This window comes from Streptomyces sp. AC602_WCS936, from assembly GCF_019049125.1.
Taxonomy (GTDB): Bacteria; Actinomycetota; Actinomycetes; order Streptomycetales; family Streptomycetaceae; genus Streptomyces.
Genome location: NZ_JAGMUF010000008.1, coordinates 114,535 through 169,703, shown reverse-complemented (window position 1 = coordinate 169,703; position 55,169 = coordinate 114,535). Strand labels below are relative to the sequence as shown.

At 69.1% G+C, this 55,169-nt stretch carries 63 protein-coding genes and 2 pseudogenes (1 of these 65 running past the window's edge); 55 read left to right on the top strand and 10 right to left on the bottom strand.

Going from position 1 to position 55,169, the window contains the following annotated elements:
* The 7 genes from KUM03_RS03530 to KUM03_RS03500 form a co-directional block, all read left to right on the top strand.
* A protein-coding gene (locus KUM03_RS03530) for a DNA-directed RNA polymerase subunit beta' (protein WP_217245508.1) crosses the window boundary here: on the top strand, window positions 1–2,808 show its 3' portion. It extends 1,092 nt beyond the left edge of the window; 2,808 of the gene's 3,900 nt are visible here — the last part of the coding sequence; its start codon lies off the left edge, out of view; the stop codon is at window positions 2,806–2,808.
* Window positions 2,809–3,603: 795 nt separating this feature from the next.
* Window positions 3,604–3,975 carry a 30S ribosomal protein S12 gene (gene rpsL / locus KUM03_RS03525; protein WP_003948652.1) on the top strand — a complete coding sequence of 124 codons (372 nt, stop codon included), beginning with the start codon at window positions 3,604–3,606 and terminating at the stop codon, window positions 3,973–3,975.
* Between the two features lie 2 nt (window positions 3,976–3,977).
* Entirely contained in the window at window positions 3,978–4,448 is a 471-nt protein-coding gene (rpsG, locus tag KUM03_RS03520) for a 30S ribosomal protein S7 (protein WP_003974303.1), read from the top strand.
* A 39-nt stretch (window positions 4,449–4,487) separates the two neighbouring features.
* On the top strand, window positions 4,488–6,614 hold the full coding sequence (gene fusA / locus KUM03_RS03515) for an elongation factor G (protein WP_217245507.1): 2,127 nt from the start codon (window positions 4,488–4,490) through the stop codon (window positions 6,612–6,614).
* Window positions 6,615–6,787: 173 nt separating this feature from the next.
* The gene (tuf, locus tag KUM03_RS03510) at window positions 6,788–7,981 is read left to right on the top strand and encodes an elongation factor Tu (protein WP_073725144.1); all 1,194 of its coding nucleotides are present in this window, start codon (window positions 6,788–6,790) and stop codon (window positions 7,979–7,981) included.
* A gap of 197 nt (window positions 7,982–8,178) precedes the next feature.
* Window positions 8,179–9,063 (top strand): hypothetical protein, encoded by an 885-nt coding sequence (locus KUM03_RS03505; RefSeq protein WP_217245506.1) that lies wholly within the window; start codon window positions 8,179–8,181, stop codon window positions 9,061–9,063.
* An 11-nt stretch (window positions 9,064–9,074) separates the two neighbouring features.
* A complete protein-coding gene (locus KUM03_RS03500) occupies window positions 9,075–9,332 on the top strand; it encodes a hypothetical protein (RefSeq protein ID WP_254398758.1) in 258 nt (85 codons plus the stop codon).
* A 22-nt stretch (window positions 9,333–9,354) separates the two neighbouring features.
* Here the strand turns inward: KUM03_RS03500 and KUM03_RS03495 are convergent, their stop codons facing one another.
* On the bottom strand, window positions 9,355–11,841 hold the full coding sequence (locus KUM03_RS03495; RefSeq protein WP_217245504.1) for an FtsX-like permease family protein: 2,487 nt from the start codon (window positions 11,839–11,841) through the stop codon (window positions 9,355–9,357).
* Complete coding sequence (locus tag KUM03_RS03490; protein ID WP_217245503.1) at window positions 11,835–12,572, bottom strand: ABC transporter ATP-binding protein; 738 nt, start codon at window positions 12,570–12,572, stop codon at window positions 11,835–11,837. Before KUM03_RS03490 ends, KUM03_RS03495 begins: the two co-directional genes overlap by 7 nt.
* 165 nt (window positions 12,573–12,737) lie before the next feature.
* Here KUM03_RS03490 and KUM03_RS03485 point away from each other — a divergent pair, with 165 nt between their 5' ends.
* The 3 genes from KUM03_RS03485 to KUM03_RS03475 all read left to right on the top strand — a co-directional run bounded on the left by KUM03_RS03485 (window position 12,738) and on the right by KUM03_RS03475 (window position 16,042).
* Entirely contained in the window at window positions 12,738–14,063 is a 1,326-nt protein-coding gene (locus KUM03_RS03485) for a sensor histidine kinase (RefSeq protein WP_217245502.1), read from the top strand.
* Entirely contained in the window at window positions 14,036–14,695 is a 660-nt protein-coding gene (locus KUM03_RS03480) for a response regulator transcription factor (RefSeq protein ID WP_217245501.1), read from the top strand. The genes KUM03_RS03485 and KUM03_RS03480 overlap by 28 nt, the downstream gene beginning before the upstream one ends.
* A gap of 150 nt (window positions 14,696–14,845) precedes the next feature.
* On the top strand, window positions 14,846–16,042 hold the full coding sequence (locus tag KUM03_RS03475) for a hypothetical protein (protein WP_217245500.1): 1,197 nt from the start codon (window positions 14,846–14,848) through the stop codon (window positions 16,040–16,042).
* 139 nt (window positions 16,043–16,181) lie between these two features.
* Here KUM03_RS03475 and KUM03_RS03470 read toward each other — a convergent pair whose 3' ends face one another.
* The 6 genes and pseudogenes from KUM03_RS03470 to KUM03_RS03445 all read right to left on the bottom strand — a co-directional run bounded on the left by KUM03_RS03470 (window position 16,182) and on the right by KUM03_RS03445 (window position 22,501).
* On the bottom strand, window positions 16,182–17,561 hold the full coding sequence (locus KUM03_RS03470) for a carbohydrate-binding protein (protein WP_217245499.1): 1,380 nt from the start codon (window positions 17,559–17,561) through the stop codon (window positions 16,182–16,184).
* A gap of 115 nt (window positions 17,562–17,676) precedes the next feature.
* A complete protein-coding gene (locus KUM03_RS03465) occupies window positions 17,677–18,624 on the bottom strand; it encodes a LysR family transcriptional regulator (RefSeq protein ID WP_217245498.1) in 948 nt (315 codons plus the stop codon).
* 87 nt (window positions 18,625–18,711) lie between these two features.
* Window positions 18,712–20,472 (bottom strand): NlpC/P60 family protein, encoded by a 1,761-nt coding sequence (locus tag KUM03_RS03460; protein WP_217245497.1) that lies wholly within the window; start codon window positions 20,470–20,472, stop codon window positions 18,712–18,714.
* A 68-nt stretch (window positions 20,473–20,540) separates the two neighbouring features.
* Window positions 20,541–20,894: pseudogene (locus KUM03_RS03455) on the bottom strand (hypothetical protein); the annotation flags it as partial.
* Between the two features lie 52 nt (window positions 20,895–20,946).
* A complete protein-coding gene (locus tag KUM03_RS03450; RefSeq protein ID WP_217245496.1) occupies window positions 20,947–21,819 on the bottom strand; it encodes a helix-turn-helix domain-containing protein in 873 nt (290 codons plus the stop codon).
* A gap of 250 nt (window positions 21,820–22,069) precedes the next feature.
* Window positions 22,070–22,501: an ATP-binding protein gene (locus KUM03_RS03445; RefSeq protein ID WP_217245495.1), complete on the bottom strand. Its 432-nt coding sequence runs from the start codon at window positions 22,499–22,501 to the stop codon at window positions 22,070–22,072.
* Window positions 22,502–22,657: 156 nt separating this feature from the next.
* Between KUM03_RS03445 and KUM03_RS03440 the strand changes: the two genes are divergently transcribed.
* On the top strand, window positions 22,658–23,506 hold the full coding sequence (locus KUM03_RS03440) for a helix-turn-helix transcriptional regulator (RefSeq protein ID WP_217245494.1): 849 nt from the start codon (window positions 22,658–22,660) through the stop codon (window positions 23,504–23,506).
* Entirely contained in the window at window positions 23,503–23,700 is a 198-nt protein-coding gene (locus KUM03_RS03435; protein WP_217245493.1) for a DUF397 domain-containing protein, read from the top strand. Before KUM03_RS03440 ends, KUM03_RS03435 begins: the two co-directional genes overlap by 4 nt.
* On the opposite strand, the gene KUM03_RS03430 is transcribed toward KUM03_RS03435, so the two are convergent.
* On the bottom strand, window positions 23,651–24,553 hold the full coding sequence (locus tag KUM03_RS03430) for a helix-turn-helix transcriptional regulator (RefSeq protein ID WP_217245492.1): 903 nt from the start codon (window positions 24,551–24,553) through the stop codon (window positions 23,651–23,653). The two genes, KUM03_RS03435 and KUM03_RS03430, sit on opposite strands and share 50 nt — an antisense overlap.
* Window positions 24,554–24,630: 77 nt before the next feature.
* Here KUM03_RS03430 and KUM03_RS03425 point away from each other — a divergent pair, with 77 nt between their 5' ends.
* Complete coding sequence (locus KUM03_RS03425; RefSeq protein ID WP_217245491.1) at window positions 24,631–25,395, top strand: SDR family oxidoreductase; 765 nt, start codon at window positions 24,631–24,633, stop codon at window positions 25,393–25,395.
* 1 nt (window position 25,396) lies between these two features.
* Window positions 25,397–25,609, top strand: coding sequence for a 4-oxalocrotonate tautomerase family protein (locus tag KUM03_RS03420; protein ID WP_217245490.1), 213 nt, complete (start codon window positions 25,397–25,399; stop codon window positions 25,607–25,609).
* A gap of 61 nt (window positions 25,610–25,670) precedes the next feature.
* Here KUM03_RS03420 and KUM03_RS03415 read toward each other — a convergent pair whose 3' ends face one another.
* Window positions 25,671–26,627 (bottom strand): serine protease, encoded by a 957-nt coding sequence (locus KUM03_RS03415; protein ID WP_217245489.1) that lies wholly within the window; start codon window positions 26,625–26,627, stop codon window positions 25,671–25,673.
* Between the two features lie 686 nt (window positions 26,628–27,313).
* Here KUM03_RS03415 and gdhA point away from each other — a divergent pair.
* The 41 genes and pseudogenes from gdhA (at window position 27,314) to truA (ending at window position 55,013) form a co-directional block, all read left to right on the top strand.
* Window positions 27,314–28,672 (top strand): NADP-specific glutamate dehydrogenase, encoded by a 1,359-nt coding sequence (gene gdhA / locus KUM03_RS03410; protein ID WP_217245488.1) that lies wholly within the window; start codon window positions 27,314–27,316, stop codon window positions 28,670–28,672.
* Window positions 28,673–28,738: 66 nt separating this feature from the next.
* Window positions 28,739–29,071: a cupin domain-containing protein gene (locus KUM03_RS03405; RefSeq protein ID WP_217245487.1), complete on the top strand. Its 333-nt coding sequence runs from the start codon at window positions 28,739–28,741 to the stop codon at window positions 29,069–29,071.
* Window positions 29,072–29,160: 89 nt separating this feature from the next.
* Window positions 29,161–29,808 (top strand): hypothetical protein, encoded by a 648-nt coding sequence (locus tag KUM03_RS03400; protein ID WP_217245486.1) that lies wholly within the window; start codon window positions 29,161–29,163, stop codon window positions 29,806–29,808.
* A 25-nt stretch (window positions 29,809–29,833) separates the two neighbouring features.
* Window positions 29,834–30,127 carry a hypothetical protein gene (locus KUM03_RS03395; RefSeq protein WP_217245485.1) on the top strand — a complete coding sequence of 98 codons (294 nt, stop codon included), beginning with the start codon at window positions 29,834–29,836 and terminating at the stop codon, window positions 30,125–30,127.
* On the top strand, window positions 30,124–30,582 hold the full coding sequence (locus KUM03_RS03390; protein WP_217245484.1) for an SMI1/KNR4 family protein: 459 nt from the start codon (window positions 30,124–30,126) through the stop codon (window positions 30,580–30,582). Before KUM03_RS03395 ends, KUM03_RS03390 begins: the two co-directional genes overlap by 4 nt.
* A gap of 196 nt (window positions 30,583–30,778) precedes the next feature.
* Window positions 30,779–31,105, top strand: coding sequence for a barstar family protein (locus tag KUM03_RS03385; RefSeq protein ID WP_254398757.1), 327 nt, complete (start codon window positions 30,779–30,781; stop codon window positions 31,103–31,105).
* Window positions 31,106–31,364: 259 nt separating this feature from the next.
* On the top strand, window positions 31,365–35,948 hold the full coding sequence (locus KUM03_RS03380; protein WP_217245483.1) for a polymorphic toxin type 28 domain-containing protein: 4,584 nt from the start codon (window positions 31,365–31,367) through the stop codon (window positions 35,946–35,948).
* A gap of 84 nt (window positions 35,949–36,032) precedes the next feature.
* Complete coding sequence (locus tag KUM03_RS03375) at window positions 36,033–36,449, top strand: contact-dependent growth inhibition system immunity protein (RefSeq protein WP_217245482.1); 417 nt, start codon at window positions 36,033–36,035, stop codon at window positions 36,447–36,449.
* A 79-nt stretch (window positions 36,450–36,528) separates the two neighbouring features.
* On the top strand, window positions 36,529–36,954 hold the full coding sequence (locus KUM03_RS03370; RefSeq protein WP_254398756.1) for a hypothetical protein: 426 nt from the start codon (window positions 36,529–36,531) through the stop codon (window positions 36,952–36,954).
* A gap of 349 nt (window positions 36,955–37,303) precedes the next feature.
* On the top strand, window positions 37,304–37,612 hold the full coding sequence (gene rpsJ, locus KUM03_RS03365; protein ID WP_003948644.1) for a 30S ribosomal protein S10: 309 nt from the start codon (window positions 37,304–37,306) through the stop codon (window positions 37,610–37,612).
* Window positions 37,613–37,628: 16 nt separating this feature from the next.
* On the top strand, window positions 37,629–38,273 hold the full coding sequence (gene rplC / locus KUM03_RS03360) for a 50S ribosomal protein L3 (protein WP_217245481.1): 645 nt from the start codon (window positions 37,629–37,631) through the stop codon (window positions 38,271–38,273).
* An 8-nt stretch (window positions 38,274–38,281) separates the two neighbouring features.
* The gene (gene rplD / locus KUM03_RS03355; RefSeq protein WP_073725081.1) at window positions 38,282–38,938 is read left to right on the top strand and encodes a 50S ribosomal protein L4; all 657 of its coding nucleotides are present in this window, start codon (window positions 38,282–38,284) and stop codon (window positions 38,936–38,938) included.
* Entirely contained in the window at window positions 38,938–39,357 is a 420-nt protein-coding gene (rplW, locus tag KUM03_RS03350; protein WP_217245480.1) for a 50S ribosomal protein L23, read from the top strand. The genes rplD and rplW overlap by 1 nt, the downstream gene beginning before the upstream one ends.
* 41 nt (window positions 39,358–39,398) lie before the next feature.
* Window positions 39,399–40,235: a 50S ribosomal protein L2 gene (gene rplB, locus KUM03_RS03345; RefSeq protein ID WP_019329639.1), complete on the top strand. Its 837-nt coding sequence runs from the start codon at window positions 39,399–39,401 to the stop codon at window positions 40,233–40,235.
* A gap of 12 nt (window positions 40,236–40,247) precedes the next feature.
* Window positions 40,248–40,529, top strand: a complete 282-nt coding sequence (gene rpsS / locus KUM03_RS03340) for a 30S ribosomal protein S19 (RefSeq protein ID WP_003974263.1) — start codon at window positions 40,248–40,250, stop codon at window positions 40,527–40,529.
* A 43-nt stretch (window positions 40,530–40,572) separates the two neighbouring features.
* The gene (gene rplV / locus KUM03_RS03335) at window positions 40,573–40,920 is read left to right on the top strand and encodes a 50S ribosomal protein L22 (protein WP_003974262.1); all 348 of its coding nucleotides are present in this window, start codon (window positions 40,573–40,575) and stop codon (window positions 40,918–40,920) included.
* The gene (gene rpsC / locus KUM03_RS03330) at window positions 40,920–41,750 is read left to right on the top strand and encodes a 30S ribosomal protein S3 (RefSeq protein WP_019329636.1); all 831 of its coding nucleotides are present in this window, start codon (window positions 40,920–40,922) and stop codon (window positions 41,748–41,750) included. Before rplV ends, rpsC begins: the two co-directional genes overlap by 1 nt.
* A gap of 5 nt (window positions 41,751–41,755) precedes the next feature.
* Window positions 41,756–42,175 (top strand): 50S ribosomal protein L16, encoded by a 420-nt coding sequence (gene rplP / locus KUM03_RS03325; protein ID WP_019329635.1) that lies wholly within the window; start codon window positions 41,756–41,758, stop codon window positions 42,173–42,175.
* Window positions 42,175–42,399, top strand: a complete 225-nt coding sequence (rpmC, locus tag KUM03_RS03320; protein ID WP_007494763.1) for a 50S ribosomal protein L29 — start codon at window positions 42,175–42,177, stop codon at window positions 42,397–42,399. The genes rplP and rpmC overlap by 1 nt, the downstream gene beginning before the upstream one ends.
* Window positions 42,399–42,686, top strand: a complete 288-nt coding sequence (gene rpsQ / locus KUM03_RS03315; RefSeq protein WP_019329634.1) for a 30S ribosomal protein S17 — start codon at window positions 42,399–42,401, stop codon at window positions 42,684–42,686. The genes rpmC and rpsQ overlap by 1 nt, the downstream gene beginning before the upstream one ends.
* A gap of 101 nt (window positions 42,687–42,787) precedes the next feature.
* Window positions 42,788–43,156, top strand: a complete 369-nt coding sequence (rplN, locus tag KUM03_RS03310) for a 50S ribosomal protein L14 (RefSeq protein WP_003974257.1) — start codon at window positions 42,788–42,790, stop codon at window positions 43,154–43,156.
* A gap of 2 nt (window positions 43,157–43,158) precedes the next feature.
* A complete protein-coding gene (gene rplX / locus KUM03_RS03305; protein WP_003992365.1) occupies window positions 43,159–43,482 on the top strand; it encodes a 50S ribosomal protein L24 in 324 nt (107 codons plus the stop codon).
* Window positions 43,482–44,039: a 50S ribosomal protein L5 gene (gene rplE / locus KUM03_RS03300; RefSeq protein WP_217245479.1), complete on the top strand. Its 558-nt coding sequence runs from the start codon at window positions 43,482–43,484 to the stop codon at window positions 44,037–44,039. Before rplX ends, rplE begins: the two co-directional genes overlap by 1 nt.
* A gap of 5 nt (window positions 44,040–44,044) precedes the next feature.
* Entirely contained in the window at window positions 44,045–44,230 is a 186-nt protein-coding gene (locus KUM03_RS03295) for a type Z 30S ribosomal protein S14 (RefSeq protein WP_003948630.1), read from the top strand.
* 211 nt (window positions 44,231–44,441) lie between these two features.
* The gene (gene rpsH, locus KUM03_RS03290) at window positions 44,442–44,840 is read left to right on the top strand and encodes a 30S ribosomal protein S8 (RefSeq protein WP_026248232.1); all 399 of its coding nucleotides are present in this window, start codon (window positions 44,442–44,444) and stop codon (window positions 44,838–44,840) included.
* Between the two features lie 24 nt (window positions 44,841–44,864).
* Window positions 44,865–45,404: a 50S ribosomal protein L6 gene (rplF, locus tag KUM03_RS03285; protein ID WP_217245478.1), complete on the top strand. Its 540-nt coding sequence runs from the start codon at window positions 44,865–44,867 to the stop codon at window positions 45,402–45,404.
* A 3-nt stretch (window positions 45,405–45,407) separates the two neighbouring features.
* Window positions 45,408–45,791: a 50S ribosomal protein L18 gene (gene rplR / locus KUM03_RS03280; protein WP_043381015.1), complete on the top strand. Its 384-nt coding sequence runs from the start codon at window positions 45,408–45,410 to the stop codon at window positions 45,789–45,791.
* 41 nt (window positions 45,792–45,832) lie between these two features.
* Window positions 45,833–46,438 carry a 30S ribosomal protein S5 gene (rpsE, locus tag KUM03_RS03275; RefSeq protein ID WP_073725073.1) on the top strand — a complete coding sequence of 202 codons (606 nt, stop codon included), beginning with the start codon at window positions 45,833–45,835 and terminating at the stop codon, window positions 46,436–46,438.
* A 2-nt stretch (window positions 46,439–46,440) separates the two neighbouring features.
* On the top strand, window positions 46,441–46,623 hold the full coding sequence (rpmD, locus tag KUM03_RS03270; RefSeq protein ID WP_003974250.1) for a 50S ribosomal protein L30: 183 nt from the start codon (window positions 46,441–46,443) through the stop codon (window positions 46,621–46,623).
* A gap of 2 nt (window positions 46,624–46,625) precedes the next feature.
* Window positions 46,626–47,081 (top strand): 50S ribosomal protein L15, encoded by a 456-nt coding sequence (rplO, locus tag KUM03_RS03265; protein ID WP_023547373.1) that lies wholly within the window; start codon window positions 46,626–46,628, stop codon window positions 47,079–47,081.
* Between the two features lie 241 nt (window positions 47,082–47,322).
* A complete protein-coding gene (secY, locus tag KUM03_RS03260) occupies window positions 47,323–48,636 on the top strand; it encodes a preprotein translocase subunit SecY (protein WP_073725071.1) in 1,314 nt (437 codons plus the stop codon).
* On the top strand, window positions 48,636–49,289 hold the full coding sequence (locus tag KUM03_RS03255; protein ID WP_217245477.1) for an adenylate kinase: 654 nt from the start codon (window positions 48,636–48,638) through the stop codon (window positions 49,287–49,289). The genes secY and KUM03_RS03255 overlap by 1 nt, the downstream gene beginning before the upstream one ends.
* Before the next feature lie 159 nt (window positions 49,290–49,448).
* A complete protein-coding gene (map, locus tag KUM03_RS03250; RefSeq protein WP_217245476.1) occupies window positions 49,449–50,285 on the top strand; it encodes a type I methionyl aminopeptidase in 837 nt (278 codons plus the stop codon).
* 104 nt (window positions 50,286–50,389) lie between these two features.
* Window positions 50,390–50,548 (top strand): annotated as a pseudogene (locus KUM03_RS03245) (type I methionyl aminopeptidase); the annotation flags it as partial.
* 150 nt (window positions 50,549–50,698) lie between these two features.
* Window positions 50,699–50,920 (top strand): translation initiation factor IF-1, encoded by a 222-nt coding sequence (gene infA, locus KUM03_RS03240; RefSeq protein ID WP_003948620.1) that lies wholly within the window; start codon window positions 50,699–50,701, stop codon window positions 50,918–50,920.
* 68 nt (window positions 50,921–50,988) lie between these two features.
* Window positions 50,989–51,102 carry a 50S ribosomal protein L36 gene (gene rpmJ / locus KUM03_RS03235; protein WP_003974245.1) on the top strand — a complete coding sequence of 38 codons (114 nt, stop codon included), beginning with the start codon at window positions 50,989–50,991 and terminating at the stop codon, window positions 51,100–51,102.
* A 204-nt stretch (window positions 51,103–51,306) separates the two neighbouring features.
* Window positions 51,307–51,687, top strand: a complete 381-nt coding sequence (gene rpsM / locus KUM03_RS03230; RefSeq protein ID WP_217245475.1) for a 30S ribosomal protein S13 — start codon at window positions 51,307–51,309, stop codon at window positions 51,685–51,687.
* A 66-nt stretch (window positions 51,688–51,753) separates the two neighbouring features.
* Window positions 51,754–52,158, top strand: coding sequence for a 30S ribosomal protein S11 (rpsK, locus tag KUM03_RS03225; RefSeq protein ID WP_007443997.1), 405 nt, complete (start codon window positions 51,754–51,756; stop codon window positions 52,156–52,158).
* Between the two features lie 131 nt (window positions 52,159–52,289).
* Window positions 52,290–53,312, top strand: coding sequence for a DNA-directed RNA polymerase subunit alpha (locus KUM03_RS03220; RefSeq protein WP_003966937.1), 1,023 nt, complete (start codon window positions 52,290–52,292; stop codon window positions 53,310–53,312).
* A 208-nt stretch (window positions 53,313–53,520) separates the two neighbouring features.
* On the top strand, window positions 53,521–54,018 hold the full coding sequence (gene rplQ, locus KUM03_RS03215) for a 50S ribosomal protein L17 (RefSeq protein ID WP_217245474.1): 498 nt from the start codon (window positions 53,521–53,523) through the stop codon (window positions 54,016–54,018).
* 140 nt (window positions 54,019–54,158) lie between these two features.
* Entirely contained in the window at window positions 54,159–55,013 is an 855-nt protein-coding gene (gene truA, locus KUM03_RS03210; protein WP_217245473.1) for a tRNA pseudouridine(38-40) synthase TruA, read from the top strand.
* Window positions 55,014–55,169 lie beyond the last annotated feature (156 nt).

Sequence of the window (55,169 nt, the reverse complement as noted above, 5' to 3'; positions counted from 1 at the left end):
ATCATCGTGAACAACGAGAAGCGCATGCTCCAGGAGGCCGTGGACGCCCTCTTCGACAACGGTCGTCGTGGTCGCCCGGTGACCGGTCCGGGCAACCGCCCGCTGAAGTCCCTGAGCGACATGCTCAAGGGCAAGCAGGGCCGCTTCCGTCAGAACCTGCTCGGCAAGCGAGTCGACTACTCGGCGCGTTCCGTCATCGTCGTCGGCCCGCAGCTGAAGCTGCACCAGTGCGGTCTGCCCAAGGCCATGGCGCTGGAGCTCTTCAAGCCGTTCGTGATGAAGCGCCTGGTCGACCTGAACCACGCGCAGAACATCAAGAGCGCCAAGCGCATGGTCGAGCGCGGCCGCACGGTCGTGTACGACGTGCTGGAAGAGGTCATCGCGGAGCACCCGGTTCTGCTGAACCGTGCGCCCACGCTGCACCGCCTCGGCATCCAGGCCTTCGAGCCGCAGCTGGTCGAGGGCAAGGCCATCCAGATCCACCCGCTCGTCTGCACCGCGTTCAACGCGGACTTCGACGGTGACCAGATGGCCGTCCACCTGCCGCTCTCCGCGGAGGCGCAGGCCGAGGCCCGCATCCTGATGCTGTCCTCGAACAACATCCTCAAGCCGGCCGACGGCCGTCCGGTGACGATGCCGACCCAGGACATGGTCCTCGGTCTGTTCTTCCTCACCACCGACGGCGAGGGCCGTGACCTCAAGGGCGAGGGCCGTGCCTTCGGTTCCGCCGCCGAGGCGATCATGGCGTTCGACGCGGGCGACCTGTCGCTCCAGTCGAAGGTCGACATCCGCTTCCCGGTGGGCACCATCCCGCCCCGCGGCTGGGAGCCCCCGGCCCGCGAGGAGGGCGAGCCGGAGTGGCAGCAGGGTGACACCTTCACCCTGAAGACCACGCTGGGCCGCGCGCTCTTCAACGAGCTGCTGCCCGAGGACTACCCCTTCGTCGACTACGAGGTCGGCAAGAAGCAGCTCTCCGAGATCGTCAACGACCTCGCCGAGCGCTACCCGAAGGTCATCGTGGCGGCGACGCTCGACAACCTGAAGGCGGCCGGCTTCTTCTGGGCGACCCGTTCCGGCGTCACCGTGGCCATCTCCGACGTCGTCGTTCCCGAGGCGAAGAAGGAGATCGTCCGCGGCTACGAGGCGCAGGACGAGAAGGTCCAGAAGCAGTACGAGCGCGGTCTGATCACCAAGGACGAGCGCACGCAGGAGCTCATCGCGATCTGGACCAAGGCGACCAACGAGGTCGCCGAGGCGATGAACGACAACTTCCCGAAGACCAACCCGATCTTCATGATGGTGAACTCGGGCGCACGAGGCAACATGATGCAGATGCGTCAGATCGCCGGTATGCGTGGTCTGGTGTCGAACGCGAAGAACGAGACGATCCCGCGTCCGATCAAGGCCTCCTTCCGTGAGGGCCTGTCCGTGCTGGAGTACTTCATCTCCACGCACGGTGCCCGTAAGGGTCTGGCGGACACCGCTCTGCGTACCGCCGACTCGGGTTACCTCACGCGTCGTCTGGTCGACGTCTCCCAGGACGTCATCATTCGCGAGGAGGACTGCGGCACCGAGCGCGGCCTCAAGCTGCCGATCGCCTCGCGCGACGCGGACGGCACGCTGCGCAAGACCGAGGACGTCGAGACCAGCGTCTACGCCCGCATGCTCGCCGAGGACGTCGTCATCGACGGCAAGGTGATCGCGCCGGCCAACGTCGACCTCGGTGACGTGCTCATCGACCAGCTGGTGCGCCACGGTGTCGAGGAGGTCAAGACCCGCTCGATCCTGACCTGCGAGTCCCAGGTCGGCACCTGCGCCATGTGCTACGGCCGCTCGCTGGCCACCGGCAAGCTGGTCGACATCGGTGAGGCGGTCGGCATCATCGCCGCCCAGTCCATCGGTGAGCCCGGTACCCAGCTGACGATGCGTACCTTCCACACCGGTGGTGTGGCCGGTGACGACATCACCCAGGGTCTGCCGCGTGTCGTCGAGCTCTTCGAGGCCCGTACCCCGAAGGGTGTCGCCCCGATCTCCGAGGCCTCCGGCCGCGTCCGGATCGAGGAGACCGAGAAGACCAAGAAGATCGTCGTCACCCCGGACGACGGCAGCGACGAGACGGCGTTCCCGATCTCGAAGCGTGCCCGTCTGCTGGTGGGCGAGGGCGACCACGTCGAGGTGGGCCAGAAGCTCACCGTGGGTGCCACCAACCCGCACGACGTGCTGCGCATCCTGGGTCAGCGTGCCGTCCAGGTCCACCTGGTCGGCGAGGTCCAGAAGGTCTACAACTCGCAGGGCGTGTCGATCCACGACAAGCACATCGAGATCATCATCCGGCAGATGCTGCGCCGCGTGACGATCATCGAGTCCGGCGACGCCGAGCTGCTGCCCGGCGAGCTGGTCGAGCGCACGAAGTTCGAGACCGAGAACCGTCGCGTGGTCCAGGAGGGCGGTCACCCGGCCTCCGGTCGTCCGCAGCTGATGGGTATCACCAAGGCCTCGCTGGCGACGGAATCCTGGCTGTCGGCCGCCTCCTTCCAGGAGACGACCCGAGTCCTGACGGACGCGGCGATCAACGCCAAGTCCGACAGCCTCATCGGCCTCAAGGAGAACGTCATCATCGGTAAGCTCATCCCGGCCGGTACGGGTCTGTCCCGCTACCGCAACATCCGGGTCGAGCCGACCGAGGAGGCCAAGGCCGCGATGTACTCGGCCGTCGGCTACGACGACATCGACTACTCGCCGTTCGGCACGGGCTCCGGCCAGGCCGTTCCGCTGGAGGACTACGACTACGGTCCGTACAACCAGTAGGCGAGCAGCCGCTTGATCGCTTGAAGGGCGGTCACCCCACGGGGTGGCCGCCCTTCGGCGTGAGCGGTGTCACCTCGGGGAACGGGAAGACGCCGGTGGTTTTCAGGGGCAGGTCGGGAACGAGGGTGCCCACGAGGAGGAGCCGGGGGGTGCCTGCCGGCGGCGACGAAGCGGCCGTCGGGGGAGGCGACGGCCTTCTCGCCGTCCGGGCGGTCGCAGGCGGCGCTGGTCTCCGGCGTGCCCGTGGTCGCGTCGTGCAGAGCGGTCAGGGGCTGCTTGACACTGCCCTGGGAGCGGTCGGAGACGACCCGGCCCTTGTCGGTACGGTACCGGCCGATGCCCTCGGCGCAGGCGTCCGCACAGCGGTCGAGCGTACCGCTGGTGACGTCCCACCGTGACGGTGTTCTCGTCGGTGTTCTCCGACTCCCAGTGGACCTCAAGGCCTGTGCCGAAGTCGGCCACCTCGCCACGGAGGGCAGCAGCTCCGAGGGACCCTCCGGCTTGGGGGGTGCCCCGCAGGACGGTGAGAGGGACTGGTTCCGGCCCCTCCGCTCGCGCCCCCCGAGCCATTTGTTTTGACCGCAGCAAATGCGATAGGTACGCTCAGACCTTGTGCCTGGGGTGTGCCCTGGCCCTCGTGCGTGCCTACGACCGCACCGGGGCGTGCGTGGCCACCGTAAATCGCGTCTTCTTCCGCCCTGCGGCCGGAGCTCGCGGCTTCGACACACCCGACCGCGTGGGTCGGTGACGTTCCAGGTTAGCTTTACCATTCGGCACACAGAAACCGGAGAAGTAGTGCCTACGATCCAGCAGCTGGTCCGTAAGGGCCGGCAGGACAAGGTCGAGAAGAACAAGACGCCCGCACTCGAGGGTTCCCCTCAGCGTCGCGGCGTCTGCACGCGTGTGTTCACGACCACCCCGAAGAAGCCGAACTCGGCCCTGCGTAAGGTCGCGCGTGTGCGTCTGACCAGCGGGATCGAGGTCACCGCTTACATTCCGGGTGAGGGGCACAACCTGCAGGAGCACTCCATCGTGCTCGTGCGCGGCGGCCGTGTGAAGGACCTGCCGGGTGTTCGCTACAAGATCATCCGCGGTTCGCTTGACACCCAGGGTGTGAAGAACCGCAAGCAGGCCCGCAGCCGCTACGGCGCCAAGAAGGAGAAGTAAGAATGCCTCGTAAGGGCCCCGCCCCGAAGCGCCCGGTCATCATCGACCCGGTCTACGGTTCTCCTCTGGTGACCTCCCTGATCAACAAGGTGCTGCTGAACGGCAAGCGCTCCACCGCCGAGCGCATCGTCTACGGCGCCATGGAGGGCCTGCGCGAGAAGACCGGCAACGACCCGGTCATCACGCTGAAGCGCGCTCTCGAGAACATCAAGCCGACCCTCGAGGTCAAGTCCCGCCGTGTCGGTGGTGCGACGTACCAGGTGCCGATCGAGGTCAAGCCCGGTCGCGCCAACACCCTCGCGCTGCGTTGGCTGGTCGGTTACTCCCGCGCCCGTCGCGAGAAGACCATGACCGAGCGTCTGCTCAACGAGCTCCTCGACGCCTCCAACGGCCTCGGTGCCGCTGTGAAGAAGCGCGAGGACACGCACAAGATGGCCGAGTCCAACAAGGCCTTCGCGCACTACCGCTGGTAGTCGCTACCCACATCGAGACCGAGAGAAGACTGAAGCCTTATGGCTACCACTTCACTTGACCTGGCCAAGGTCCGCAACATCGGGATCATGGCCCACATCGACGCGGGCAAGACGACCACCACCGAGCGGATCCTGTTCTACACGGGTGTGTCGTACAAGATCGGTGAGGTCCACGACGGCGCCGCCACGATGGACTGGATGGAGCAGGAGCAGGAGCGTGGCATCACGATCACGTCTGCTGCGACCACCTGCCACTGGCCGCTCGAGGACAACGACTACACGATCAACATCATCGACACCCCGGGGCACGTCGACTTCACCGTCGAGGTGGAGCGTTCCCTGCGCGTGCTCGACGGTGCCGTGACCGTGTTCGACGGTGTCGCCGGTGTCGAGCCGCAGTCCGAGACGGTGTGGCGTCAGGCCGACCGTTACGGCGTGCCGCGCATCTGCTTCGTCAACAAGCTGGACCGTACCGGCGCCGAGTTCCACCGCTGCGTGGAGATGATCTCGGACCGCCTGGGCGCCCAGCCGCTCGTCATGCAGCTCCCGATCGGTGCCGAGGCCGACTTCAAGGGCGTCGTGGACCTGGTCCGCATGAAGGCGCTCGTGTGGTCCGCCGAGGCGGCCAAGGGCGAGATGTACGAGACCGTCGACATCCCGGCCACGCACACCGAGGCCGCCGAGGAGTGGCGCGGCAAGCTGGTCGAGGCCGTCGCGGAGAACGACGAAGAGATTATGGAGCTGTTCCTGGAGGGCCAGGAGCCCACCGAGGAGCAGCTGTACGCCGCGATCCGTCGTATCACCATCGCGTCCGGCAAGTCCGACGAGACCACCGTCACCCCGGTGTTCTGCGGCACCGCGTTCAAGAACAAGGGCGTCCAGCCCCTGCTCGACGCGGTCGTGCGCTACCTGCCGACCCCGCTCGACGTCGAGGCCATCGAGGGCCAGGACGTCAAGGACCCCGAGGTCGTCGTCAAGCGCAAGCCGTCCGAGGACGAGCCGCTGGCCGCGCTCGCGTTCAAGATCATGAGCGACCCGCACCTCGGCAAGCTCACCTTCGTCCGGGTCTACTCGGGCCGCCTGGTGTCCGGCACCGCCGTGCTGAACTCCGTCAAGGGCAAGAAGGAGCGCATCGGCAAGATCTACCGCATGCACGCCAACAAGCGTGAGGAGATCGAGTCGGTGGGCGCCGGCGACATCGTCGCCGTCATGGGCCTGAAGCAGACCACCACCGGTGAGACGCTGTCCGACGACAAGAACCCGGTCATCCTGGAGTCCATGGACTTCCCGGCGCCGGTCATCGAGGTCGCGATCGAGCCCAAGTCCAAGGGCGACCAGGAGAAGCTGGGTGTCGCCATCCAGCGTCTCGCGGAGGAGGACCCCTCCTTCCAGGTGCACACCAACGAGGAGACCGGCCAGACCGTCATCGGCGGTATGGGCGAGCTTCACCTCGAGGTGCTGGTCGACCGGATGAAGCGCGAGTTCAAGGTCGAGGCCAACGTCGGCAAGCCGCAGGTCGCGTACCGTGAGACGATCCGCAAGACCGTCGAGCGCGTGGACTACACCCACAAGAAGCAGACCGGTGGTACCGGTCAGTTCGCCAAGGTGCAGATCGCGATCGAGCCGATCGAGGGCGGCGACGCCTCGTACGAGTTCGTGAACAAGGTCACCGGTGGCCGCATCCCGAAGGAGTACATCCCTTCGGTGGACGCCGGTGCGCAGGAGGCCATGCAGTTCGGCATCCTGGCCGGCTACGAGATGACGGGCGTCCGCGTCACGCTCATCGACGGTGGCTACCACGAGGTCGACTCCTCCGAGCTCGCCTTCAAGATCGCCGGTTCGCAGGCCTTCAAGGAGGCCGCGCGCAAGGCTTCGCCCGTGCTCCTGGAGCCGATGATGGCCGTCGAGGTCACCACGCCCGAGGACTACATGGGTGAGGTCATCGGCGACATCAACTCCCGCCGTGGCCAGATCCAGGCCATGGAGGAGCGTGCGGGCGCCCGCGTCGTCAAGGGCCTCGTGCCCCTGTCGGAGATGTTCGGCTACGTCGGCGACCTCCGCAGCAAGACGTCGGGTCGCGCAAGCTACTCGATGCAGTTCGACTCCTACGCCGAGGTTCCCCGGAACGTCGCCGAGGAGATCATCGCGAAGGCCAAGGGCGAGTAACGGACTACTCCGTTTAACGGACCCCGTAAACACGCTTTAGGCTTGACCCCGGAGCCTGCATGGGGCATTCCGTCGTGAACCCGGCGGAATGCCCCCGGCACCCGGGCTTTCCAGCAAAGATCACCTGGCGCCGATGAGTAAGGCGTACAGAACCACTCCACAGGAGGACCCCAGTGGCGAAGGCGAAGTTCGAGCGGACTAAGCCGCACGTCAACATCGGCACCATCGGTCACATCGACCACGGTAAGACGACCCTCACGGCCGCCATTACCAAGGTGCTGCACGACGCGTACCCGGACCTGAACGAGGCCTCGGCCTTCGACATGATCGACAAGGCGCCCGAGGAGCGCCAGCGCGGTATCACCATCTCCATCGCGCACGTCGAGTACCAGACGGAGACGCGTCACTACGCCCACGTCGACTGCCCCGGTCACGCGGACTACATCAAGAACATGATCACGGGTGCCGCGCAGATGGACGGCGCCATCCTCGTGGTCGCCGCCACCGACGGCCCGATGCCGCAGACCAAGGAGCACGTGCTCCTGGCCCGCCAGGTCGGCGTTCCGTACATCGTCGTCGCCCTGAACAAGGCCGACATGGTGGACGACGAGGAGATCCTGGAGCTCGTCGAGCTCGAGGTCCGTGAGCTCCTCTCCGAGTACGAGTTCCCGGGCGACGACGTTCCGGTCGTCAAGGTCTCCGCTCTGAAGGCCCTCGAGGGCGACAAGGAGTGGGGCAACTCGGTCCTCGAGCTCATGAAGGCCGTGGACGAGGCCATCCCGGAGCCCGAGCGTGACGTCGACAAGCCGTTCCTGATGCCGATCGAGGACGTCTTCACCATCACCGGTCGCGGTACGGTCGTCACCGGCCGTATCGAGCGTGGTGTCCTCAAGGTCAACGAGACCGTCGACATCATCGGCATCAAGACCGAGAAGACCACCACCACGGTCACCGGCATCGAGATGTTCCGCAAGCTGCTCGACGAGGGCCAGGCCGGTGAGAACGTCGGTCTGCTGCTCCGCGGCATCAAGCGCGAGGACGTCGAGCGCGGCCAGGTCATCATCAAGCCGGGCTCGGTCACCCCGCACACCGAGTTCGAGGCCCAGGCCTACATCCTGTCCAAGGACGAGGGTGGCCGCCACACGCCGTTCTTCAACAACTACCGTCCGCAGTTCTACTTCCGTACGACGGACGTGACCGGCGTCGTGACCCTCCCCGAGGGCACCGAGATGGTCATGCCGGGTGACAACACCGAGATGAAGGTGGAGCTCATCCAGCCCGTCGCCATGGAAGAGGGCCTGAAGTTCGCCATCCGCGAGGGTGGCCGGACGGTCGGCGCCGGCCAGGTCACCAAGATCAACAAGTAAGCTCCGCTTGCTTGTCGGTCAACTGACCTGACATGGGCTGATGCCTGAGGAGGGGCCCGCACGACTTCGGTCGTGCGGGTCCCTTCGGCATTGCCGGCGACCTTGCGCGTCAACGGTGGTGGCCCAGTTGTCACTCGTTCGCGGTAACGGTCGGCATATGTGCCTGGCAATGTCCGGTGCTCTTCTACGTTCGCCGCATGGTCAGTTCATCCCACGAGGCGCTGCACCGGATCTTCCAGGAGGATCCGGCGCTCTTCGCCCGTGCCGTCAAGGCGCTCGGCGTCTCCTTCGCCGAACCGGTCTCCGTGGTACCACTCACCACCGACCTCACCGAGAACCGCCCGGTGGAACGGCGCGTCGACACGCTGCTGCGGATGGAGACCGGCGACAACGGCAGCTTCCTGCTCGCCGTCGAGTCGCAGGGCAAGCAGGACCGCGACAAGCCCGCGAGCTGGGCGTACTACTTGTCGCACCTGCACGCCAAGTACCGGCTGCCCCCGGTCCTGCTGGTCGTCTGCGCCGACCGGCGTACGGCCGCCTGGGCGTCCCGGGAGGCCGACATCGGCCCACCGCAGTGGCCCTCGCTCACCGTGCGGCCACTGGTCCTCGGGCCGGACCAGCTGCCCGTGATCGACAGCCCCGACGAGGCGGCGCGCGACGTCCCGCTGACCGTGCTGTCGGCGGCGCTGCACCGCCGGGACCCGGACGCCGATGCCATACTGAAAGCGCTGGCGTCGGCCCTGAAGGGCCTGTCGGCCGACGACGAGAACACGGCAAGCATCTTCATCGAGCTCACGGAACAAGGCCTCGGCAAGACGCCGGCCGCGGAACTCTGGAGGCAGATCATGGCCGCCGACCTTTCCTTCTTCCAGTCGGAGACTGCGCAGAGCCTCAGGGCCGAGGGGCGTGCCGAAGGGCGTGCCGAAGACATTCTGCTGTTGTTGGAGCGTCGGGGTGTTGTGGTGTCCGAGGCAGAGCGGGCGAGGATCGCCGGGTGTGGGGATCTGGATGTTCTGGGGGTCTGGTTCTCGCGGGCCGTCACGGCCTCTTCGGCGGCTGAGGTGTTCGGGGAGGGAAAGTGAGCCGCAGGGCCGTGGACCTTTCCTTCTTTCAGTCGGAGACTGCGCAGCGTCTCAGGGCTGAGGGACGCGCTGAGGGACGTGCCGAGGGGCTCGCCGAGGGACGCGCCGAGGGCATTCTGCTGTTGTTGGACCGCCACGGCGTCGAGGTGTCCGAGGAAGAGCGGGCGAGGATCGCCGGGTGTACCGACATGAGTGTGCTGGACGTCTGGTTCCCCCGGGCGATCACGGCCACGTCGGCGGCGGAGGTGTTCGGAACCGAAGGGGACTGAGCCGTTGTGCGGGAGTACGGGGTCACTCCCGTGTTCCCGCCAGTCTCACCGCCCCGCGCCGCAGTGCCAGGGCCGCCGGCAGCACCGACGCGATCACCGCCAGTACCGCGCAGGTACCGATCATCCCGGCGAGGGCCGTCCACGGCAGGTCGGGAGTGCTGTGTACGGACAGCAGGCGCAGTGCGCCCCACATCCCGGCGAGGTTGAGGCTGGCCACGATCAGTCCCAGTACCGCGCCGACCGCCACGACCGTCAGCGACTCCGCGCCGGTCAGCCGTAGTACCTGCCACCTGGTGGCACCGGCCAGTCGCAGTACGGCCAGGTCGCGCACCCGGTCGGAGGTGGCCATCGCCATGGTGTTGACCAGGGAGATGCCGGTGTAGAGCAGGGCGATGCCGAGGACCAGGAGGAGGCCCGCCCGGGTGGTGCTGTTGGTCTCGGGGTGCGCGGACGCCAGCCATGCGGCCCGGTCCGACACCTGACCGCCCGCCGGTCCCACCGCCCCGCGCAGCGCCTCGGCCACCGCACCGGCGTCCGCGCCGCCCGCGACGGTGACGTCCACCCGGTCGACCGGCGCGCCCGGCGCGTTGGCGGAGGTGACGTAGACCCCGTTGCCGCCGGTGCCGGTGGTCATCACGGCGGCGATGCGCAGGGTCCTCTCCGTGCCGTCGCCGAGCCACACCCGTACGCGCTCGCCGACGGAGTGCCGCTCCCACTCCTCGTTGACGATGATCGAGCCGTCGTCCAGGTCGGTCACCTTCCCCGCCGCGAGCGGCAACCGGGTGGTGGCCGCCAGCGCGGCGGGGTCGGCGACGGCACGCGCGTCGGACCCGATGAGGGCCACGCCGTCCTCCAGGACGTACACGGCGGTCGAGGAGGCCGGGGAGACGGTGGCCGCTCCCGGCACCGCGCGCAGCCGGTTCACCGTCGTCGCGTCGAAGCCGGTGCCGTCCGGCGCCGTGACCACGAAGTCGGCGGCGGTCCGCTCGCGCGCCTCGGTCGCGCCGGCCTCGTTCAGGGTCGCGGTGGCACCGAGGAGCGAACCCGCGAGGGCGACCGTCACCAGTACCGGTGCCGCCACGGCGGCCGTGCGGCGGGTCCCGGCGGCGGCGTTCTCCCGCACCAGCATGCCCGCCGCGCCGGGGAGCCGGGCCGGCAGCCAGGTCAGCAGCCGGGTCAGGGGCCGCACCACGACGGGGGCGAGCAGCGCCGCCGCGCTGATCAGCAGCATCGGGCGGCTCACGTACGTCTTGCGGTGCAGGAGGCCTCCGGGGTCGCCGGCGAGGGCGACGGCGAGCGTCACCAGCGCGGTCAGCAGCAGGGCCGCACCGCACAGCCACCGTCCCCGGGTCATGGCCCGGGTTTCCACGGACGCCTCGCGCAGTGCTTGCGTGGGGGCGGTCCGGCCGGCCCGCCAGGACGCCGCGACCACGCCGCCCAGGGCGACGAGCAGCCCCGTCCAGAAGGCCAGGTGGTACGGCCACGTGTGGTCGCCGATGGTGAACCAGGCCGGTGCCAGGCCCTCGTCGACCACCCATGCCGCCAGGTGCGGGGCGCCGTACGACCCGAGCGCGCAGCCGGCCGCCGACGCGAGGACGCCCACCGCCAGCCCCTCGGCCAGCACCGTCCGGCGGACCTGCCCGGGTGTGGCCCCGGCGGTGCGCAGCAGTCCGAACTCCCGCCGCCGCTGCGCGACCGCGAAGGCGAAGGTCGACGCCACGACGAACACCGACACGAAGGCGGTGACGCCGCCGGCCGTGCCGAACAGGGCGTTCATCGCGGTCAGCGCCTCGCTGTCCCGCTCGGGACCGGCGTCGGCGTACCGGCGGTCGTCCCCGGTGAGCACCCGCACCCCCGCGCTCCCGCGCACCGCCTCCCGCACCGCCGACGGGTCCGCGTCGACCACGAGCTGGAGGCTGACCGGGGAGAGCCGGGCGGCCTGCGCGTCGGTGTAGAAGACGGCGTTCTCGAAGCCGCGGTCCGGCACGGTGCCCACGACCTCGACGACGCCCCGGTCCGTACGGAGCCGCTCGCCGGGCGCGGCCCAGCCGCCGCTGACGACGACCTCCCCGGCGGCGCGCGGCGCGCGGCCCGCGTCGATCTCGTACGGGGCGAACGCGGCGACGGACCACGGGTGCCCCACCAGGCCACCTGGCCAGTCCTCGGTCTGTTCTCCGGGCCCGCCCGCAACACGCACCGGGAAGGACCGGTCCTCGACGACCCGGCCGAGCCGTCGCAGCTCGGCGACGGTCCCGGCGGGCACGGCACGCGGCCGGGCGAGCTTCTCCGTACGGTCGCCGGCCGGCGTCGGCACCCGCAGCGTGTCCTGCCCTTGGACCACGACGGGCGCGGCGGCGAACCGTTCCGGTGCCCGGTCCGGCGCGGCCGACGAGGAGGCGAGCGCCAGTCCCGTCACCGCGAGCAGCGCGACCCCCAGGCACAGGGCGACGAAGCTGCCGGTGAAGGTGATCCAGCGGGAGCGCAGGGTGTGGAGGGTGACGGTCAGCACGGGGCGGCCTCCAGCCGGGTCATGCGGGTGGCGATGGCGTCGGCGCCCGCACCGGTCAGCTCGCCGTCCGGCCGGCCGTCCACGAGGAAGACCACCCGGTCGGCGTAGGACGCGGCCACCGGGTCGTGCGTGACCATGACGACCGTCTGGCCCTCGCGGTCGACCATGTCGCGCAGCAGGGCCAGCACCTGGCGGCCGGTCCGCGAGTCCAGGGCGCCGGTCGGCTCGTCGGCGAACAGCACCTCGGGGCGGGTGATCAGGGCGCGGGCCAGGGCGACGCGCTGCTGCTGGCCGCCCGACAGCTCCGTGGGCCGGTGCCGGGCGCGGTCGGCCAGGCCGACCCGGTCCAGCGCCTCACGTACCCGGGGCCGGGAGGGGCGGCGGCCGGCCAGGCGCAGGGGGAGCGCCACGTTCTGCGCGGCGGTCAGGGACGGCAGCAGGTTGAACGCCTGGAAGACGAAGCCGATGCGCTCGCGGCGCAGCAGGGTCAGCCGCCGCTCGCTCAGCCCCGTCAGTTCCGTGCCGCCGACGACCACCGACCCCGACGTGGGCCGGTCCAGGCCGGCGGCGCACTGGAGCAGCGTCGACTTGCCCGAGCCGGATGGGCCCATGACGGCGGTGAAGGTGCCGCTCGGGAAGTCGAGGGAGACCTCGTCGAGGGCCGTCACGGCGCTGTCGCCGGACCCGTACCGCCTGCTCACGGAGCGCAACTGGATCGCGTCGTCGGTCACTCGTACCCCACCCGTCGTTCGGATTCTCGGTGCCTCCAGCCAACCGCGCGGGGCGGCACCGGCGCAGTGCGGCAGGGGCGAGAACGGGGGTATGGCCGGCCATACCCCGATCACTCCTCCTGGGCCGATGGCCCCGCCGCGCACCGCGGTCCTACGGTGATCCGCATGCGCCCTCGAAACGTGTGGCAGGCCATGTCCGCCCCCGGCTTCCTGCTGTCGGCCTGGCCCTGGCGCGCCGTCGCCCACCTGTTGACCGGCGCGGTGACCGGTGCCGTGACCCTGGTGGGGCTGGTGGTCGCGGTGACCGTCGGGGGAGTCCTCTCCGTCGTCGTCGTGGGGCTCCCGCTCCTGGTGCTCACCGCCCTCGCGGGCCTTCCCGTGGCCCGCCTGGAAAGGCTCCGGCTGCGCCTGGCCGACGACGCCCCCGCCCCCGGCCGGCCCCGGCGGCAGCCCGCCGCCACCGGCCCCTGGCCCTGGCTCACCACCCGCCTGCGCGAGCCCGCGACCTGGCGGGACCTGGGCCACGCCCTGCTGCTCGCCACCGTCCTCTGGCCGCTGGACGCCCTCCTCGTCACCGCCGCCCTCACCTTCCCGCTGGCCACCGCCGCCACCCCTCTCCTGATGGCCACCGTCGGCGACGGCGAGGAGGCCAAGGTGCTCAAGCTGTGGACGGTCACCACCTGGCCGGCGGCGTTCGGGGTGGCGGTGCTCGGGCTGCTGTCGCTCATCGTGTGCGCGTACGCGCTGGGCCTGGCGGCGGGCGCACGCGCCGCCCTCACCCGCGTACTCCTGGGCGGCCCGCGCGACGCGGACCTGGACGCACGCGTCGTCGAACTCACCCGCTCCCGCGTCCGGTTGGTGGACGCCTTCGAGGCCGAACGCCGCCGGATCGAACGCGACCTGCACGACGGCGCCCAACAGCGCCTGGTCGCCCTCACGATGACGCTGGGCCTGGCCCGCCTCGACGCGCCGCCCGGCCCGCTCGCCGACCAGCTGGCCAAGGCCCACGGGGAGGCGGGCCGGGCCCTGGAGGAACTGCGCGAGCTGATCCACGGCATCCACCCCAAGGTCCTCGCCGACCACGGCCTGGCGGCGGCCGTCGACGACGCCGCCGACCGCTCCGCCGTCCCCGTGGACGTGCGCCTGGAACTGCCCGGCCGGCTGCCCCAGGCCGTCGAGGCCGCCGCCTACTTCGTCGTCTGCGAGGCCCTCGCCAACGTGGCCAGGCACAGCGGCGCCGACCGGGCCCGGGTGGCCGGCGGGCACCGCGACGGCCGGCTGCACCTGGAGATCCACGACGACGGCCGGGGCGGCGCCGAGGCAGGTACGGAGGCCCGTACCGGTACGCAGGCCCGTGGGGGCAGCGGTCTGACCGGGCTCGCCGACCGGGTGTCGGTCCTGGATGGCAGAATCTCGCTGTCCAGTCCGCCGGGCGGACCGACCCTGTTGCGCGTGGAGATTCCTTGCGAGTGGACCGAACGCTTCGCGTAGTACTGGCCGAGGACGGCGTCCTGCTGCGGGACGGTCTGGCCGGTCTGCTCGCCCGTTTCGGCCACGAGGTCGTGGCGTCCGTGGGCGACGCGGAGGCGCTGGTCGCGGCCGTCGGCGAACACGCCCCGGACGTCGTCGTCACGGACGTCCGCATGCCGCCCGGCTTCCAGGACGAGGGCCTGCGCGCGGCGGTGGAGCTGCGTCAGCGGCGTCCCGGCCTGCCCGTGCTCGTCCTCAGCCAGTACGTACAGCGCTCCTACGCCGCCGAGTTGCTGGACTCCGGCGACGGCACGGGCGTCGGCTACCTGCTCAAGGACCGCGTCGGCCAGGTCGAGGAGTTCATCGACGCGCTGGCCGGCGTGGCGGACGGCGGCACGGTCGTCGACCCGGAAGTGGTACGCCAGTTGCTCCGCCGCCGCCGGGACCCCCTGGAGCGGCTCAGCCCGCGCGAGCGGGAGGTCCTGGCGCTGATCGCCGAGGGCAGGTCGAACGGCGCGATCGCCCGCCAACTCGTCGTCTCCGAGGCGGCCGTGGGCAAGCACATCGGCAGCATCCTCACCAAGCTCGACCTGCCCCCGGCGGACGACACGCATCGCAGGGTGCTGGCGGTACTGGCGTTCCTGCGGGCGTGACGCCGTGGGGGGATCGCGCACGTGTACTGGTTCGGTCACGAACCCCACACGACTCTGCACTTTTCCTACGAGTGACGGCACGATTGATCGCCGCACCCCCGTGCCGCGCCCCACTCGCCACTTGTCACTCGTCGCCCGGAAAGTGAGTCCGTGAGTACCGTCCCGCCTCCCGACCGCCCCGACGACGACCCGGCCCCGTCCTCCCTCTCGGACGAGCAACTGGAGTCCTTCCTGCGGGATGCCGCGGAAGGCGGTGGCGCCGCCGCGCCCAAGGAGCCCTCCGCCCGTGCGCGGATGGTGGCCCGGCGCCTGCGGGAGGAGGACGAGGCCGCGCGGCGCGCCCGCGGTGGCCGCAAGAGGGGAGACCAGAGCCCGCCGCCCGCCGCCCTGCCGGGATGGCGTACGGGACCGCCGACGCGGCTCGGCAACGGCGGCTCCCGCCGGCGCCGCGTGGGCGCGGTCGTCGCGGTGCTGGCACTGGCGCTGTTCGCGGTCGTCGCCGTACGCCCCTCACTGGTGACGGACCTGCTCCCCGGCGGTGACGACGGCGCGAACGGACCGCTGGCCGCCGAGACCGCGCAGCCGACCGGCGCTCCCGCGGACCCCGCCCAGTCGGGGCGGGCGACACGCGAACACCCCTTCCGCGGTTCGCCGGCCGAACGGTGGGCCGAGGGCGCCGACGCCATCGAGCTGCCGCAGGCGAAGGCGCTGGCCGGCATGAGCGAGGAAGACGTGGCGTTCGCACTGCGCCGCACCAAGGAACTCCTGGTCGCCGCCAACCTGGACCCGGCCGTACTGCGCGGCGCCCACCCGGAGAAGGCGCTGTCCGTCCTCGACCCCAAGCAGCCGGAGCTGCTGCCGAAGCTGCGCCGGTCACTGCGGCAGCCGGACGAGGAGAACGACCCGCTCCTCCTCTTCACCCGCTTCGACCCGGACGAGGCCCGCCTCGCCGGTGACGTGGTCAAGGTGCGGGGCCGTATGACGGTGTCCGCCGGTGAGCCGGGCGTCGTGAAGGTCGACGCCGACTACACCTTCGTCTACCCGCTGGTCCGGGCGGACGGGGACGACGGGCAGGTGGCGCGCACGATCGTCCGCCGCGCACTCACCCTGACGCTGAACGACCCGGCCAGGTGGGAGGTGACCGAGGGCAAGCTCCTGATGGAGAAGTACTTCTCGGAGTTCGGCAACACCAGCTGCGACAGCCACGACGGCTACCTGCACCCCGGCTTCGGCGGCGACGGACCGTCCGGTGAGCGTCCCACCGGCCCCCTGACGGACCCGTACGACCGCAGCCGGCCCCTCACCGAGTCCGATTCGGGCGGCTGCGGCACGGTCACCCGCACCTGACCCCGGTCGGCCGTACGCCGACACGACCGGGCCCGGGCGCTCTCCCTTCGCGCGCCCGGGCCCGTCCCCGTCGTCCCCGTGGGCCGTACCCCCCCGCGGGCCGTCCCAGGGGACCGTCCCCCGTGGGTCATTCAGCCGTTCACACGCGCTGCCACAGCGCCGGAACGTTCGGCGGCTCCCAGCCCGGGTAGGCCTGGTGCCCCTGGATGCAGCGGTAGGTGGCACCGCCGTACGTCACCGTGTCGCCCGGCTGGTAGACGGTGCCGGCCGCCCAGGTGCCGCCCTCACCGGGCGGCGGGTCGTCGGGGCCGCCGTCGTCACCGGTCGTCTTCAGGGTGAGCCCGTAGTTCTGGAGCAGCGGGTTGATCGGCTGGAAGAACGTCGTGCCGCCGGTGCGGCAGTCGCCGGAGCCACCCGAGGTGACGCCCTGCGCCTGGCTGCCGGAGATGTACGAGCCGCCGGAGTCGCCGGGCTCCGCGCACACCGTGGTCCGGGTGACGCCGCTGATGGTGCCCTCGGGGTAGGTCACGCTGGTGTTGTGCTGCTGGACGGTGCCGCAGTGCCAGCCGGTGGTGGAACCGGAACGGCACACGGACGCCCCGACCGGCGCCTGGGTGGACCCGGTCACCTGGACGTTCTGGCCGCCGGCGCCGCTGACGTACGGGGTCGCCCGCCAGTTGGAGTTGACCGCCACCCACGCCATGTCCCGGCCCGGGAAGACCGAACCCTGGAAGGTGCCCTGCGCCACCCGGTTGGACCCGGTGGTGCTCGCTCCGGTCCGCCCGCAGTGACCGGCCGTGGCGAATCCCTCCTGGCTGCCCTTGGTGACGGGGAAGCCGATCGAGCAGCGCCCGCTGTTGTTGATGTAGTACGCCTCGCCGCCCCGCAGGTCGTACAGCGGACGCGGCTTCTCGGCCGCCTTCTCGACGCGCACGGCTCCGGCGTCGACCCCGGCCGCGTCGACGAGGGCACGGGCGGCGGACGGCCGCGTGGCCTGCACGGTGACCGTGTTCGTCCGTACGTCGACGTACCGGACGGCCGCGTCGGTGGCGTCGCCGCCCCGCTCGGCGGCGGCCCGGTCGATGCGGGCCTTGGCCGCGTCGAGGTCGGCGAGCGAGTGCCGTACGACCTTCGCCACGGCGCCCTTCGCCTCGATCGCGGCGACGTCGGCCGCGTCGGTCGTCGCCACGGTCAGCGTGCCGGACTCGGCGCCCCGCACCCACGCGCCCGCGAAGTCGGCGCCGAGCGCGGCCCGGAGCCGGCCCGCGGTGGCGCCCGCGTCGGCCTCGTTGGCGAGACGGCGCTCGGCCTGCTGCCGGTCGAGACCGAGGTCGCGCTCCATGGCCCGGAGCAGGGCGGGCGGCGCGGCGTCGGTGCGCAGGGTCTCGGCCGCGGTGGGGGCGGAGTCGGCGGGTGCCGTCCCGGCGCTCGCGGAGCCGCTGAGCCCGGCCACGAGCAGGGCGGCCGCTGCCACGGCGGCGGCACCCACGGCTCTGGTGTGTCGGTGACGGTGGGGCATGGGGGATCTCCTCGGTTTCGGTGGGGAGGTGCCGAAACCGTAGGGAGGGCCGACCGTCCGCCGTAAGACGTCGGTCGGCCCTCTCCCCGGCGTTATGGAAGGTCTGGCGGGGGCCTCAGGGCACCCGGTGCGCCGCCATCCACTCGGTGTAGCTGTCGCTGCTCGCCGCCACCCCCGCGTGGGCCATGCGGGCCTGCGCCAGCACGGTCGCGGCGGTGTCCTGCCGCCCGGTCACCGCGTGCCAGCCCAGCAGGTGCCGCCAGGCCAGCGGCGTCCCGGTGAGCGGCCGGGTGACGATGCCGGGCGTCGTCGGGAAGGTCGCCCGGCACAGGCCCACCGCCCGCCCCACCTTCACCAGATGCACCAGCGAGGCGGTGTCCGTCTCGTACATGCGGCGCGGCGTGAACCCGGCACGGGCGCAGGACGCGGTGAAGCAGTCGCCGAAGCAGCCGTCACCGGGCACGCAGGCCCACTCCTCGCCCGCCAGCTCGGTCAGGTCCACCTCGGCGCGCGAGGCGAGCGGATGCCTCTCGGGCACCATCACGAACACCGGATCGACGGCGACCTCCCGCCACACCAGCCCCGACGCGCCGGGCGGCTCGGCCGAACCGCACGTCCCGGCGAGCGCGAAGTCCAGCCGCCCCTCGGCCAGTTGCTCGGCCAGTTCCCGCTCGGACCACGACGTGCAGGTCGTCATCCGGGCGTCCGGCGCCACGTCCGCCAGCCGGTCCACCAGGGCGCCCAGTAAGGGCCCGTGCGTCCCGCCCAGCCGCAGATGCCGTGCCGTCCGCGGCGCCCGCGCGAACCGCGCCGCCTCCTGCTGCAACTCGGTCACCGCGGGCAGCACGATCCGGCTCCGCTCCAGCACCAGTTCCCCCAGCGCGGTCGCCCGCACCCCGTGCCGACCCCGCTCGAACAGTGCCCCGCCCAGGGCCCGTTCGATCCGCTTCAGCTGTGCGCTCAACGCGGGCTGCGCGAGCCCGAGCACCGTCGCCGCCCTGGTGAGGCTGCCGGCGTCGGCGATGGCCCGGACCGTTTTGAGATGCCGCAACTCCAGCTCCATAGGGGGAGCTTGCGACGCCTCGTCAAGGAGGGCAAGAGGCTGGTACAGACCAGTGCGGGTCGGATTTCCCCGGGCGCGTGGGCCGCGTCAGATCCGGTGCACCGTGTGCAGCGTCCTCGCGTACGTCCCGGTGCCGTCGAGGAGCGAGTTGCCGCCCAGGTCGGACATGGTCGGCCCGTTGACCGTCTTGCGGCTGGACAGGAAGCGGCGCCCGCCGACGGTGTCCTCGCCGAGGTAGATGCCGACGTGGTCGGTGGTGGCCACCTCGTTGTCGTCGCCCGAGTCGGCGTTGAACAGGACGAGGTCACCGGGCTGGAGCTGATCGGCCGCGGGCGGCTTCGTGCCGTCGGTGCGGGCGACGCGCACGCCGGGGGAGTGGTCGGCCATGTCCCGGGACCTGCGGGGGAGCCGCGTACCGGAGGAGTCCTGGCCCGCGGCCATCGGCACGCCCATGTGGTAGCCGTAGACCATGCGGGTGTAACCGGAGCAGTCGAGGTTGCCGCCCTGCTTGCTGGACGGGCCGGTGTGGGCGCCGTCCGGGAAGGTCCAGCCGGTGTTCATGTACTCGTGGAAGTCGGCGCCCTCGTAGCGGTACCCCCGCGGGTCCAGGTAGCCGTACCCCGCCTCGCCCATGACCTGCCGCCCCTCGGCCGGACCGGAGCCGGCGACCACCGGGGGCGCTCCGGCGAGGAACATGGCGGCGTGGGCCAGTACGTCCGGGACCGTGGAGCCGGACCAGCCCCGGACCACACCCTCCAGCTCCGGTGTCCAGACGCCGTCGAAGGGCTCGGGCAGGACCCGTACCCAGTCGGAGTGGGTGACGGCCGGCGGCTCCGCCCAGTTCGCCGCGTCCACCTGGAACCGGCTGACGTGCAGGGCGACCGGCAGGTTCGCACAACCGCGGTTGGCGAGCGCGCGCAGGCCGACGCGGCCCTTGCCGAAGGTGGCGTCGGTGACGTCGAAGGACCACGCGGACGGCTCGGTGCCCGCGGAGGGCCACGCCTTGGCCCGGATGCGGGTGCCCTCGCGGCGGACCCGTATCGTCCAGTCGGTGCCCGCCGGGACACCGGAGGCGAGGGCCACCGAGGGGGCGAGCTGGGTGACCGCGTCGTCGACCTCCTTCTCCACGCGGAGCTGCACCGCGCCGGAGGTGGTGAAGGACAGCCGGGCCCGGTAGTTGTTGTGGGTGTTCTGGTAGCCGAACGTGAGGGCGTACGAGCAGGCGTCGCCGGCCGGCACCTTGTCGAACCGCGCGACGGACCGTACGTCCACGTCGGTGATCTCACCGTCCCGGAGGCTGGCGTGGCGGCTGGCGTAGTCGGTGGTGAGGGAGATGATCCCGGTGCCCGGCACCACCGAGTAGTCGGAGTCCACCGGCCCGAGAGTGGACCAGCTCCCCCCGCCCGGCGACGTGCCCCAGTACGCGCGGTCGCCGACGGGCAGCGACGTGTCCGGCAGCGTCCGCGTGAAGTCGTCCACGAAGGGCTTCTTGTTCTCGGTGAACGTCCGCTCCGGTCCCGGCAGAAGTACGGTGCGGGCCCCGTGGGTCAGCAGCGCGACGCGTCTGCCGCCGGAGGTGACCTCGGTACGGGCCGGGGTGCCGGGCAGCACGTTGGCGGTGAGCGAGGACGCCAGCGTGAGGCCGCTGAAGTACGCGGGGTTCAGCGGCGGGAGCGTCACCGAGGAGCGGGCCGCGGCCGACGTGGCCTGCGCGGCGAGCGGAGCGACCGGCGAGGCCGTCGGCGCGGTGGTGCGAGAGGGGGAGGCGGCGGCCGTACCGCCGAGCGGCACTGTGGCGGCCGAGGCCGCGAGGACTGCCAGTACGTTGCGCCGTGAGGTGTGTGTCATACGGCCATGATCGGGCCGGGCGGTGACGTGCCCGTTGCCGGGGCGGGGGAGTTCGCGGCCTCCCCGGCTCACTCCTCTTCGAAGATCTCCTCGGCCTTCGGCACGGTGACGGCGCGGGTGAGCCAGTGGCGCAGGACCTCGGGGTCGTCGCAGGCCGTGACGCGCCTGCGGACTTCGTCGGAGACGTCGAGGCGGCGCTGCTCCAGGACGAGCAGAATGTCCTCGGCCCGGCCTTGGGCGCGGCCTTCGTCGCGGATCTCTTCGGAGATGTAGGACTTGTAGAAGGAGAGGTCCACGGCCACCAGGTTCCTCCAGAGATATTGGGCCGGGCGGTTTCCCAGGCCTTGGGCGGTGAATTCGATGAGCGGGTCTGCTACGTGTTCCGGGACGTCCCGCAGCGCGGTGGACAGGGCTTTCAGAAGATGCGGTGCATCGCCTCGTGGGACGAGCTGACCATGTGGCTTCTTTCCGGGTTCAGGGAAGGGTGGAGGCTGGTGCGCGGCAGTCGCGGCAGCGGGCTTCGCCCTCGGGTGCGCGGAAGCCGCGGTCGCAGCCGTCGCAGTTGCGGAGCGGGTGCCGGACAGGTGGTGGTGGGACAGCCGCCGTGGCGCGGAACGGCGCCGGTGGCGGTAGCCGGTCGGTAAGGCGGTGGGCCAGGAGGGCGGCCGGGCGGCGCAGGGGCTCGTCCGGGAGGCCGGCGGTCAGGGAGCGGCGTACGGCGCCGGGGAGGACATCTCTTTCCAGCCAGGCGGCGACGCCGGGCGCCAGGTGGGCAGTCTCGGCGGCGGAGAGCACCAGGCGGGAGTCGTGTCGGCGCAGGTCGGCGAGGAGATCGGTGGCCGCCCGGAAGAGCCCGGGGACCTTGCAGTCGGGCTGCGGTACGGCGGGGAGCGCCTTGTGGGGGCGGGGTTCGCGGGGGTGGGAGGGGCGGTCCGGGCACGTCGTGGAGGACTCCGCCCGGCGGGCGGCCTTCGGCTGGTTGCAGGAGACGGTGCGGGTGACGATCCGGCCGGTGGACGTGCGTACGCGCTCGCGGCGCAGGTAGCCGTGGGCCTCCAGCTCGCGCAGGGCGGCGGCGATGCGGGTGGCGCCCTCGGGGAAGCGCGCGGTGAGGGACTTGATGTCGGCGCCCGCACCCGTGGGCAGTGACTGGAGGTGGCAGCTCAGGCCGATCGCCAGGAGCGACAGCTCCTTGTGCTGGGTGAGGTGGTTGCCGATCACCACGAAGCGGGTGGTGTGGCGGGCGTTCTCGTGGACGATGCCGCCGCCGTGGTGACGCGTACGGGTCGGGTTGTCGGCAGGGGCTGACTGGGCGCGCGAGGGCGCGTTAGGGTTCTGGGTACCCATCGGGAAGGTTTCCTTTTCCTTGCTTCCTTGGTGGCAGGCCCTCGTATTGGGATGGCAGTCCCGGCGGGGGCCGACGTATGTCTGCGGTCGTTTGCGCTGAGCGTAGGGGAGTTGGGGGTTCGGAAATCCAGCCCAGGCGGCGATGTTCACCCGCCCGGGTGATTACGCGCCTCGGGTGGAAAGGCGGGGCTTGGCGGGGTGCTTTCTCCCCGGGTTCTTTCCTTGGTAGGGCACCGACGGCACCGAAACCTCAGAACGCGGGTTCCGGTGGTGTGCAGAGCAGTTCCGCCCACACGGTCTTGCGCGGAAAACGACCCTCGGTCACTCCCCAGCGGTGCGCCAGCGCCTCCACCAGCAGCAGGCCGCGACCGGATTCGACCTCGGGGGTGGGCCGCTGGGGGTGAGGAAGTTCTTCACCCCGGGTGTCGGTGACCTCGATGCGGAGGGTGCCGCCGACGACGTAGAGGGTGAGCCGGAAATCGCGACCCGGTACGCGTCCGTGGGCGCTCGCGTTGTTGGCCAGCTCGGCGACGAGGAGGCGCGCCGGGTCCAGGGGCAGGCCCCAGGAACGCAGCTGCTCGGTCGCGAGCAGGCGGGCGAGGCGGGCTCCGCGTGGCGTCGGGGACAGCTGCACGCTGAAGTTGCGGACGGCCGTGGAGAGTTCGGCGGATTTCTGGTTCACGTCACTCAGCGTGGCGGTGTGTGCGTACCGTGAGAAGTGACTCAGCGGATGCGTACGGTGACTGTCCGGTTGTTGTCCGGTGGTGTCGGTGCTGTCGGAAGGGGCCTGCGGGTAGGGCGCTGGGGCAAAGCTGCGAGCACGACGAAGGGGTGCGGGATGACGGTCGAGACGGACGAGTCGGGGTGGGAGGTCGACCCGGACGACGAGTGGGGCGTCGCGGTCATCACCACGGTGGGACGGCAGCTGAAGCTCCGCCGGGAGGCGGCGGGGATGCGGGCCGGCGATTTCGGAGTGGCGGTCGGGTACGGGGAGGACCTGGTCTACAAGGTCGAGGGCGGCAAGCGGATTCCCCGCCAGGAGTATCTGGACAGGGCTGACGAGGTGCTGGGGGCCGGTGGGCTCATCTCGGCGGCCTGGGAGGACGTGAAGAAGGTCCGGTACCCGAAGAAGGTTCGGGAGCTGGGGAAGTTGGAGGGCAAGGCGGTCGAGATCGGGGTCTACGAATGCAACATCGTCGCGGGGTTGTTGCAGACGCCGGAGCACGTGCGAGCCTTGATGGAGGCCCGGCAGCCCCCGTACTCCCCGGACGACCTGGAGCGCATGGTGGCCGCGCGGTTGGCTCGGCAGTCCGTCTTCGAACGAGACCCAGCGCCATCGATGCACTTCGTGCTGGAAGAGGCGCCGCTGCGTCGGCGGGTTGGGCGCACAATGGTGTGGCGGCGACAACTCGAACGCCTGCTGGAGGTGGGGCGGTTGCACCACGTCACGCTTCAGGTCATGCCGACGGACACCGACGCCCATCCCGGGCTGGACGGCAGGATCGAGTTGTTGAAGTTCGAGGACGGTACAGCGGTCGGACGCTCCGAAGGAGCGTTCAACGGGCGGCCGATCACCGACCCGAAACAGCTGCGCATTGTTGAGCTGCGGTATGGCACGATCCGAGCACAGGCGCTCTCGCCTCGGGAGTCGCTGGTCTTCATCGAACAACTGCTGGGAGAGACATGACCCGCGAGGCCGAACTGGTCTGGTTCAAGAGCAGCTACAGCGGCGGCACTGACGGAGAGTCCTGCGTCGAGGTCGCCGCAACCCCCGGCACGATCCATGTCCGAGACTCCAAGTACGTGGAAGACGGCGGCCCCCACCTGGCCCTCACCCCGACCACGTGGACGAACTTCCTCCTGTACGCCTCGGAGAGCTGACGACCTCCTGCGTCCCCACCACCGCCAACAGCTCCAGCAACCCCGCGCTGTCCGTCCCCACGGCCGGCGTGAACCAGAGCAACCGCTGCCGTCCGTCCTCGCTGAACAGATGGAGGCAGTTGACCTCGAGCACGCCGAGCACGGGATGGACGAGCCGCTTCCGGTCCTCCCGCCGGACGGCCACGTCGTGGTCGGCCCACAGCGCGGCGAACTCGGGGGAGACGGCGAGCAGCGTACGGATCATCGAGCCGACCTCCGCGTCCTTCGCGTCCCGCCGGGCGGCGGCGGCCCGCAGGTCCGCGACGAAGGAGCGGGACTTGCCCTCGTGGTCGGCCTCCGGATACAGGCGCCGGGCGTCGGGCTCGGTGAACCACCGATGGACGAAGCTGGCCCTGGGCCCCCGGAAACCCGAGTGGTCCCCCAGCAGCGCCACCGCCAGCGGATTCTGTACGAGTGTGACGTGCAGGTCGGTGATCACCTGCGCCGGGGTCGAGGTCATCCGCCCGAGTAGGTCCAGCATGCCGGGGTGGACGTGCGACGCGGCCCCGCCCTGCACGGGCACCGGCCGGTCCGCGAGCCGGTACAGATAGTCCCGCTCGTCGGCGGAGAGCCGCAGCGCCCGCGCCAGCGCGGCGATCATCTGCTCGGACGGCTGGGACCCGGCCCCGCGCTCCAGCTCGTTGTAGTAGTCGACCGACGCGCCCGCGAGCTGGGCGACCTCCTCACGGCGCAGCCCCGGCACCCGGCGTCGCGGGCCGGCGGGAAGCCCGACGTCGGAGGGCCGGATGCGCTCCCGCCGCGACCGCAGGAACGCTCCCAGCTCGGCGTACTTCACAGCGCTCATGCCCTCCATTCTGCGCCGGGCGGGGCCGGTGACCCATGGGATGACATCCCCTGGCTGCGCGGGCCGACCGGCCGCATCGTGGACCCATGACCACGAACCCGAACACGAACACAGTGGCGTCCGCCCGCGTAGCGATCGTCACCGGCGGATCGCGCGGCATCGGCCGCGCGGTCTCGCAGAAGCTCGCCGCCGAGGACGGCCTGGCCGTCGTCGTGAACTACGCCCGCGACGCCGCGTCCGCCGAGGAGACGGTCGCGGCGATCACCGAGGCCGGCGGACGGGCGATCGCGGTAGCGGCGGACGTGGCGGAGGAGAAGGAGATCGCCGCGCTGTTCGACCGGGCGGAGGTGGAGTACGGCGGCGTGGACGTCGTCGTGAACTCGGCCGGCCGGATGACCCTGTCGCCCATCGCCGACCTGGACCTGGACGCCCTGGACGCCATGCACCGCACCAACATCCGCGGCACCTTCGTGGTCGCCCGGGAGGCGGCCCGGCGCCTGCGTGCCGGAGGAAGCTTCGTCGGTTTCTCGACCTCCGTCGTCGGCACGCAGTTCCCGGCGTACGGCGCGTACGCGGCGAGCAAGGGCGCGGTGGAGGCGATGACCCTGATCCTCGCCCGTGAGCTGCGCGGACGGGACATCACTGTGAACACGGTCGCCCCCGGTCCCACGGCCACGGACCTGTTCCTCACCGGCAAGACCGAGGAGCAGATCGACCAGCTTGCGAAGACTCCGCCCCTGGAGCGGCTGGGCACCCCGGAGGACATCGCCGAGGTGGTCGCCTTCCTCTCCAGTCCCGCCGGGCACTGGGTGAACGGCCAGATCCTGCGCGCCAACGGGGGGATGATCTGAGATGCCCTTCGCCCACTTCAAGGTCCCCGAGGGCACCCTCACCCCGGAGGACAAGCGGAAGATCGTCGAACGCACCACCGACCTCTACGCGGAGATCTACGGGGAGCGCGCCCGCCCCACCACCGTCGTCCTCGTCGACGAGGTCCCCGACGGCGGCTGGGGCGTCGCGGGCAACGTCCTCACCGCCGAGATGCTCAACGCGGCCGGCGACTGACGGCCGACGGCGGGTCCGTCTGCTGTTCTCGCGGCAGGCGGACCGGCACTGAAGAGATCGGTCAGCCCTGCGCGTACTCGTTGTACAGGTCGATGACCCAGGAGCCGAAGTGCGGCGACCTGATCACGGTGGGGTTGTCGCGGTCGTCCGCGTTGCTGTTCACGCCGGAGACGTACGGTACGGAGCCGGTGTTCTCGACCCATGGGCCGCCGCTGGCACCGCCCGTCTGGTTGGTGCAGTCCATCTCGTACTGCCCGCCTTCGGGCTCGGCTTGCGCGTCGCAGACCTGGAGGGTCATTCCGTCGTAGGCCCCTGCGGCCGAGTAGCCCATGGCAAGGAAGTTCTGGGTACCGCTGTAACCGGCCCACACGCCGTTGCCTCCGACGACCTCCACGACCTCGTATCCCTGGAACTGCCCCATGAGGGCGATGCCGAAGTCGTAGTCGAAGTCTCCGTCCTCGGCCCAGCCGACGGTGGTGACCAGGGTCTCGAACTCGTACCCGCCGTACGGTGCGGTGTTGTTCTCGAAGCCGGGGTAGAAGGTGAACTTCTCCGCCCAGGAGCCTCCGTTGCCGTCATGCAGGCAGTGCCCGGCCGTGAAAACCATGTTCTTGCCGGCGCTGCTCACGACCGACGCGGAGCACACGTAGCCCGCCCCGTCGACGGTGAAGAAGACCTTGCCGACCGTGGCGTGCGAGACGGCTGCCGCGCCCAGGGGGGCGGCCAGGGGGGATGCGGTCGGGGAGGTGGGTTCGGCGAGCACGGTCGGCGCGGTCCGGGCGTCTGGGGCGGCCGGCGGGCGGACGGGGTCCGGGACTTCGACCTCGCCCAGGGCCCGGGGGACGGCCGCCGCCCGGCGCTCGGGGGTCCAGTACTCCGTGCCCGACTGGGCGGACCGGGCTTCGGCGGCGTTGTGCACCACCGCCGTGCCCGGTTCCTGAGTGCGTGCGGTGGCTGCTTCCGGCAGGAACAGGGCGACCAGCGCGACAAGGAAGGCCGCCGCCGAGGATCTCTGCAACGAGGTGCGCATTCTTCTCCAAGCACGGTTGCATCTCTACGATTGGGCCGAGCGGAGGCAGGCTGCCCTTGGCTTAGAATGTCCATGCCAAGCATGATCGTGAAGTGAGTCACATCGCTGTCGTCGGTCGTGAAGTGCCGCGATACGTCGCTTCGCGTCCGTTGGAGGAGTGCATCGTGCCCTTGCCTGTGCGTGCCGCCCGCTGGGTGTTGTTGCTCCCGTTGTTCGTTCTGGGGGTGGCGGGGTGCGGGGAGGAGAACGCCGACCCGGGTGAGGTCCGCCCGTCGGCCCCGACGCCCGCACCGAGTTCGGCGTCCACTGTGAGCTCTTCGCCCACGAGAGTTCCGGCGACCGAACCGGAGGTGACGGCCGACCCGGACTGGAGCCGGACTGTCGAGGAGAGTGGGTACCCGGTCATGCCGACGCGCTGAGGCCGCGGCAGCCTCCCGCAGCGGCACGGGGGGCCGGCGCGTCCCACATGGCGGACGACATGGGTTCGCCCTCTGGCCGGGACCTTGACACGCGAGCGACACTGGGGAGTCGGCCGTTTCACGGGGCGCCCAGCGCAGTTCCGGGACGGTCGCTGTTCCGCGCGCGGCAACGGCGCCGAGCGCTCTCCGTCGGACCCGACATGCCCGCACGCCTGTCCGGGAATCCGGCGTCAGCCGTGCCAGAAGGGACCCCCCGTGACGACGCGATCCGACACCACGACCGCGCTCAACCGACTCCTCGCCGAGATCGAGCACCGCAACCCGGCCCAGCCCGAGTTCCACCAGGCCGCCCACGAGGTCCTGGAAACACTCGCGCCGGTGATCGCGGCCCGCCCCGAGTACGCGGAGCCGGGCCTCGTCGAGCGGCTCGTCGAGCCGGAGCGCCAGGTGATCTTCCGGGTGCCGTGGCAGGACGACCAGGGTCGCGTCCACGTCAACCGCGGCTTCCGCGTCGAGTTCAACAGCGCGCTGGGCCCGTACAAGGGCGGCCTGCGCTTCCACTCCTCGGTGAACCTGGGCGTCATCAAGTTCCTGGGCTTCGAGCAGATCTTCAAGAACGCGCTGACCGGCCTCGGTATCGGCGGCGGCAAGGGCGGCAGCGACTTCGACCCGCACGGGCGCAGCGACGCGGAGGTCATGCGGTTCTGCCAGTCGTTCATGACGGAGCTGTACCGGCACATCGGCGAGCACACGGACGTCCCGGCCGGTGACATCGGCGTCGGCGGCCGCGAGATCGGCTACCTCTTCGGCCAGTACCGCCGCATCACCAACCGCTGGGAGGCCGGCGTCCTCACCGGCAAGGGTCAGGGCTGGGGCGGCTCGCTGATCCGGCCGGAGGCGACGGGCTACGGCAACGTGCTCTTCGCGGCGGCGATGATGCGCGAGCGCGGCGAGGACCTGGAGGGCCAGACCGCGGTCGTCTCCGGCTCCGGCAACGTCGCGATCTACACCATCGAGAAGCTGGCCGCCCTCGGCGCCAACGCCGTCACCTGCTCGGACTCCTCCGGCTACGTCGTCGACGAGAAGGGCATCGACCTCGACCTGCTGAAGCAGATCAAGGAGGTCGAGCGCGGCCGGGTCGACGCGTACGCGGAGCGCCGGGGCGCCTCGGCCCGCTTCGTGCCCGGCGGCCGCGTCTGGGACGTCCCGGCGGACATCGCCCTCCCGTCGGCCACGCAGAACGAGCTGAACGAGGCCGATGCCGAGACCCTGATCCGCAACGGCGTCAAGGCGGTCTCCGAGGGTGCCAACATGCCGGCGACCCCCGAGGCCGTCCACCTCCTCCAGAAGGCGGGCGTCGCCTTCGGCCCCGGCAAGGCGGCCAACGCGGGCGGCGTCGCGGTCAGCGCCCTGGAGATGGCGCAGAACCACGCCCGTACGTCCTGGACGGCGGCGCGCGTCGAGGAGGAGCTGACGCACATCATGAACGACATCCACACCACCTGCCACGAAACCGCCGAGCGCTACGAGGCCCCCGGCGACTACGTCACCGGCGCGAACATCGCGGGCTTCGAGCGCGTGGCGGACGCGATGCTGGCGCAGGGTGTCATCTGAGGGACGTCACCGGTATTGCCCCGGACGGCCCTGTTGGCCGTCCGGGCACCCGGCGAAACTTGCGCCATGCGCAAACTCTCCCTCGACGTACTCGCCCGCGAACACCTCGAACAGGCCGCGTTCGCGTCCAACGGCCGCAGCGCCACCACGGTCCACGGCGGCCACGAGCACGTCCTGCGCCAGACCCTGCTGGCCCTGATCGCGGGCACGTCGCTGGCCGAACACGAGAACCCCGGCGAGGCCACCGTCCAGGTCCTGCGCGGCCGCGTCCGCCTCACCAGCGGCGACACGTCCTGGGAGGGCCGGGCCGGCGACCTGATCCTGATCCCGCCGGCCCGCCACAGCCTGGAGGCGCTGGAGGACGCGGCGGTGCTGCTGACGGTGGCGAAGCGCGAGTAGCCCGGCGACCCGGCGACTCGATCGATGGGACGATGTCAGAACATCGGATTGAATCGGATCGACTGACGAACGGGGAGGCCGGGTACGCCATGGCCCGTTACACGGAGGCACTGACCGTCGAACGGGGCGGCTTCCGCATCAAGGTGCCGGAGTCCTGGTGGGAGTTCGACGTACGCCCGGAGTCCCGGGACGACTCGATCCGCCGCATGGTCGACGACCGCGTCCGCCAGTACCCGGAACTGGCCCCCTCCCGCTCCGTGTACGTCACCTTCCTCCAGAAGGCGGCGTCCGACGCGTGGAAGTCGGGTGCGCTGTACTGCGGTTGCATGGCGGAGAGCTTCGGCGGCGACACCCCGATCACCGGCTCGGTCACGGTCTCCCTGGTCGGCGGCCGCACGTCCTCCGGCGACCCCCTCCCCAACGACCCGGCCGCCATCGCCGCCCAACTCGCCGTCAAGGAGGCGAGGAAGCCCGGCGACTCCTGGCGCAAGGTGACGACGGTCGACATCCCCGGTGTGGGACAGGCCGCCCGTACCCAGGGCATCGAGGACATTCCCGTCCCCGGCGACGCCCTGAACCGCACCGTCCGCGCGGTCCTGATGCAGACCTACATCCCGGTCCCCGGCCAGGAGGGCAAGGTCGCCCTGGTCGCGGGCAGCAGCCAGGTCCTCGACCTCGCCGACTCCTTCTTCGACATCTTCGATGCGATCACGTCGACGTTCCGGTTCGCGGGCTGAACTGAGGGGAACAGGGCGCTTTCCGATGACCGAGGAGTTCGTACTCGACCTCGACGAGGGCATGCTGGAGTACTTCCGGGACATGGCGGACGTACTCGTCGAACGCTGCGGCATCTCCCGCCCGGAAGCCGTCGCCAGGATCAACAGGCAGTACGCGAACTCGCGAATCGACCCGTACCCGGACCTCATGTGCCACGAGCACCCGGAGTTCTGGGCCCTGCCCGCCTACTACGGCCCGGACGAGCACCACCGCCACTCCCGCCCGCCGGTCCGCCCGGCCCCGGCGAAGGACTCACCGTTCTGGACGCTGCCGGAATGACACCGACCTGGCGCGACATCATCGATGAGTTCCCGTCGGCGCTCTCCCGAGAGCCTGTGGAGCCCCAGGCCCTGCAACGGCTCGAGCAACTGCTGGGACTCGCTCTCCCGGGCGAACTCACCGCGTTCCTCCTGGAGAGCGACGGGCTGCTGGACACGTACGGCACCGAGATGGTCTGGCCCGCGGAACGGGTCCTCAGCGACAATCTCGCCTTCCGCGGTGACGATCAGTTCCGGCCGTTGTACCTGCCCTTCGATTCGCTCTTGTTCTTCGGCGACAGCGGCGGCGGAGACCAGTTCGCCTTCGCCTGCCGGCCTCCTCGCGCAGGGGTGTTCGTCTGGGACCACGAGACGGACGAGCGGTACTTGGTGTCGCCAACCCTCGAGTCCTTCGTTCGCAGCGCACTGTCGAGCGACGGAGAAGACTGGTACCGGTACGCGGCGTGCAGATTTTGAGCGTCGTATCAACGGTGCGGAACAAGCTGGACGCGTGGCGACTGAGCTCGACCTACGCGGTGATCGACGCCTGGGAGACGGTGCGCAGACGATGAACCTTCGTCCTCTGCGCCCGCACTCCATGGTGTCTCGCCCGGAACCCTTCGTGGTCTTCGGCCCACGAGCCGCACTTGGACTCCGGAGGGAGACCGCACGCTTGGAAGCTGCGGGAGTGCGCGTCCGCCACTTCGACTCCCGCGAGCTGGTGACCGAGCAGGGAATCCATCGTTCCTTCGCGGAAGTTCTCCAGTTTCCCAGCTACTACGGCGCGAACTGGGACGCTCTGGTGGACTGTCTGAGCGACCTGTGCGGAACGGTCACGGGCGGAGTCGGGATCGTAGGCGTCACCCACGACGCGGATCTGATCCTGGACGCGGAACACTTCCCCCAGAGGATCGCGCGCCGCATACGCCACCCCGACCTGACCGTCACCACAAGAGCCGATCACGTCGCGGCGGCCCTGAACCCCGAGGTATGGCACTGACCGGCTCCGAGCCCGCCCGAGAGGACATGAACACCCGTGCACCTGATCAGGGGGGACACATGGACGTCCGCGCCACAGTGACGGCACTCCCCGGTGTGGTGCCGCTCCCGGGTCTGCACGACTGAGCCCGCTGAGACCGGTGCTCCGTGAGTCGAACCAGAAACGGGAGCGCCTTTCATCGAACTGTCGTGCCTTGTAAGTTCACATGTGCGTACGGGTGGTTGCTGATGCGACACGTGAGCTGACGGGGGTAACGGGGATGGTGGGCCACAGGCCGAGTGACTGGCATGTCCTGGACCTGGACAAGGACCCGACCCCCGGTGATCCGCAGCGGGTGCGCACGCTCGCGAAGACGTTGCACGACTTCGCCGACGACGTGTCCGAGGCGTTGCGTCTGGTGAAGGGCATGGCGGGGGAGGGCGCGCTCGAGGAGTGGGCGGGCAAGTCGGCCACCGTCTTCAAGGAGGAGTTCTCCGGCGTACCGAAGAACCTGAAGAAGCTCGAGAAGTCCTACGGCATGTGCGGCGACGCCCTTGCCGACTTCTGGCCGAAGCTGGAGCGGGCGCAGACCCTCGCCGACAAGGCGCTGCGCAAGGCGCGGGAAGCCCGGGACGACCTGTCCTCGGCGCAGTCGAGGCTGTCCTCGGCCGAGTCCTGGGTGACCCGGGCGTCGAAGGAGGCCGACAAGTACAAGGACGACCCGACCGGCAGCAAGTCGGACGCCGACAAGCCCGACGAGGCGAAGGTCCGCGCCGCCACCCGCGACGTCCAGCACGCCAGGACTGCCCAGACCAACGCCCAGTCGGCCGTGGACGACGCGCAGAGCGCGCTGGACGCGGCGAAGAAGATGGCCGAGGACGCGCGCAAGATGCGCGAGGACGCGGCCCGCGAGGCCAAGACGAAGATCGACGAGGCGTCGGACGCCGGCATCCAGAACCGGTCCTGGTGGGAGGAGGTCGGCGACTGGTTCACCGACAACTGGGACTCGATCGTCGCCGTCTGCAAGGTCGTCGTCGCGGTCGTCGGCATCGTCGCGATGATCATCGGCGGCCCGATCCTCGGCGCGATCGTGCTGGTCGCGGGACTCGTGGTGCTCGCCGACTCGCTCTACAAATACAGCAAGGGGCAAGCGTCCCTGTGGGACGTGGGGCTGGCGGCGCTGGACTGCATACCAGGCATGAAGGGTCTGACGACACTCGGTGGGCTCGCCAAGGGTCTCAAGGGCGGCATGGCAGCACTGAAGGGGATCAAGGGCGGCCTCAAGGGAATGGCGTTTTCGCTGCGAGGCCTGGGCAAGAACGCCCGTACCGCTCTGGCCGATGGCGCCAAGGGCGCGTACGACCGGCTTCGGAGCAAGGTCAAGGGCTGCGGTGACCCGGTTGACGCGGCCACAGGACACATGTTCCTCGCCACGTGCGACGTGGCCCTCCCCGCTGCCCTGCCGCTCGGCTTCACCCGACGAGTCTCCTCCGGGTACCGCTCCGGCTGGTGGTTCGGCCCGTCCTGGGCTTCCACTGTTGACCAGCGACTGGAGATCGACGACCAGGGTGTGGTTTTCGTCACCGAGGACGGCATGCTGATCGCCTACCCGCATCCGGAGGGGGTGGGTATGCCCGTGCACGCCGAGACCGGCGTCCACGGGCTCCTGACTCGGCTGACCGATGGCGGCTACCGCTTCAACGACCCAGTAACCGGCCACAGCCGCACGTTCGCCCCGGCTCGTGACGGCGTGTGCCTGCTCACCCGCGTGACCGACCGCAACGGCAACACCATCGACTTCTCGTACGGTGACGACGGAGCTCCCCTCGCGATCAGCCACCGCGGTGGCTACCACCTGAAGATGACCACCGAAGACGGCCGGGTGACTTCGTTGAGTCTGGCCGGCGCAGCCGAGGACGGCTCCGACCTCACGCTCCGCCGATACGGCTACACCCACGGCAATCTGACCTCGATCGCCGGACCGGACGGGGTCTCCCTGCAATGCACCTACGACGAACGGCTGCGCGTCACCTCCTGGCACGACTCGACCGCCAGCCGTTACAGCTACACCTACGACGACCGGGACCGCTGCGTGACGCAGGGCGGCAGCGACGGTCACGTGGCCAATACGTTCGTCTACGACGTCACCGACCCGAAGTGGCCCGGTTGCCGCCTCACCGAGGTCACCGCGTCCGACGGGGCCACCTCTCGATACGTGATCGCCGACGACTGCCTGGTCGTAGCTGAGATCGACCCCCTCGGCGGTATCGTCCGGACCGAATATGACGAGCGGCGTCACCTCGTCTCCGCCACCGATCAGCTGGGCCGGACCACCCACCTCGTCAACAACGCGTGGGGACAGCCCGTCGAGGTGCGGCGGCCTGACGGTGACACCGTCCGCGTCACCTACAACGACCTCAACCTCGCAACCAGCGTCGAACTGCCCGGCGGCGCTTCTTGGCGCTACACCTACGACGGTCGCGGTAACCGCACCGCCGTCATCGACCCGGCCGGAGCCACAGAACGCACCGTCTACACCGTCGAGGGGCACTTTGCCGCCATCAGCGACGCGTTGGGCAACACTGTCGCGATCGACTGTGACCGGGCCGGGTTGCCTGTGCAGATCACGGATCCGCTCGGCGCCACAATGACCTGGGAACGCGATGCCTTCGGCCGCACGACGTCCCTCACCGACGCGCTCGGCTCCAAGACATGCTTCGCATGGACGTCGGAGGGCCGGCTGGTGCGCCGTACCGCGCCGGACGGCACGGTCGAGACCTGGTCGTACGACGGCGAAGGCAATTGCACGAGCCACACCTCTCCGACGGGTGCCGTGACCGGCTATGAATACGGTCCGTTCGACGTTCTCACCGCGCGCATCGATCCGGACGGGAGCCGTTACGAGTACACACACGACGCCGAATTGCGCTTGACCCGGGTGGCAGACCCGCTCGGACGCACCTGGCACTACGCGTACGACACCGCGGGCCGACTCGCCTCCGAGACGGATTTCGACGGCCGCACGCTTCACTACCGCCTCGATGCGGCAGGGCGCCTGGCCGTCAAGGAGAACGCCCTCGGCCAGATGATCCGCTTCGAGTACGACGTCCTCGACCAGGTGGTACGCAAGGATGCTGATGGGTCCGTCACCACGTACGGCTACACCGCCGATGGCAGGCTCGCCCACGCCACGGGTCCGCAGGCGACGCTGAGCCGGACCTTCGACCAGGCAGGCAACCTGACCGCCGAGACTGTGGCGGGCCGCACCCTGCACCAGCGCTACGACGCTCTCGGCCGCCGCACGAGTCGCACCACCCCGGCCGGCACGGTCAGTACGTACGCGTACGACGCCGCCCACAACCCCGTCGAAATGGCCCTCGCAGGCCGGGTGATCGGCAGTGAGTACGACGGCGTGGGACGCGAAGTCAGTCGTCGCGTCGGCGACTCGGTCACTGTGCGCAACAGCTATGACGAGGTCGGTCGTCTTATCCGGCAGGCCACCATGCGTGCGGACGGTGAGACCGTCCAGCAACGCGCGTACACATATCGCGCGGACGGATATCTCTTGCGTCTGGACGATCGGCTGAACGGGACTCGCCACTTCGATCTCGACCTCAAGGGGCGCGTCACGGGCGTGACCGCGCGGAACTGGACCGAGAGCTACGCCTATGACGGTGCCGGAAACCAGACGAGAGCCGAGTGGCCGCCCTCCCACCCGGGGTATGAGGCCACGGGCGACCGCGCTTACGAGCGAAACCGGATCGTGCGCGCCGGACGCATACGCTATGCGTACGACGCGCAGGGCCGCATTACGTTGCGGCAACGCACCAGACTCTCGCGTAAACCCGACACCTGGCGCTACTCCTGGGACGCTGAAGACCGTCTGACGGCCGTCGTCACGCCTGATGGCACCGAATGGCGCTACCTTTACGACCCGCTCGGCCGCCGCATCGCCAAGCAGCGTTTGTCCCCGGACCGGTCGACCGTGGTCGAACAGACGGACTTCACCTGGGACGGCGGCGTCCTATGCGAACAGAGCAGCGGTACCGGTGAGTCGTTCCAGCGCACCGTCCTGACCTGGGAGCACGACGGGTGGCGTCCCATGGCCCAGCACGAACGGCTGACGTCGGCCGGTGCGGCGTCGGACGACACCCCCCAAGAGGACATCGACTCCCGCTTCTTCGCCATCGTCACAGATCTGGTCGGAACTCCCACCGAACTTCTTGACGAGGAAGGAGTTCTGGCGTGGCGCACGCGTTCCACTCTCTGGGGGAAAACGGCCTGGACTGCCGACAGCCCGGCCTATACACCGCTGAGGTTCTCGGGCCAGTACTACGACCCCGAGACCGAGTTGCACTACAACTTCTGCCGCTACTACGACCCGGAGAGCGCCCGCTACCTGTCGCCCGACCCGCTCGGGCTGCTGCCGGCGCCGAATCCGAGCACGTACGTGCACAACCCGCTCACCTGGACCGACCCGTTCGGACTCGCCCCGACGTGTCGCGAACTCGGACTGCGCGAAGACGCCCAGCTGGCGCTGACGAAACTGGAGAACATCAAGAAAGACCCGGTGGGAAGCATCAATTCTCAGCCAAACCACAACCACTACAGCGCCGCCCGGCGTGAGGCCAACGGCGAGGTCGTGGCAAGGAAGCCGGACGGCACGCCCTACGACCACATCAGCGACCTCAAGCAGGCCCGCAATGGTCTGGACAGCATCCGCAAGATCCTCGAGCGGGAGATCCAGAGCCCGTCGGAGGGGCTCACCGAACGGGGACTGGACGTACTGATCAAGAAGCGGAAGGAGACCATCGAAGAACTCGACCGCCTCAACGGATTCCTGGCGTCGATTGGGCACCGTTGAGGCCGGAAAGTAGGCTGACCAGCCAAGGAGAGGGACCGGGAACGTGCTCCCCCTGCCAGTCGGCAACCACGAAAGGACTCGTCGGTGTCCCAGCCCGTCGACCCCACCCAGTCCCTGGAACGGCTCGAGGGACAGCGCTGGCCCGAGCCGCCAGAGGACGCCACTCCGCTGGTCAGAGCGGTCCACGAACTGCGGCGTCGCCCTGTCGGTGACCTTCGGCCCGACGAGCTGGCCCGCCTGATCACCCAGGACGTCGGGCTGCCCTGGCTGCTCCCTCTCGCGGTCCGCACCCTCCGGGACACGGCCCCGGCCCAGATCGCGGGAGGCTGGTACGACGACGACCTTCTGTACGCCGTGGTGACGCGGAAGACGCAGGTGTGGGGACAGTTCCCGGGGCTGGCCCGTGAGCTGAAGGCGACTGTCGAGACACTGGTCGACCTCTCGCGCTATGTACGGGAGGAGGCCGCTGCCTTCTGCGCCGCCGTTCCCGAGGAATCGTGATGGCCGATGCCCACGACATAGCGCGGACAGTGTCGCCACCTCCCGTACGGTTGGGCCGCATGGCGGCTTCATAGACCAAGTGACGTCTCGTGTGGAGTTCGAGTTTTCCGTCGACGAGAACGAAACGCCGCCCTCGTCCGGCTTCGACCTCGGGCACATCGACGTCCTCGGCGGTGAGGGAGCGATCAGCTCACGCGACCGCGGCCCGGACGGGGCGATGATGATCTACCTGTCCGTGACGCTGCTCCTCGACGGCCTGCGTCGACTCCTCTGCGGCAAGGAGCGCTCGTACCGCTCGGCCGCGGTCGAGACGACGTACCAGGGGGCACTCGTGGACCGCTCGCCCGCCGGGGCGCATCTGCCTCTGCTTCCGGTGGACGACGAGGGCCGTGAGGACCTGGAGCATTCCCTGGCACTGAAGGCGCGACGAGGTGTACCCCACGATCACGTGGGGTACAGTCATCCGCTTCGATTGGCCAGCGACACGCCCCGTATGGCAGACTAACGGGGTTGCTCGGTCGAGTGCCGATGCTGCGCGCCTCCCGCCGGGAGGACCGGAAGCGAGTCCCACAGTACTCGTCGTCCCACGCATTACATCGAGAGGTGTAGGGGCGGACGTACGGGAATCTTCCGGGAAGCGTCAGCGGGGTACCGGCCAGGCGCCCGGTGGGCCTCTCGCCCCCGGTCCGCGGTTCCGGTAGGGCCCGCACCTCCCAGGGCAGGGATGTTCGAACAAGGGGCATCTGTGTCAGCGAGAGTGCGACACGCCCGACCGCGTGGGTCGGAGGGGGAGTGGGACTGCAAGGAACCGCCGGGTACCAGAGCGTTACGAGAGACAGGACTACGAAGTAGCCATGGCGGGACAGAAGATCCGCATCCGGCTCAAGGCCTACGACCACGAGGTCATCGACAGCTCGGCGAAGAAGATCGTCGAGACGGTGACGCGTACTGGTGCGTCGGTCGCGGGCCCGGTGCCGCTGCCCACTGAGAAGAACGTGTACTGCGTCATCAAGTCGCCGCACAAGTACAAGGACTCGCGCGAGCACTTCGAGATGCGCACGCACAAGCGCCTGATCGACATCCTCGACCCGACCCCCAAGACCGTTGACTCTCTGATGCGACTCGACCTCCCGGCCGGTGTCGACATCGAGATCAAGCTCTGAGGCCGGTGATCTGAAGATGAACAAGCAGATCAAGGGCATCCTGGGCGAGAAGCTCGGCATGACGCAGGTGTGGGACGAGAACAACCGTGTTGTTCCGGTCACCGTCGTCAAGGCCGGCCCCAACGTCGTCACCCAGGTCCGCACGAACGACGTCGACGGCTACGAGTCCGTCCAGATCGCGTTCGGCGAGATCGACCCGCGCAAGGTGAACAAGCCCCTCAAGGGCCACTTCGCCAAGGCCGACGTCACCCCCCGCCGCCACCTCGTCGAGATCCGCACGGCCGACGCCTCCGAGTACACGCTCGGCCAGGAAGTCACCGCCGAGGTCTTCGAGGCCGGCCTCAAGGTCGACGTGACCGGCAAGAGCAAGGGCAAGGGCTTCGCCGGTGTCATGAAGCGTCACAACTTCAAGGGCCTCGGCGCCGGACACGGCACCCAGCGCAAGCACCGCTCGCCCGGTTCCATCGGTGGCTGCGCCACCCCGGGCCGCGTGTTCAAGGGCCTCCGCATGGCCGGCCGTATGGGCAACGAGCGGGTCACCACCCAGAACCTGACCGTCCACGCCGTTGACGCGGAGAAGGGTCTGCTGCTCATCAAGGGCGCGGTTCCCGGTCCGAACGGCGGCCTCGTCCTGGTCCGCACCGCGGCCAAGGGGGCCTGAGGTAACCGATGAGCACTGTTGACATCCTTTCGCCGGCGGGCGACAAGGCCGGCACCGTCGAGCTCCCCGCGGAGATCTTCGACGTTGAGAAGGTCAGCATCCCGCTGATCCACCAGGTCGTCGTCGCGCAGCTGGCCGCTGCCCGCCAGGGCACGCACAAGACCAAGACCCGTGGCGAGGTCCGCGGCGGTGGCAAGAAGCCGTACCGCCAGAAGGGCACCGGCCGCGCCCGTCAGGGCTCGACCCGCGCGCCGCAGTTCGCCGGTGGTGGCGTCGTGCACGGTCCCGTGCCGCGCGACTACTCGCAGCGCACCCCGAAGAAGATGAAGGCTGCCGCCCTGCGTCACGCCCTCACCGACCGGGCCCGTCACAACCGCATCCACGTCGTCTCCGGCGTCGTCGAGGGCGAGAGCCCGTCGACGAAGGCCGCCCGGACGCTGTTCGGCAAGATCTCGGAGCGCAAGAACCTGCTCCTGGTCGTCGACCGCGCCGACGAGGCCGCGTGGCTGTCCGCCCGCAACCTGCCCCAGATCCACATCCTGGAGCCGGGCCAGCTGAACACGTACGACGTTCTCGTCTCGGACGACGTGGTCTTCACCCAGGCCGCCTTCGAGTCCTTCGTGTCCGGCCCGAAGGCCAATGACACCGAAGGGAGCGAGGCCTGATGGCCATCCGTCACCCCGCCATCGCCTCCAAGGCCGCGAAGAAGGCCAAGGAAGCGCGCGTCAAGAAGGCGCGTCGGCACGCCGCCGAAGGCAAGAACACCGTCGTCACCCCGGTCAGCAAGTCGTTCACGGACCCCCGTGACGTGCTGCTGAAGCCGGTCGTGTCGGAGAAGAGCTACGCGCTCCTCGACGAGAACAAGTACACGTTCGTCGTCGCCCCGGGCTCCAACAAGACCCAGATCAAGGAGGCCGTCCAGGCGGTCTTCTCGGTCAAGGTCACCGGGGTCAACACGATCAACCGCCAGGGCAAGCGCAAGCGGACCCGCACGGGCTTCGGCAAGCGTGCCGACAGCAAGCGCGCGATCGTGACCCTTGCCGAGGGCGACCGTATCGACATCTTCGGCGGTCCGACCTCCTGACGGAGGTCCGGATCGTCCGAATATCGGACGAGGACTGAGAAATGGGAATCCGCAAGTACAAGCCGACGACGCCGGGCCGCCGTGGCTCCTCCGTCGCCGACTTCGTCGAGGTCACGCGGTCCACGCCGGAGAAGTCGCTGGTCCGCCCGCTGCACAGCAAGGGCGGCCGTAACAACGCCGGTCGTGTGACCGTTCGCCACCAGGGTGGCGGACACAAGCGCGCCTACCGCGTGATCGACTTCCGTCGTCACGACAAGGACGGCGTGCCGGCGAAGGTCGCGCACATCGAGTACGACCCCAACCGCACCGCGCGCATCGCGCTGCTGCACTACGCCGACGGCGAGAAGCGCTACATCCTCGCCCCGCGCAACCTGCAGCAGGGTGACCGCGTCGAGAACGGTCCCGGGGCCGACATCAAGCCGGGCAACAACCTGGCCCTCCGCAACATCCCGGTCGGTACCACGATCCACGCGATCGAGCTCCGTCCCGGTGGCGGTGCCAAGTTCGCCCGCTCCGCCGGTGCCTCCGTGCAGCTGCTCGCGAAGGAGGGCCAGATGGCCCACCTGCGCATGCCGTCCGGAGAGATCCGCCTGGTCGACGTGCGCTGCCGCGCCACCGTCGGCGAGGTCGGCAACGCCGAGCAGTCCAACATCAACTGGGGCAAGGCGGGTCGCAAGCGGTGGCTGGGCGTTCGCCCGACCGTCCGTGGTGTGGTCATGAACCCGGTGGACCACCCGCACGGTGGTGGTGAGGGCCGGACCTCCGGTGGTCGCCACCCCGTGTCCCCGTGGGGCAAGAAGGAAGGCCGTACTCGTTCGCCCAAGAAGGCGTCGAACAAGTACATCGTCCGCCGCCGCAAGACGAACAAGAAGCGCTAAGGACGGGTTGAGATGCCTCGTAGCTTGAAGAAGGGACCCTTCGTCGACGACCACCTGATCAAGAAGGTGGACACGCAGAACGAAGCCGGTACCAAGAACGTCATCAAGACCTGGTCCCGTCGCTCGATGATCGTCCCGGCGATGCTCGGCCACACGATCGCGGTGCACAACGGCAAGACCCACATCCCGGTGTTTGTCACCGAGTCCATGGTCGGCCACAAGCTCGGCGAGTTCTCGCCGACGCGCACCTTCCGGGGTCACGTCAAGGACGACCGGAAGTCGAAGCGCCGCTAGTAGCGGGGTGTGACAGATCATGACAAACACTGAAGGGACAACCATGGAAGCCAGGGCCCAGGCGCGGTACATCCGCGTCACGCCCATGAAGGCCCGCCGCGTGGTGGACCTCATCCGTGGCATGGATGCCACGGAGGCTCAGGCGGTCCTGCGTTTCGCCCCGCAGGCCGCGAGCGTGCCGGTCGGCAAGGTGCTGGACAGCGCCATCGCCAACGCCGCGCACAACTACGACCACACCGACGCCGACAGCCTCTTCATCTCTGAGGCCTACGTCGACGAGGGCCCGACCCTGAAGCGGTTCCGGCCGCGTGCCCAGGGCCGCGCCTACCGGATCCGCAAGCGGACCAGCCACATCACCGTGGTCGTCAGCAGCAAGGAAGGAACCCGGTAATGGGCCAGAAGGTAAACCCGCACGGGTTCCGGCTCGGTGTCACGACCGACTTCAAGTCGCGTTGGTACGCCGACAAGCTGTACAAGGACTACGTCAAGGAAGACGTCGCCATCCGTCGGATGATGACGTCCGGCATGGAGCGCGCCGGCATCTCCAAGGTCGAGATCGAGCGCACCCGTGACCGCGTGCGGGTGGACATCCACACCGCTCGTCCGGGCATCGTCATCGGCCGCCGCGGCGCCGAGGCCGACCGCATCCGCGGTGACCTCGAGAAGCTCACCGGCAAGCAGGTCCAGCTGAACATCCTCGAGGTCAAGAACCCCGAGACGGACGCTCAGCTGGTTGCCCAGGCCGTCGCCGAGCAGCTCTCCTCCCGCGTCTCCTTCCGCCGTGCCATGCGCAAGAGCATGCAGTCGGCGATGAAGGCCGGCGCCAAGGGCATCAAGATCCAGTGCGGTGGCCGCCTCGGTGGCGCCGAGATGTCCCGCTCGGAGTTCTACCGCGAGGGCCGTGTGCCCCTGCACACGCTCCGCGCGAACGTGGACTACGGCTTCTTCGAGGCCAAGACGACCTTCGGCCGCATCGGTGTGAAGGTCTGGATCTACAAGGGCGACGTCAAGAACATCGCCGAGGTCCGCGCCGAGAACGCCGCCGCCCGTGCGGGCAACCGCCCGGCCCGTGGTGGCAACGACCGCCCGGCCCGTGGTGGCCGCGGTGGCGAGCGTCGCGGGCGCAAGCCGCAGCAGCAGTCGGCTCCGGCCGCCGAGGCCCCCAAGGCCGAGGCGCCCGCCGCTGCCGCTCCGGCTGAGAGCACCGGAACGGAGGCCTGACCGTCATGCTGATCCCCCGTAGGGTCAAGCACCGCAAGCAGCACCACCCGAAGCGCCGTGGTCTGGCCAAGGGCGGTACGCAGGTTGCGTTCGGCGAGTACGGCATCCAGGCCCTCACGCCGGCGTACGTGACCAACCGCCAGATCGAGGCGGCCCGTATCGCGATGACCCGCCACATCAAGCGTGGCGGCAAGGTCTGGATCAACATCTACCCGGACCGCCCGCTCACGAAGAAGCCGGCCGAGACCCGCATGGGTTCCGGTAAGGGTTCTCCGGAGTGGTGGATCGCGAACGTGCACCCGGGTCGGGTCATGTTCGAGCTGTCCTACCCCAACGAGAAGATCGCCCGTGAGGCGCTGACTCGTGCGGCCCACAAGCTGCCGATGAAGTGCCGGATCGTCAAGCGCGAGGCAGGTGAAGCGTGATGTCGGCCGGTACCAAGGCGTCCGAGCTGCGCGAGCTGGGCAACGAGGAGCTTCTCGCGAAGCTCCGCGAGGCCAAGGAAGAGCTGTTCAACCTCCGCTTCCAGGCGGCCACGGGTCAGCTCGAGAACCACGGCCGTCTCAAGGCGGTCCGCAAGGACATCGCCCGGATCTACACCCTCATGCGTGAGCGTGAGCTCGGCATCGAGACGGTGGAGAACGCCTGATGAGCGAGAGCAACGTGACTGAAGAGACGAAGGCCGCCCGCGGCTTCCGCAAGACCCGCGAGGGTCTGGTCGTCAGCGACAAGATGGACAAGACCGTCGTCGTCGCCGTCGAGGACCGCGTCAAGCACGCGCTGTACGGCAAGGTCATCCGCCGTACGGAGAAGCTCAAGGCGCACGACGAGCAGAACGCCGCCGGTGTCGGCGACCGCGTCCTCCTCATGGAGACCCGGCCGCTGTCCGCGACGAAGCGCTGGCGCGTCGTCGAGATCCTCGAGAAGGCCAAGTAATTCCTGCGGGGCAAACCCACGCAGGTCAGTTCCGCCAGGCTCGGCAGGGGTCCTCGTACTGAGGCCCCTGCCGGGAACCGGCAGACAATCAGGAGATAGACGTGATCCAGCAGGAGTCGCGACTGCGCGTCGCCGACAACACGGGTGCGAAGGAAATTCTCACCATCCGTGTGCTCGGTGGCTCCGGTCGCCGCTACGCGGGCATCGGTGACGTCATCGTCGCCACCGTCAAGGACGCGATCCCCGGTGGCAACGTGAAGAAGGGTGACGTCGTCAAGGCGGTCATCGTTCGCACCGTCAAGGAGCGTCGCCGTCCGGATGGCTCGTACATCCGCTTCGACGAGAACGCCGCCGTCATTCTGAAGAACGACGGCGACCCCCGCGGCACCCGTATCTTCGGCCCCGTCGGCCGTGAGCTGCGCGAGAAGAAGTTCATGAAGATCATCTCCCTCGCGCCGGAGGTGCTGTGAGCATGAAGATCAAGAAGGGCGACCTGGTCCAGGTCATCACCGGTAAGGACAAGGGCAAGCAGGGCAAGGTCATCGCGGCCTTCCCCCGCGAGGACCGCGTCCTGGTCGAGGGTGTCAACCGGGTCAAGAAGCACACCAAGGCCGGGCCGACCGCTCGCGGTTCGCAGGCCGGCGGCATCGTGACCACCGAGGCCCCGATCCACGTCTCCAACGTCCAGCTGGTCGTGGAGAAGGACGGCAACAAGGTCGTCACGCGCGTCGGTTACCGCTTCGACGACGAAGGCAACAAGATCCGCGTTGCCAAGCGGACGGGTGAGGACATCTGATGACGACCACCACCACTCCGCGTCTCAAGACGAAGTACCGCGAGGAGATCGCCGGCAAGCTGCGTGAGGAGTTCTCGTACGAGAACGTCATGCAGGTTCCGGGCCTCGTCAAGATCGTGGTCAACATGGGTGTGGGCGACGCCGCCCGCGACTCCAAGCTGATCGAGGGCGCCATCAAGGACCTCACCACGATCACCGGTCAGAAGCCGGCCGTCACCAAGGCCCGCAAGTCCATCGCGCAGTTCAAGCTGCGTGAGGGCCAGCCGATCGGTGCCCACGTCACGCTCCGTGGCGACCGCATGTGGGAGTTCCTGGACCGCACCCTGTCGCTCGCGCTGCCGCGCATCCGCGACTTCCGTGGTCTGTCCCCCAAGCAGTTCGACGGCCGTGGCAACTACACCTTCGGTCTCACCGAGCAGGTCATGTTCCACGAGATCGACCAGGACAAGATCGACCGCACCCGGGGTATGGACATCACCGTGGTGACCACGGCGACCAACGACGCTGAGGGCCGCGCGCTCCTTCGTCACCTCGGCTTCCCCTTCAAGGAGGCGTGAGCGAGATGGCGAAGAAGGCTCTGATTGCCAAGGCTGCTCGCAAGCCCAAGTTCGGTGTTCGTGGCTACACGCGCTGCCAGCGCTGCGGCCGTCCGCACTCCGTGTACCGCAAGTTCGGCCTCTGCCGCGTGTGCCTTCGTGAGATGGCTCACCGTGGCGAGCTGCCGGGCGTGACCAAGAGCTCCTGGTAATCCGGTAATCCCGGGTTATTCAGACTCTCGGTAAGCATCTGGGTCGGCAGAAGGCCCAGCCCCCATGCCTTAGGCTTGTGGGGTTGGGCGTCTGCCGCGCCCGTACGACTTACTACGCCGTAGGTCCACCGCGCCGCACCCGTCCCGTCTCGGATCGGGGAGAGGGATGGCGCACCAGGAAACCCCGGCGAGAGAGGCCGAAGGCCAATTCATGACCATGACTGATCCGATCGCAGACATGCTTACGCGTCTGCGGAACGCGAACTCGGCGTACCACGACTCTGTGACGATGCCGGCGTCCAAGATCAAGTCTCACATCGCGGAGATCCTCCAGCAGGAGGGCTTCATCACGGGCTGGAAGACCGAGGACGCCGAGGTCGGCAAGAACCTCGTCCTCGAGCTGAAGTTCGGCCCGAACCGTGAGCGCTCCATCGCGGGCATCAAGCGGATCTCCAAGCCCGGTCTCCGGGTGTACGCGAAGTCCACCAACCTGCCCAAGGTGCTGGGCGGCCTCGGCGTGGCGATCATCTCCACGTCGCACGGGCTCCTCACCGACAAGCAGGCCGGCAAGAAGGGCGTGGGTGGGGAAGTCCTCGCCTACGTCTGGTAGCGGAAGGGAACGGAGGAAACAGCTATGTCGCGCATCGGCAAGCTCCCCATCGCGGTTCCCGCCGGCGTGGACGTCACCATCGACGGCCGTACGGTCGCGGTCAAGGGCCCCAAGGGCTCGCTGACCCACACCGTCGTGGCGCCGATCGACATCGCCAAGGGTGAGGACGGCGTGCTGAGCGTCACCCGCCCCAACGACGAGCGTCAGAGCAAGGCCCTGCACGGCCTGTCCCGCACGCTGGTGGCGAACATGATCACCGGCGTGACCCAGGGTTACGTGAAGAAGCTCGAGATCAGCGGTGTCGGTTACCGCGTTGTCGCCAAGGGTTCGAACCTGGAGTTCTCCCTGGGCTACAGCCACCCGATCACCGTCGAGGCCCCCGAGGGCATCACCTTCAAGGTGGAGTCCCCGACCCGTTTCTCGGTCGAGGGCATCGACAAGCAGAAGGTCGGCGAGGTTGCGGCCAACATCCGCAAGCTGCGCAAGCCCGACCCGTACAAGGCCAAGGGCGTCAAGTACGAGGGCGAAGTCATCCGCCGCAAGGTCGGAAAGGCGGGTAAGTAAGCCATGGCATACGGGCAGAAGATCCTCAAGGGCGACGCCTACAAGCGCGCCGCGATCAAGCGCCGTCACATCCGGATTCGCAAGAATCTCTCGGGTACGGCGGAGCGTCCCCGTCTGGTCGTTACTCGCTCGAACCGCCACATCGTGGCCCAGGTGATCGACGACCTCAAGGGTCACACCCTTGCGTCGGCGTCCACCCTGGACAGCTCGATCCGTGGTGGCGAGGCCGACAAGTCCGCGCAGGCCAAGCAGGTCGGCGCCCTGGTCGCCGAGCGCGCCAAGGCCGCGGGTGTCGAGGCCGTCGTGTTCGACCGCGGTGGCAACCAGTACGCCGGGCGCATCGCCGCTCTGGCGGACGCCGCCCGCGAAGCCGGTCTGAAGTTCTGAGCCGGTTCCGTAGCTAGCGGAAACAGAGAGAGGTAATTCCAATGGCTGGACCCCAGCGCCGCGGTGGCGGTGCCGGTGGCGGCGAGCGGCGGGACCGGAAGGGCCGTGACGGCGGCGCAGCTGCCGCCGAGAAGACCGCTTACGTTGAGCGCGTCGTCGCGATCAACCGTGTCGCCAAGGTTGTGAAGGGTGGTCGTCGCTTCAGCTTCACCGCGCTGGTCGTGGTGGGCGACGGTGACGGCACCGTGGGTGTCGGATACGGCAAGGCCAAGGAGGTGCCGGCCGCCATCGCCAAGGGTGTTGAGGAGGCCAAGAAGCACTTCTTCAAGGTCCCCCGCATCCAGGGCACCATCCCGCACCCCATCCAGGGTGAGAAGGCTGCCGGCGTCGTGCTGCTCAAGCCCGCGTCCCCGGGTACCGGTGTTATCGCCGGTGGTCCGGTGCGCGCCGTGCTCGAGTGCGCCGGTATCCACGACATCCTGTCGAAGTCGCTCGGCTCCGACAACCAGATCAACATCGTGCACGCGACCGTGGAGGCCCTCAAGGGCCTGCAGCGTCCCGAGGAGGTCGCGGCCCGCCGTGGTCTGCCGCTCGAGGACGTCGCCCCCGCGGCTCTTCTCCGCGCACGTGCCGGGGCGGGTGCGTAATCATGGCGCAGCTCAAGATTACGCAGGTCAAGTCCTACATCGGCAGCAAGCAGAACCACCGTGACACCCTGCGTTCCCTTGGTCTCAAGGGGATCAACACGCAGGTCGTCAAGGAGGACCGCCCCGAGTTCCGCGGCATGGTGCACACCGTCCGCCACCTCGTGACGGTCGAGGAGGTCGACTGATCATGGCGGAGCAGAACCCGCTCAAGATCCACAACCTCCGTCCGGCCCCCGGCGCCAAGACCGCCAAGACCCGTGTCGGTCGTGGTGAGGCGTCGAAGGGTAAGACGGCCGGTCGTGGTACGAAGGGTACGAAGGCCCGTTACCAGGTTCCGGAGCGCTTCGAGGGTGGCCAGATGCCCCTCCACATGCGTCTTCCGAAGCTGAAGGGCTTCAAGAACCCGTTCAAGACCGAGTTCCAGGTCGTGAACCTCGACAAGCTGGCCGCGCTGTACCCCGAGGGTGGCGAGGTCACCGTCGAGGGCCTGGTGGCCAAGGGTGCCGTTCGCAAGAACAGCCTCGTCAAGGTCCTCGGCCAGGGCGAGATCTCCGTGGCGCTGCAGGTGACGGTCGACGCCGTCTCCGGCTCCGCCAAGGAGAAGATCACCGCCGCCGGCGGTACCGTCACCGAGCTCGTCTGAACTACTCAGGCGTGTCGATGACATGAGCGATCCCAACCGGGGATGCCCCACAAAAGGGGTATCCCCGGTTGGTCGTTCCAAGGGAAGTGCTCCCGCCGGTAAGGTGGCCTGCGCTGCCCTCTTTCACGGGTGCGTCACATGAGGCACCCTGAGCGGCAGTTGACCGTTACTTACTTTGTCGTCAGTCGAACCTCAAGACCGTCACCCTTGACGCAGTAGCGCGGGGGTCGCAGGAGGCACCGTGCTCACCGCGTTCGCCCGGGCGTTCAAGACGCCCGACCTGCGCAAGAAGCTGCTCTTCACGCTCGGCATCATCGTGGTGTACCGGCTCGGTACCCACATCCCCATTCCAGGCGTCGACTACAAGAACGTCCAGGAGTGCGTGGACCAGGCGTCCGGCAACCAGGGCCTCTTCGGCCTGGTCAACATGTTCAGCGGTGGCGCCCTGCTGCAGATCACGGTCTTCGCGCTCGGCATCATGCCGTACATCACGGCGAGCATCATTCTGCAGCTGCTGACCGTGGTGATCCCGCGTCTGGAAGCCCTGAAGAAGGAGGGCCAGGCGGGCACGGCGAAGATCACGCAGTACACGCGCTACCTGACCATCGCCCTCGCCATCCTCCAGGGCACCGGACTCGTCGCCACCGCCCGCAGCGGCGCCCTGTTCTCCGGCTGCACCGTCGCCGGCCAGATCGTTCCCGACCAGGCCATCTTCACCACCGTCGTCATGGTCGTCACCATGACCGCCGGTACGGCCGTCGTCATGTGGCTCGGTGAGCTGATCACCGACCGCGGCATCGGCAACGGCATGTCGATCCTGATGTTCATCTCGATCGCCGCGACCTTCCCCTCCGCCCTGTGGGCCATCAAGCAGGAGGGCGACCTGGCGGGCGGCTGGATCGAGTTCGGCATCGTCATGCTGGTGGGCTTCGTCATGGTCGGCCTGGTGGTCTTCGTCGAGCAGGCCCAGCGCCGCATCCCGGTGCAGTACGCCAAGCGCATGATCGGGCGCCGTTCCTACGGCGGTACGTCGACGTACATCCCGCTCAAGGTGAACCAGGCGGGCATCATCCCCGTCATCTTCGCCTCGTCGCTGCTCTACATCCCGGCGTTGATCGTCCAGTTCTCCGGCTCGACCGCGGGCTGGGCCACCTGGATCCAGAAGAACCTCGCCGACCCCGAGGCCGCGCCGCACATCGTGCTGTACTTCCTTCTGATCGTCTTCTTCGCCTTCTTCTACGTGGCCATCTCGTTCAACCCCGAGGAAGTCGCGGACAACATGAAGAAGTATGGTGGGTTCATCCCGGGCATCCGGGCTGGCCGACCGACCGCTGAGTATCTGAGCTACGTACTCAACCGGATCACCTGGCCGGGTTCGCTGTATCTGGGCCTGATCTCTCTCGTACCGACAATGGCGTTGGCCGGTTTCGGGGCAAACCAGAACTTCCCGTTCGGCGGGACCAGCATCCTGATCATCGTGGGTGTCGGCCTCGAGACGGTGAAGCAGATCGAGAGCCAGCTCCAGCAGCGCAATTACGAAGGGTTCCTCCGCTGATGCGAATCGTCCTCGTCGGGCCGCCGGGTGCTGGGAAGGGTACGCAGGCCACCCGCCTTGCCGAGACGCTGCACATCCCGCACATCTCCACGGGCGACCTGTTCCGCGCGAACATCAGCCAGCAGACCGAGCTGGGCAAGCTCGCGAAGTCCTACATGGACGCCGGCAACCTCGTACCCGACGAGGTCACCATCGCCATGGCGAAGGACCGCATGGAGCAGCCCGACGCCGAGGGCGGCTTCCTGCTGGACGGCTTCCCGCGCAACGTGTCGCAGGCCGAGGCGCTGGACGAGCTGCTCGAGACCGAGGACATGAAGCTCGACGCGGTGCTGGACCTGGAGGCTCCCGAGGACGAGGTCGTCAAGCGGATCGCCGGCCGGCGCGTCTGCCGGAACGACTCGGCGCACGTCTTCCACGTGACGTACACGCCGCCGAAGCAGGAAGGCGTCTGCGACGTCTGCGGCGGCGAGCTGTACCAGCGGGACGACGACTCGGAGGAGACGGTCCGCAAGCGGCTGGAGGTCTACCACACGCAGACCGAGCCGATCATCGACTACTACAAGGCGCAGGGCCTGGTCGTCACCATTGCGGCGACGGGACCGGTGAACGAGGTCACGGGCCGCGCGCTGGAGGCGCTCAAGCGCGACCAGTAGTCTTCTCAGCCTGGCTGCAGCCGCGGTCCCTCACCCAGGGGCCGCGGCTGCGCTGTGTGGGGTGGGTGGCGCCCGCCCCGTATCGTTGGAAGCGTCCCCGGGAACCCCGTGTCCGGGACGTGTACCCGCCCCCACCGGTCCAGAAAGGCCGCAGTCCCCATGGTGCAGATCAAGAGCCCCGAGCAGATCGCCAAGATGCGTGAGGCGGGGCTGGTCGTCGCCGCCATCCACGCGGCCACGCGCGAGGCCGCCGTGCCCGGCGCCACGACCAGGGACCTGGACCAGGTCGCCCGCAAGGTGCTCGCGGACCACGGCGCCAAGCCGAACTTCCTGGGGTACGGCGGTTTCCCCGCGACCATCTGCACTTCCGTGAACGAGGTCGTCGTCCACGGCATCCCCTCCGACGACGTGGTCCTGGGGGACGGCGACGTCATCTCCATCGACTGCGGCGCGATCATCGACGGCTGGCACGGCGACGCCGCCTACACGGCCTTCGTCGGCTCCGGCCACTCCCCGGAGCTGGTCGAGCTCTCCCGGGTGACCGAGGAGTCGATGTGGGCGGGCATCGCGGCGATGAAGCAGGGCAACCGCCTGGTCGACGTCTCCCGGGCCATCGAGACGTACATCCGCCGCCAGCCGAAGCCCGGCGGCGGCAAGTACGGGATCATCGAGGACTACGGCGGCCACGGCATCGGCACCGAGATGCACATGGACCCGCACCTGCTGAACTACGTCGACCGCAAGCGCGGCAAGGGCCCCAAGCTGGTCCCCGGCTTCTGCCTCGCCATCGAGCCGATGGTCTCCCTCGGCACCCCGCGCACGGAGGTCCTCGAGGACGACTGGACCGTCATCACTACGGACGGCACCTGGTCCTCCCACTGGGAGCACTCCGTGGCCCTGACGGAGCAGGGGCCGCTGGTACTGACGGCGGTCGATGGGGGCCGGGCGAAGCTGGCGGAGCTGGGGATCACGGCGGCGCCGGACCCGCTGGCGTGAGGCCGGCCGGCACCGCGACCGCCGGTCGGAGGCCGGCGCAGCCGATCGAAGCTTGTGAGGCGCCCTCGGCGCCGAGCCCGCGAGAGGGGCGTGGAGGATTGGTCGACTGGACCGTCATCACGACGGACGGCACCTGGTCCTCCCACTGGGAGCATTCCGTGGCCCTGACGGAGCAGGGGCCGCTGGTACTGACGGCGGTCGACGGGGGCAAGGCGAAGCTGGCGGAGCTGGGCGTCGTTGCCGCTCCCGACCCCCTCGCATAACGATCAGGTATCCGGGGCAGACTTCCCCGTTTCGCCTTTCCGGGTTCGCTGACGTAGACTGACTCGTCGGCTCTGGTGCACCCGCATGTCCACATGCGAACGCTACATCGCACGAGAGTCGATCAAGGTAGTCGATTCGAAGGGCGAAGCGTGGCCAAGAAGCAAGGTGCCATCGAGATCGAAGGCACTGTCGTCGAGTCTCTTCCGAACGCCATGTTCAAGGTGGAGCTCCAGAACGGCCACCAGGTCCTGGCACACATCAGCGGCAAGATGCGCATGCACTACATCCGCATCCTCCCTGACGACCGGGTCGTGGTGGAGCTGTCTCCGTACGACCTGACGCGTGGCCGGATCGTCTACCGGTACAAGTAGATCTTGCCCACGCCCCGTGCGCCTCGCGCGCGGGTCCGCCGGCAACTGACCCGGAGAACCTCACACCCATGAAGGTCAAGCCGAGCGTCAAGAAGATCTGCGACAAGTGCAGGGTGATCCGCCGTCACGGTCGGGTCATGGTCATCTGCGACAACCCGCGCCACAAGCAGCGCCAGGGCTGAAGCCTGACCGTTCCCTCCGCGATTCGCATGACTTCGCGCGACGCGAGCTGAACATGTTCATACGCAGGACCCGGGCGGAAGACCGCCTGACACCCCCGGTTCGGAGGCCGGGGACCCGAGCCGTACCAAGCCTTCGCAGAGAAGGTGCCGGCGGCCGGGATCCGGTTCTGTGGAAGACCTCCGACAATCAACTGGAGCCATTGAATGGCACGCGTTTCCGGTGTTGACATCCCGCGCGAAAAGCGCGTGGAGATCGCCCTCACCTACGTGTTCGGCATCGGCCGGACCCTCTCGCAGCAGACGCTCGCCGCCACCGGCGTGGACCCGAACACCCGTGTTCGGGACCTCTCCGAGGAGCAGCTCGTCGCGATCCGCGAGTACGTCGACAACAACATCAGGACCGAGGGTGACCTCCGTCGCGAGATCCAGGCCGACATCCGCCGCAAGGTCGAGATCGGTACCTACCAGGGTCTCCGTCACCGTCGCGGTCTGCCCGTCCGCGGTCAGCGCACCAGCACGAACGCTCGTACCCGCAAGGGCCCGCGTCGCGCCATCGCCGGCAAGAAGAAGCCGGGCAAGAAGTAGTCCGCAGCGGACTCGCCGTCCAGCGGTCTTCGCTGTAGGACCGACCACCTCCCGTAGGAGAACGACATGCCCCCCAAGGGACGTCAGGGCGCGACCAAGAAGGTGCGCCGCAAGGAAAAGAAGAACGTCGCTCACGGCCACGCGCACATCAAGAGCACGTTCAACAACACGATCGTGTCCATCACGGACCCGACCGGCAACGTGATCTCCTGGGCCTCCGCCGGCCACGTCGGCTTCAAGGGCTCCCGGAAGTCCACGCCGTTCGCCGCGCAGATGGCCGCCGAGTCGGCTGCCCGCCGCGCGCAGGAGCACGGCATGCGCAAGGTCGACGTCTTCGTCAAGGGCCCGGGTTCCGGTCGTGAGACCGCCATCCGCTCCCTGCAGGCGACCGGCCTCGAGGTCGGCTCCATCCAGGACGTCACGCCGACCCCGCACAACGGCTGCCGTCCGCCGAAGCGTCGTCGCGTCTGATCTCGCTTCACGGCGACATCGCTTCACCAGGGTTTTCCGGGCGGTACGGCTCTTTCTGGTCGTATCGCCCGTACCCTTGCAGTACTAGTCGGGCGTCAAATAGCGGGCGCCCCTGACTGAAGGATCACCACATGCTGATCGCTCAGCGTCCCTCGTTGACCGAAGAGGTCGTCGACGAGTTCCGCTCCCGGTTCGTCATCGAGCCGCTGGAGCCGGGCTTCGGCTACACCCTCGGCAACTCCCTCCGCCGCACCCTCCTGTCGTCGATCCCCGGCGCTGCTGTCACCAGCATCCGCATCGACGGCGTCCTGCACGAGTTCACCACCGTGCCGGGCGTCAAGGAGGACGTCACCGACCTGATCCTCAACATCAAGCAGCTGGTCGTCTCCTCGGAGCACGACGAGCCGGTCGTGATGTACCTGCGCAAGCAGGGCCCGGGTCTGGTCACCGCCGCCGACATCGCGCCCCCGGCCGGTGTCGAGGTGCACAACCCCGACCTCGTCCTCGCCACGCTCAACGGCAAGGGCAAGCTGGAGATGGAGCTGACCGTCGAGCGCGGTCGCGGCTACGTCTCCGCCGTGCAGAACAAGCAGGTCGGTCAGGAGATCGGGCGCATCCCGGTCGACTCGATCTACTCGCCGGTTCTCAAGGTCACGTACAAGGTCGAGGCCACGCGTGTCGAGCAGCGCACCGACTTCGACAAGCTGATCGTCGACGTCGAGACCAAGCAGGCGATGCGTCCGCGTGACGCCATGGCCTCCGCCGGTAAGACGCTGGTCGAGCTGTTCGGTCTCGCCCGCGAGCTGAACATCGACGCCGAGGGCATCGACATGGGTCCGTCCCCGACGGACGCCGCGCTCGCCGCCGACCTGGCGCTGCCGATCGAGGAGCTGGAGCTCACCGTTCGGTCGTACAACTGCCTCAAGCGCGAGGGCATCCACTCCGTGGGTGAGCTGGTCGCTCGCTCCGAGGCCGACCTGCTCGACATTCGCAACTTCGGTGCGAAGTCGATCGACGAGGTCAAGGCGAAGCTGGCCGGCATGGGCCTGGCCCTGAAGGACAGCCCGCCCGGATTCGACCCGACCGCTGCGGCGGACGCGTTCGGCGCCGACGACGACGCGGATGCGGGCTTCGTCGAGACCGAGCAGTACTAAGAGCTCGGGCCTTTCGGTCCGTACTCGGGTGCGGGTGCGCTGTGGCTGGTCGCGCCCACGCGACGGAGTCGCATATCGACACCGCCCCGCGCCCCTTCCGAGCACGGTCCCTCCGGGACCTGTGCTCGGATCTCCGACAGGCGACCGCCTGCTCGGATACTGACTCCGGTACCTGATACGGCCGGGGCAGACACCTAGGAGAAACATCATGCCGAAGCCCACCAAGGGTGCCCGTCTGGGCGGCAGCGCCGCGCACGAGAAGCTGCTCCTCGCGAACCTCGCGAAGAGCCTCTTCGAGCACGGCCGGATCACCACCACCGAGGCGAAGGCGCGCAAGCTGCGTCCGTACGCCGAGCGTCTGGTCACCAAGGCGAAGAAGGGCGACCTTCACAACCGCCGTCAGGTGCTCCAGGTGATCACGGACAAGAGCGTCGTCCACACGCTCTTCACCGAGATCGGCCCGCGCTACGAGAACCGCCCCGGTGGCTACACCCGGATCACCAAGATCGGTAACCGCCGTGGCGACAACGCGCCCATGGCCGTCATCGAGCTGGTCGAGGCGCTGACCGTGGCGCAGGAGGCCACCGGCGAGGCCGAGGCCGCCACCAAGCGTGCCGCGAAGGACGCCGAGGGCACCGAGGTGACCAAGGTCGACACGGCCAAGGCCGACGACGAGGCCGCGGCCGAGGAGTCCAAGGACGCGTAAGCGTCTGCCGGGGGCTGTGTGACTTGCGGCTGCGGCTTTCGTCGTGGCTTGTCGCGCAGTTCCCCGCGCCCCTTAGCGGCGTTTGCGGGTCCGTCCTTTCAAGGGCGGGCCCGCTTTCGTGTTGGTGAGAGGATTTCTGGGTGAGTGACGAAGTAGAGCCCGGGTTCGTGCGGGTGCGGCTGGATCTTTCCTACGACGGGTCCGAGTTCTCTGGGTGGGCCAAGCAGGCCGGCGGGCGGCGGACCGTGCAGGGGGAGATCGAGGAGGCGCTGCGGACGGTCACGAGGGCCGGGCGGACGTACGACCTGACCGTGGCCGGGCGGACCGACGCGGGCGTGCACGCCCGGGGGCAGGTCGCACACGTCGATCTGGAGCGCGAGGTGTGGGCCGAGCACCACGTGAAGCTGCTCAAGCGGCTCGCCGGGAGGCTGCCCCGGGATGTCCGGGTCTGGGCTCTGCGCGAGGCGCCTACCGGGTTCAACGCCCGGTTCTCCGCCGTCTGGCGGCGCTACGCCTACCGCGTCACCGACAACCCGGGCGGCGTCGACCCGCTGCTGCGCGGGCACGTCCTGTGGCACGACTGGCCGCTCGACGTGGACGCCATGAACGAGGCCGCCCGCGGGCTGCTGGGCGAGCACGACTTCGCCGCCTACTGCAAGAAGCGGGAGGGGGCCACGACCATCCGGACCCTCCAGGAGCTGAGCCTGGTCCGGGGCGACGACGGGATCATCACCGCCACCGTCCGTGCCGACGCCTTCTGCCACAACATGGTGCGCTCGCTCATCGGCGCCCTGCTCTTCGTCGGGGACGGCCACCGCACGCCCGACTGGCCGGCCAAGGTGCTCGCCGCCGGCGTACGGGACTCGGCGGTGCACGTCGTACGGCCGCACGGCCTGACCCTGGAGGAGGTCGGCTACCCGGCGGACGAGCTGCTGGCGGCGCGCAACCGCGAGGCACGCAACAGGCGGACGCTGCCGGGGACCGGCTGCTGCTGAACGCATGATGCGCAAGAGCCCCCGCTAGACTCCCGTTCGACGATGTCTCGTCCGTGTCGTCCGCCGGAATCTCGCCGGCGGGACGGCGAGGCCGTCAGGCCGCCACGACTTCTGTACTGGACACCGGACGCGCCCTCGGGGGGCGGCCGTCCGGTG

Bases quoted from the DNA above. Each gene is read 5' to 3' on its own strand.
- KUM03_RS03390 (WP_217245484.1), top strand. From the start codon at position 30,124: ATGACACCGACCTGGCGCGACATCATCGATGAGTTCCCGTCGGCGCTC.
- KUM03_RS03295 (WP_003948630.1), top strand. From the start codon at position 44,045: ATGGCGAAGAAGGCTCTGATTGCCAAGGCTGCTCGCAAGCCCAAGTTC.
- rpsC (WP_019329636.1), top strand. From the start codon at position 40,920: ATGGGCCAGAAGGTAAACCCGCACGGGTTCCGGCTCGGTGTCACGACC.
- KUM03_RS03470 (WP_217245499.1), bottom strand. From the start codon at position 17,561: ATGCCCCACCGTCACCGACACACCAGAGCCGTGGGTGCCGCCGCCGTG.
- rpsE (WP_073725073.1), top strand. From the start codon at position 45,833: ATGGCTGGACCCCAGCGCCGCGGTGGCGGTGCCGGTGGCGGCGAGCGG.
- fusA (WP_217245507.1), top strand. From the start codon at position 4,488: ATGGCTACCACTTCACTTGACCTGGCCAAGGTCCGCAACATCGGGATC.
- KUM03_RS03395 (WP_217245485.1), top strand. From the start codon at position 29,834: ATGACCGAGGAGTTCGTACTCGACCTCGACGAGGGCATGCTGGAGTAC.
- rpmD (WP_003974250.1), top strand. From the start codon at position 46,441: ATGGCGCAGCTCAAGATTACGCAGGTCAAGTCCTACATCGGCAGCAAG.
- KUM03_RS03425 (WP_217245491.1), top strand. From the start codon at position 24,631: ATGACCACGAACCCGAACACGAACACAGTGGCGTCCGCCCGCGTAGCG.
- rplE (WP_217245479.1), top strand. From the start codon at position 43,482: ATGACGACCACCACCACTCCGCGTCTCAAGACGAAGTACCGCGAGGAG.
- rplV (WP_003974262.1), top strand. From the start codon at position 40,573: ATGGAAGCCAGGGCCCAGGCGCGGTACATCCGCGTCACGCCCATGAAG.
- rpmJ (WP_003974245.1), top strand. From the start codon at position 50,989: ATGAAGGTCAAGCCGAGCGTCAAGAAGATCTGCGACAAGTGCAGGGTG.
- KUM03_RS03435 (WP_217245493.1), top strand. From the start codon at position 23,503: ATGACCCGCGAGGCCGAACTGGTCTGGTTCAAGAGCAGCTACAGCGGC.
- rplP (WP_019329635.1), top strand. From the start codon at position 41,756: ATGCTGATCCCCCGTAGGGTCAAGCACCGCAAGCAGCACCACCCGAAG.
- rpsG (WP_003974303.1), top strand. From the start codon at position 3,978: ATGCCTCGTAAGGGCCCCGCCCCGAAGCGCCCGGTCATCATCGACCCG.
- rplC (WP_217245481.1), top strand. From the start codon at position 37,629: ATGAACAAGCAGATCAAGGGCATCCTGGGCGAGAAGCTCGGCATGACG.
- KUM03_RS03440 (WP_217245494.1), top strand. From the start codon at position 22,658: ATGACGGTCGAGACGGACGAGTCGGGGTGGGAGGTCGACCCGGACGAC.
- rplQ (WP_217245474.1), top strand. From the start codon at position 53,521: ATGCCGAAGCCCACCAAGGGTGCCCGTCTGGGCGGCAGCGCCGCGCAC.
- KUM03_RS03505 (WP_217245506.1), top strand. From the start codon at position 8,179: ATGGTCAGTTCATCCCACGAGGCGCTGCACCGGATCTTCCAGGAGGAT.
- rpsH (WP_026248232.1), top strand. From the start codon at position 44,442: ATGACCATGACTGATCCGATCGCAGACATGCTTACGCGTCTGCGGAAC.
- rpsJ (WP_003948644.1), top strand. From the start codon at position 37,304: ATGGCGGGACAGAAGATCCGCATCCGGCTCAAGGCCTACGACCACGAG.
- KUM03_RS03255 (WP_217245477.1), top strand. From the start codon at position 48,636: ATGCGAATCGTCCTCGTCGGGCCGCCGGGTGCTGGGAAGGGTACGCAG.
- rpsK (WP_007443997.1), top strand. From the start codon at position 51,754: ATGCCCCCCAAGGGACGTCAGGGCGCGACCAAGAAGGTGCGCCGCAAG.
- rplX (WP_003992365.1), top strand. From the start codon at position 43,159: ATGAAGATCAAGAAGGGCGACCTGGTCCAGGTCATCACCGGTAAGGAC.
- KUM03_RS03400 (WP_217245486.1), top strand. From the start codon at position 29,161: ATGGCCCGTTACACGGAGGCACTGACCGTCGAACGGGGCGGCTTCCGC.
- rplF (WP_217245478.1), top strand. From the start codon at position 44,865: ATGTCGCGCATCGGCAAGCTCCCCATCGCGGTTCCCGCCGGCGTGGAC.
- map (WP_217245476.1), top strand. From the start codon at position 49,449: ATGGTGCAGATCAAGAGCCCCGAGCAGATCGCCAAGATGCGTGAGGCG.
- rpmC (WP_007494763.1), top strand. From the start codon at position 42,175: ATGTCGGCCGGTACCAAGGCGTCCGAGCTGCGCGAGCTGGGCAACGAG.
- rpsS (WP_003974263.1), top strand. From the start codon at position 40,248: ATGCCTCGTAGCTTGAAGAAGGGACCCTTCGTCGACGACCACCTGATC.
- KUM03_RS03450 (WP_217245496.1), bottom strand. From the start codon at position 21,819: ATGGGTACCCAGAACCCTAACGCGCCCTCGCGCGCCCAGTCAGCCCCT.
- KUM03_RS03465 (WP_217245498.1), bottom strand. From the start codon at position 18,624: ATGGAGCTGGAGTTGCGGCATCTCAAAACGGTCCGGGCCATCGCCGAC.
- KUM03_RS03405 (WP_217245487.1), top strand. From the start codon at position 28,739: ATGCGCAAACTCTCCCTCGACGTACTCGCCCGCGAACACCTCGAACAG.
- KUM03_RS03420 (WP_217245490.1), top strand. From the start codon at position 25,397: ATGCCCTTCGCCCACTTCAAGGTCCCCGAGGGCACCCTCACCCCGGAG.
- KUM03_RS03380 (WP_217245483.1), top strand. From the start codon at position 31,365: ATGGTGGGCCACAGGCCGAGTGACTGGCATGTCCTGGACCTGGACAAG.
- rplB (WP_019329639.1), top strand. From the start codon at position 39,399: ATGGGAATCCGCAAGTACAAGCCGACGACGCCGGGCCGCCGTGGCTCC.
- KUM03_RS03485 (WP_217245502.1), top strand. From the start codon at position 12,738: ATGCGCCCTCGAAACGTGTGGCAGGCCATGTCCGCCCCCGGCTTCCTG.
- KUM03_RS03430 (WP_217245492.1), bottom strand. From the start codon at position 24,553: ATGGAGGGCATGAGCGCTGTGAAGTACGCCGAGCTGGGAGCGTTCCTG.
- rplD (WP_073725081.1), top strand. From the start codon at position 38,282: ATGAGCACTGTTGACATCCTTTCGCCGGCGGGCGACAAGGCCGGCACC.
- rpsQ (WP_019329634.1), top strand. From the start codon at position 42,399: ATGAGCGAGAGCAACGTGACTGAAGAGACGAAGGCCGCCCGCGGCTTC.
- rplR (WP_043381015.1), top strand. From the start codon at position 45,408: ATGGCATACGGGCAGAAGATCCTCAAGGGCGACGCCTACAAGCGCGCC.
- rplW (WP_217245480.1), top strand. From the start codon at position 38,938: ATGGCCATCCGTCACCCCGCCATCGCCTCCAAGGCCGCGAAGAAGGCC.
- KUM03_RS03460 (WP_217245497.1), bottom strand. From the start codon at position 20,472: ATGACACACACCTCACGGCGCAACGTACTGGCAGTCCTCGCGGCCTCG.
- rpsM (WP_217245475.1), top strand. From the start codon at position 51,307: ATGGCACGCGTTTCCGGTGTTGACATCCCGCGCGAAAAGCGCGTGGAG.
- rplO (WP_023547373.1), top strand. From the start codon at position 46,626: ATGGCGGAGCAGAACCCGCTCAAGATCCACAACCTCCGTCCGGCCCCC.
- KUM03_RS03220 (WP_003966937.1), top strand. From the start codon at position 52,290: ATGCTGATCGCTCAGCGTCCCTCGTTGACCGAAGAGGTCGTCGACGAG.